The following is a 57671-nucleotide window of genomic DNA, read 5'->3' on the forward strand; positions in this document are numbered from 1 at the left end:
AATTGACCGCGAGCACGGACAGTACGAACAGCATCATCAAAGGATAGGACTCCAGCAGCGACAAGCGCGCTATACTCCCCAAGACTGTGCCCAGCAACATAATCCGGCTTCAGCCCCCGGCCTTCCAACGCTTCCAATAGCGCAACGCTAACGGTAAGCAGTGCTGGCTGTGTATTCGCTGTTTGTTTAAGCGTATCTTCTGGTCCTTCAAAAATAATCTGGCTTAATGAGAAGCCCAATGCCTCATCCGCTTGTTCAAAAATCGCACGGGAACGATCAAACGCATCATAGGCGTCCTTGCCCATTCCGACAGCTTGTGCGCCTTGCCCCGGAAAAACAAATGCTATTTTACTCATAACGTTTCCCCCTTACACACGTATACGGCTCGAACTGCATCAAACAGTATAGCTCGTTTCGCGGTGATATGTAAGCTCGTCATAAGAGGAAAACTTATAACGTCTTATTTTTTCAAAAAGCTGCAACGCTCATACTACCATACCAGAACGGAAGCTCCCCATGTCAAGCCGCCGCCGAAACCTACAAGTACAAGGCGGTCTCCTTCACTGACACGACCCTGCTCAACGGCTTCAGCCAGTGCAACTGGAATGGATGCCGATGACATATTACCGTATTTGTCCAAATTGACCATCGCTTTATCTTCCGACAAGCTTAGTCTGTTTAAAGCGGACTGGATAATCCGAATATTCGCTTGATGAGGAATAAGAAGATCAATATCTTCTTTGTTTAGGCCAGCTTTCTGCAAAGCCTCTTCAGCCACGCTGCCCATAATTCTAACCGCAAACTTGAATACATCATTGCCAGCCATATGAATGAAATGCTGCTTCGACTGGATACTTTCTTCCGATGCTGGAACGCGTGATCCGCCTCCATGAACCTTCAGCAAGTCTCCACCGCTTCCGTCTGCGCCAAGCACAAACGATTGGAAGCCGCGGCCTTCTTCAACCGGTCCAAGTACAACTGCTCCTGCACCGTCACCGAACAAAATGCATGTGTTGCGATCCGTGTAATCAGTAATTCGCGATAGCGTCTCAGCGCCTACAACAAGCACATGCTTGTACATGCCGCTGGCGATCATACTCGTTCCTGTCGCTAGTCCATATATAAACCCGGAGCAAGCAGCCGACAAGTCGAACGCAGCCGCTTGCTTTGCTCCCAGCTTATCTTGAAGCAAGCAGGCAGTCGAAGGAAAAAACATATCAGGCGTAATTGTAGCAACTATAATGAGATCGATATCTTCTGCCGTAAGTCCAGCAGCAGCAATCGCTTCACGCGATGCATGCAGTGCAAGATCGGATGTTGCTTCTTCTGCTGATGCTAGGCGGCGTTCTTTAATGCCTGTGCGAGTAACAATCCATTCATCATTTGTTTCAACCATTGCTTCTAGCTCTTTGTTCGATAAAATACGTTCTGGCACGTATTTACCAGTACCAATTATTCCGACAGGATGTAAACCCATTTCGCACACTCACTTCCCGTTGATTTCTGATGCGATTGTTTCAATTAATTGTCCTTGAATGGCGCTGCGAGCCTGTCTTACGGCATTTTTCACAGCGAGGGCATCCGAGGAGCCGTGGCATTTTACTACAAGGCCATTCAGTCCAAGCAAAGGTGCACCGCCATGCTCCTTATAGTCCATTCTCTTCTTAAGCACACGCAGCTTAGGAAGCATGATTGCCGCAGCAAGCTTCGTTAACAGCGTTTGACCGAAAGCGTCCTTAAGCGAATCAAAAATCGTACCCGCGGCGCCTTCCATGGCTTTCAGCATAATATTGCCGGCAAAACCGTCGCAAACAAGGACATCGCAATTTCGATTTAGAACATCCCTTGCTTCAACGTTGCCGATAAAATTCACTGGAGCTTGCTCAAGCAAAGCGTAAGCCGCTTTAGCCATTTCATTTCCCTTCATCGCTTCAGTTCCCACGTTCAGAAGCCCAACTCTCGGCTTCTCCAGTCCGTGAACCTTTGCACGATAAATGCTTCCCATAATTGCATATTGCAGCAGATGCTCCGGCTTTGCATCCATATTCGCTCCCAAATCAAGCGTAAGAATGCCGACATCATCCATCGTAGGCATCATAGGAGCGAGCGCGGGCCGTTCGATTCCATCCATTCGACCGACGACAAGAAGTCCAGTCGCCATCAAAGCACCAGTATTGCCTGCTGACAGCATAGCATCTGCCTGCTTTTCACGAACGAGCTGTCCAGCAACGACCATGGATGCTCCTTTTTTGCGGCGTACCGCTTTAACAGGCTCATCATCTGGACCAATGACCTCATCAGCATGGCAAATGGTTATATTAGCGGGCTTCTGCCCTTTCATGAGCGGTTCAATAACAGACGTTTCACCAACGAGCAGCAGCTCTGTATCGGGCCACTGCGCCGCCGCGTCAAGCGCTCCTTGCACAATTAAGCCAGGGGCGTTGTCTCCCCCCATAGCATCAATAGCGATCCGCACGTACGTCTCCTCCTTCAGCATCTGTGTCTCCCGCGGACCGATAAATAACAAAGTTACCCTGGAACACCATTTCGTCTCCGACATATGTGAACAGCTCTACCTTCGCCTTGCTTCGCTCGCCCGAAATGGAACGAACATAAGCCTTGGCAATACATTTCTCCCCAAGCTTAACAGGTCGAATGAATCTAATGTCCGCTGTTACGGTAAGTGCAATTTCATCATCTATAATAGCAACGGCAAGTGAATTTGCTTGTGCAAATACGTGATGACCGCGTGCAATGCCCGTTCTGGAGAATACATGTTCTTCACGAATCTCGAATACCGAGATGCCGTTCTTGTCCAATTCCAAATCGACAATATCACCAATCACCTCGTGCAATGCGAGCGAGCGAACGGAGTCGTATGAACGTTCTGCCATCAGCTTCAGACGTTCTCTAAGCTCTGGTATACCAAGCTCCATCCGGTCAAGGCGTATCGTCTGGATGCTTACTTTGAGCAACCTAGTCAGTTCCCGATCCGTTATAAAAGGATTTTCATCAATGTGTCGGGCAAGCTGCTGATGCCGCTGCCGTTTGGGCATTCGTTCGATGTTCGGCACCACCTTTTACCAAATAGTGAATGATAGACAATCTTATATCTGTTCCGCGGCCTTGTGAGGCATCAGTACGATTAGTATATGTATGTTGCTTGATATTATCACCTGGTACTAATTAAGTATATAAAAAAATACGCTCGAGCGCAATGTTGCATAAAAATATAACTGCTTTTTCATCCATTCCCTAGCCTTACACGAATCGATATGAGCAAAAAAATAGCACTTCATCACATGGATGAAGTGCTATCCCAGACATCATTTCTTATTGAGAAATGATCTCTTTTGTTTTGTAATATCCACAAACTTTGCATACGTGGTGAGCCAATTTCAGCTCGCCGCATTGCTCACACTTCACCATGCCCGGTACTGCAAGTTTGAAATGCGTACGACGTTTATCACGGCGAGTCTTGGATGTTCTACGCTGAGGTACTGCCATATTTAACACCTCCTTCAAAAATTCAATCAGCACTACTCTTATTCCTTAAATAGATCCTTTAGCGCTGCAAAACGGATATCAACCTTCTCCGTGGAGCAGCTGCATTTGTGCTCATTTAAGTTCTGTCCGCAAGTCTGACAGAGACCTTTACAATCATTGCTGCAAAGCGGTGCAAAAGGCATGAACAGTTGAAGTGCTTCTTCCACATAAGGCTTCAAGTTCAGTCTGTCCGCATTTACTTCAATGAAATCACTCTCTTCCTCTTCCATATCCTCATCACGGTCTTCGTCAGACGTAGCCCGCTTAAATACTTCAGAGAATCGAATAACCGTATGATCCTTTACCGGTTCAAGGCAGCGTGAGCAGGCAAGCTCGAGATCGATGGCAAGCTTGCCATCCACTTCGATAAACTCTTCGTGCCCAGTTACCTGAAGCGATACATGGAGAGGTCCCGTACGATAAACATCTTGGCGTCCTTTAAAAAGGTCACTAACATCGAGCTGTTCGTCGATTGTAGTTTTCAACCCTTTGGACATTGTTTCTTGAATATGAAACTGCATCAGATCACCCCAAACAAACAAAGATTATTATATCTATCAGACTACTGTTTTGTCAACATTTTCACACGGTTTTTCAATAACACTTGATGCAGACCGTGATTGTGCTCCCTCTCTATGCTATAGTGAAACAACCAACATTTAACAGAGAGAGGATCAAGCGAATGCGCACCGTCGGGCTCATTGTCGAGTATAATCCATTTCACAACGGACATTTGTATCATTTGCAACAATCGCGCAAAATAACGCAATCTGACGCCGTCGTTGCCGTCATGAGCGGCCATTTCCTGCAACGCGGCGAGCCTGCCCTGCTGGATAAATGGGCTAGAACACGTATGGCGCTTGAAGGCGGCTGCGATCTTGTCATTGAATTGCCGGTTGCTTACGCAACACAAGCCGCAGAGTGGTTCGCCTATGGCGCTGTGTCCTTATTAGAGGCGACAGGCGTCGTTGACAGCTTCTGCTTTGGAACGGAAAACGGTGAGCTTGAGCCGCTGCTACAGGCAGCAGAGCTCATTACAAACGAGCCGCCAGCCTTTAAAGCCTTATTGAAGCAGCTGCTTCAAACGGGAATTAGTTATCCGAACGCGTACAGCAGCGCCATCACCACCTACTTATCGGATCAGGGCTATTCCTCTGCCGCTAATTTTCCATTCGCGCTTCCTAATCATACATTAGCGCTCCATTATTTGCTTGCGCTGAAACGGCTAGGCGGCAAAATGGAGCCGCACACTATCACTCGTGAGAAAGCGCAGTACAATCAAGAAACCGCAACCGACAGCCAAATCGCAAGCGCGACCGCAATCCGCAAGCTGCTGCTCGAGAAACGATCTCTTGAGGAAGCGCGCGCTTATGTACCGGAATCCACAACGCGAATCTTGCAGCAGGAATGGGCTAGCGGACGTTGCCCGATCAGCTGGGAGCCTTTTACGAATGCGCTGCTTCACGCGATTGTAACTCGCTCGTCATATGAACTTTCGAACCTGCATGAGATGACAGAAGGATTGGAGCATCGCATTTTGAATGCCCTTCCCAAGCTGCCCTCCCGCCAGTTCGATGACCTGCTAGAAGCTTTAAAAACGAAGCGCTATACGAGAACGAAGCTGCAGCGTTCACTTCTTGCTATTCTGCTTGGACATCAGAAATCTGATTTCACACCGGATAAGCTTGCTTCGGGTGTTGAATATATAAGAGTGCTTGGTTTTACGGAAAAAGGCAAGCTTTTATTACGACGCATGCGAAATTGTGCCAAATTGCCTGTGCTGCAAAGCGCAGCAAGAGCACCAAAGCCCTTCCGTTATTTGGAGCTTGATACACAAGCGAGCAGTGTCTATTCACTAGGCGTACCGGGCATTCATGCCCCTCAATCGTTATTCCGTGATTTTACGGAAAGACCCGTAACCATCGATTCCTAATCGAAATAAATAAAAGTTACCTTTCGTTCCCAGCGAGATAAACTTTTACTTGCTCCACAGCTTCCTTCAGCGTACTTACGCTGACCACTTTCATCGAGGCGTTAAGCGCTTTTGCTTTCGCCTCGGCATCCTTATAGTTATCAGAAGGAACAAGAAACAGCTCCGCGCCTTCCTCGCTTGCAATGACAACTTTTTGCTTTATTCCACCGATAGCTCCGACCTCTCCGAGTGGAGTAATCGTGCCTGTCGCCGCAATGCGATGACCTCCCGACAAATCACCGTTCGTTAGCAGATCAAGGGATTGCAAAGCAAAAACGAGACCGGCCGATGGCCCCCCAATATCGCCTACTTTTATACTGATGCGGTTATTGTGATCCGATGGGTCCAAGCCGCGTTGTTCCGTCAAGTTTACGATGCCCAGAACACTCAAGAGCTGCTCGTTAGTCGAGACAGATTTTAATGTATCCGATGAGTAAGAGACCTGTAGTTGCTGCCCTTTGCGCTCCACATCAAATAAAACGTTTTGCTGCTTATCATACCCTCTCAGCGTCTCAAACAAATCTGCCAAGCTGTTCGGCGGTTTTTCGCCATGAATGCCTAAAAGCTTATCTCCTGCTTTGAATGAACTTTTCAAAGGGTGATCGATAGGATTTACTTCCGTAATAACAACGCTGTTCAGCTTGCTTGCATAGGGTAATTCTGCATAATGATATGCAGCTTCAATCGCATTGTTTTGCGAGCCCTGCATGATGATGCTTAGCCTTTGTGCATACTCTTCTTTTGTGTATCCTTGCAGCACATCTCGTTTGAGATGAACATCCATATTCGAATTCCACATCGATTGAATAGTCCGCAAGAAATTAGGCTCCGTCATTTTCACTGCTGTCAGCAAAAAGTCGCCTTTTCCTAAAGCATCTCCCTTTTCAATCGTTACCATCGGTTTAACAGGTACAGCTATCCCCGGCTCATAAACAACATAGGGCGTTGGAGCATATAACAATACCCACATCAAAGCCGCTGTCGATACAGCGATCGTTGCTATTCTGCGAAAATCTGATCGTTGTTTTTGCAATCGCACACCCCGTTCAAACTTCCAATTTGCCAGTCAAATATAGCATTAACTATTCTGAGGCAGACAAGCTGCTCCAAATGGTCTATCCATGACTTTATACGCGTACTATTTAACGTATATGATTGTCCATCTCATGATGCCCTAGCCCTGCCTTTCGGCGTGTCGCATCATTTCTATTTTTGCAGAAAATTAAAGGAGTGGAGTAGCATTGGCTAAAACAGTTATGTTAGCGTTCCTGTCCATATTGCTCGTTGTTGCCATCATCATTCAGCCAGATGCTGCGTTTCAAGCTTCGCTTCAAGGACTCACCGTCTGGTGGAATATTGTATTCCCTGGTTTATTGCCGTTTCTCGTATTGTCTGAGCTTATTGCAGCCTTTGGGCTCACACATGCGCTAGGCTCTCTGCTCCAGCCGCTGATGAGCAGACTGTTTAAACTGCCAGGTGAAGCCGCGCTTACGATAGTTCTTGGTTGGATGGGTGGTTATCCCGCGGGAGCAGAAGCGACAGCTTCCTTACGCAAAAGAAACGTCGTGACAAAACAACAGGGCCAGCGGCTGCTAGCCCTCGCTCATATGCCAAACCCATTATTTATGCTTGTCGTTATTGGCGCAGGCTTTCTGCACAAGCCCATTGTAGGTGCCATTATTGCTGCAGCCGTATGGATATCCGCGCTATGGGTCATGTTTATAATGACGCTGTTCAGCCGTAAAGAGAAGCCAGGTCAGGAGCGGTCAGATCAGGAACAGCCTGGTCATCAACTAGGTCAGAAACTATCAGCCACAGCCAATGACGTGGAGCATCGCAGCACTATCCTTCATCGTGCAGCAGAGGCATTTCGCCTCGGAAGAGAGCAGGATGGCCGCAGCTTCGGCAAAGCGCTTGGCGATTCTGTTGCAGCAAGCGTTCAGAAGCTTATGATGATCGGCGGATTTATGATTTTTGCAGCTGTGCTTGCAAAATTATCAGAGCCGCTGCTCTCTCCTTGGCTGGATAAGGCTGGGCTAAACTTTATTAGCCAGGCTTTTTTTGAAGGTCATATGGGTGCTTATGCGGCTGCGATCTGGGATGCTCCCGGAGCCGGTATGCTCGGAAATGCTGCCGCTATCGCAACTGTGCTTGCATGGAGCGGACTAAGCGGCATTTTACAAGCTGGATACTCCATTACGGGGACGGACCTTAAGCTGCTCCCATTCGCATTATGGAGAATCATTCATGCTCTCCATGCCTGTGTATTTATGATCATCCTGTGGAAGCCGCTCACTTCAATGCTTCGTCCGATACTCGCACCTGGAGCAACGCCAACGTTGGCGCCATCTAATCCTTACTCTATACAACACACTGTCGCTGAAATCATAAATGCAAATGATTTACCATTTTTATGGCTGTTATCCATATCAGCCTGCATCCTACTTACTCTTATGGGACTGTTTGTATCCCTCATTCTTCTGCCATTCCGGAGAACAGGTAAATCGATATAATCCAAAATAAGATAAACAATGGCTTTTTCAAACATTTATTTAAATTTTCGAGTTATATTTCTCTCTTAGCTGCTTCTCCACAATTGGCGGTACCAGCTCATGCACTGCGCCGTGAAATTGTGCGATCTCTTTGACGATGCTTGAGCTTAAGTAGGAATACTTCGGATTCGTCATCATAAACATCGTATCTATTTCATCATCAAGCAAATGATTAGTTGAAGCGAGCTGCAGCTCGTATTCAAAATCAGTTACTGAACGAATGCCTCTAATAATGACATTAGCTTGCCGTGTTTTCATAAATCGAACGAGCAAATCCCGGAAACTGTCAATTTCCACATTTGGAATATCGCGCGTCACTTCTGTAAGCAGCGCTTTGCGCTCCTCCACGCTGAACAAAGGATTTTTACTCGAATTGTTCAATACAGCAACGATTAACCGATCAAATTGTTTGGCAGACCTTCGAATAATATCCAAATGGCCATAAGTTACAGGGTCAAACGTGCCGGGATATACAGCAACGCGCTCTTGTTTATTCGTTAACATCGGATTCACTCCCGTCTTGATGACTGTCATCGCTGTAATATTGATATATAGAAACGGCAATATCCCCGTATTTCGCATGCTTCAGTTGGTCAAAATATTCCAGCTTCTCCGGGTAACGGTGAGCTGCATCGTGCTCGACTACGATAATCGCATCCGGCTCAAGCATCTGATTTTGGGCAAGCTGTGTCATAAGACTATCCATCGTAATCATTTTGTATGGCGGGTCAAGAAAAACAAGCCGGAACTTTTGCTCCCGCTTCGCTAGCGCTTTCAATGCGCGCTCCGCATCATTTTTATAAATTTCAGCAGCGCTTCCCATCTTCGCCGTTTCAACATTTTGACGGATCGTATCAATGCTTATTCTTTCCCGATCAACAAAAACAGTACGTTCTATGCCTCTGCTCCAAGCCTCAATACCTAATCCACCTGTACCTGCGAACAGATCCAGTGCCATTCCTCCGTCAAAGTAAGGTCCGATCATACTAAAAATAGCTTCCTTAACCTTATCCGTTGTCGGTCTCGTATTCATACCAGGCACAGCCTTAAGCGTGCGGCCCTTGGCCTCGCCCGCAATGACTCTCACTTGCAATTGCCCCCTTCTATCTCATTCCCGCCTATCGTACCATAGAATCCCGTTCATAATAAAGCAGTTGCAACTCGAAAATTGTGGACGCCGCTTGCCCATATCTGTACGACGATATTTTTTTCATTTTGAACAAGTATATTTACCAGTAATAAGGACAAAATAAATTTATCGGCGTCGCAAGATGTCGTAGACAACCGCGGAGAAGACTTACGTTTCCCCATAAGCTCTTCGTCCGGTTTCTCCTCTCCCATGAAAAGGGCGCTCCGAAAGGGGCGCCCGATTTTTTTGTTTAAATCCTTGTTATATCAAGGTTTATTTGAGTTAAATTGAATGCAATCTATATTCCTGTCCACCAATTGTCCACCAAAATTATTGTTGAGATACATTTCACTACTATCTAACAAAATAAGCCGCTTTCAGTCTGGAATACTCTATTTTTTATAACCTTACTTACTATACGTTTTCGAATCTCTTCCGGGGCGCCATTAAGAACTACTTAGATCATTTTAATGATTTACATATACCCGCTAAAGCCTTGATTATCAAGGGTTTAGCGGGTTTTCTTTTGTTTTACAGATCGTAAGAATACGATAGAATACGATAGGTTTTGATTTTTTTTCACACTTATTTTACACACTTGTTTAATGTACATAAAGATAAGAAAAAGCCCTTATTAATTATAAGGGCTTTTCAACTTCTTATATATAATTAGCTGCCTGCTGACTGTACCTTCATTATATCCATAAACGGAACTTTAATCATATTCCCATGATTTACTACATGAACCGACTTTGTTCGCGAGTCCATCTTTGTTATTTTTCCAATCACAGGTTGATCCCAGTTCCAAACGATTAGCTTTATCTGCAATTCTTCTTGTTGAGCTTCGACAAGACGCTCACCTAATTCCTCCATCTCAAATTCATCTCTCGTTGGTCTTTTCGGTCCTTTTGCTTTTGCCATGTCCAAATCCTCCCTCTGCTTATTTATCGCCAAAATATGCTCAGGCAACATCATGCGGCTGCTTGACCACATTTTATTACTCTCTGGATTTAATCGACTCACCTTGTTCATTTAATCCATCCACGGGACATCACCGGCTTAGCTGCTTCGCGGTTATATAGCACTTTGAACGTATTAGCTTTTCTATCCCATAAAACAAATCCTTCTTTGACTAGTTCGTTAATTGCATCTTTCACCTGTTCCTCTGTCCGTTGAGCCTTTTGACTCAAATAATAGACATCTATTATAGAAGGATCGTTACGGTATACGTTCCACATAACTGTTAAAACCTTGCGTGCTGCATCATCAAGCATGCTGTTTAATCAACTCCACATCAATTATGCTTTCTACATTAAATACACGTGGCGCATTTGCACTTAGGCAAAAGGCTCTGACCTTTCCATTGCGCACGGATAATACCTGAATTAATCGAATTGATATATTCTTTTTTCGGTCATTATAGATGATTTGTACTGTCTGGCCGATATGGTTTTCAATCATGACCATCACTCCAATACGAATACTCGTTCTCATAATATACACGAACACACGTTCTTTGTTCGAGTTGTTAGAATTATTTTTTCTTATGTGTCAATCATAATTGAAAATAAAGGAAAAGGTGATTTTATGAATCCCATGACTTTGCCAAAAGTCCCAATGGCTCCGATCACTTCCTCTGAAATACCTGTTGGACCCGAATGGGGATACCAAATAAAATGGGACGGTGTTCGAACACTAGTCAGGCTTGATGGCAACGGCGGAGTAGAGATATTTTCGAAAAGGGTTGAACCCAGAAACGATCGTTTTCCCGAAATTGTTGAATTGTTGAGTCCGCTTCGGATAGGAGCCTGTGTGCTTGATGGCGAGATTGCATACTTTGACGGTAGTCGACCTAACTTCCAGCGGGTTCTAGTGGGTGTCAATCGTAAGAAATACGATGAGAATATGATATTTGTGGCATTCGACTTGTTATACGATGAAGGCGAGGATATCCGGCCACTCCCATTTAAAGAAAGGTACTCTCGTCTTGCATCAAAATTTCCAGAGAAGCAACCGAGGGTCTTTGTCACTGACCTAGTATACGACGGCCCAGCTCTTTGGGAGTGGGTAAACACTCGGGAATGGGAAGGTATCATATCTAAGAAACTGGATAGTCCGTATGTCGAAGCTAAGAAACATAAATATTGGTTCAAGAAGCGGAAAGAAGTCCGGATTACCGCCGATGTTGTGGGTATCAAATTAAAGAATGGTTATGTATCTAGCCTAGTACTGCGGTACGATGACCGTTATGTTGGTCATGTTTCGGGAATAGATGTAGCATCAAAAAAGGTGCTGGCTCAATTCATGCAGCAGCACCCCGGAGAATGCCCCTTTGAAACTCTCTCTCCTGGCATGAAAAAATCTAATGTAGTTTGGCTGGCCGTACCTTTTCCTTGTCGAGTAACTGCCCTCGAGTTTAGTGACTCAGGAATATTAAGGCAGCCCAAGCTACTTGGTTTTGGAGCAGAGGGATGAAAAAAACAACAGAACAAGAAATAATAATCAATGAAATTGATCACGCCTCTAAAGAATTAGACCTTGTTGTCGGAAGAGTTATGCATGGCACGATGGGAACGGAGGAAGTAACCGACTGGCTTGAGCATGATGCAGTTCAGATATCGGATGTTTTAGAAAAAGCCAAAGACTTTATAGAGGACAATGAAGAAAAATAAATAAAAACAAAAACACCCCCACCAACCGGAATGAAGTGCACCCCTTATAGTAGACATTGGAAAAACCCATATGGGAAACCGATGATACTTTAGGGGTGTATTTTTATGAGAAAAAGAGAGCAACCGAATGTTAAACTAGACTTCATTAAGCTAACGGGCAGATTTCTCCAACAAAGTCGGTACAGGCAATAGATTTTTCAAGTTCTTGTCAAAAGATATTGGAGAAAACAGCATATTTTATATTTACAAATCTATAAAAATAGATATAATAATCTGTATGGAACCATTACAGATTTATAAAGCTTTGTCTAACGAGACGCGTAGTCAAATTATGCTATGGTTAAAGAATCCAGAGGAATTCTTTGATGAAAAACCTTATCTACAACAAGGTCTCAATTTTCAAATTGGTGTATGCGTGGGAGATATTCAGGCTAAAGCAGGTCTTGCACAGTCTGTTATTTCGAGTTATTTGTTGACGATGCAAAAAGCTGGTTTGTTGGAATCTGAGCGAATTGGGAAGTGGACGTACTATCGTCGAAACGAAAAGACAATACAGGAATTTTCCGAGTACATCCAAAAGAAACTATAGACTGAAAGGAGGTCTTTTTTTTTGTAATATACATCTATGAATCTATATATGTAAATATAATAGGGGGCTTACATTTAAAATGAAACAGGTTAACCCTTTGCTTATCATTATTTTGGCTTTAGGCGTATTCGGTATTATTACAACGGAAATGGGGATTATAGGTGTTTTACCCCAGGTAACTCAAAAATTTAATATATCGACCTCACAGGCCGGATGGCTTGTAAGTATATTTGCTCTCGTTGTTGCTATCTCAGGTCCATTCCTGACATTACTCGTATCCGGTATTAATCGTAAAGTCATTCTATTAACCACTTTGCTTATTTTTGCAATTTCGAATATGGTTTATGCTTATACAACCCAGTTCGATGTGATGCTAGTTTTTCGTATTATCCCTGCTATTTTTCATCCCGTCTTTTTTTCGGTTGCCCTTGTGACCGCAGCCAAGCTTGTCCCTCCGGAAAAAAGCAGTAAAGCGGTCACAAAGGTTTTCGCCGGAATCACGGTGGGGTTTGCTTTTGGCGTGCCTTTGACATCTTATCTCGCGGAGAAGATTTCGTTAGAAGTCGCTTTCCTGTTCGGAGCTGTTGTAAGCATGATTGCCTTTGTAGGGATACAAGTTTGGCTTCCTTCCATGCCTGTTAAGGAAAAAATGTCTTATGGCAAGCAGCTTGGCATATTACGTAAACCTCAATTGTGGTTAAATATCGTGACCGTTATTTTTATCTTTGCAGCTATGTTTTCTGTGTACAGCTACTTTGCTGAATATCTTGTGCAAGTAACACATATGAACGGGTCAGGAATCAGCATCATGTTGATGGTCTTTGGTATCATCATGATTTTTGGGAATTTTTTATTTGGGGGCTTTGTTCATAAAAGCATTACAAAGACCGTCATCATGTTTCCTCTGCTATATGCGGTAATTTACTTATTCGCTTATTATCTGGGATCTTATCTCATTCCGATGGTTGTTATCGTAATCATTTGGGGGGTAGTGCATTCCGGCGGGCTTATTGTCAGTCAAGCATGGTTAACGACCGAGGCGAAAGAAGCTCCCGAATTCGGCAACAGCTTGTTTGTCTCATTTTCCAATCTTGGAATTACTGTAGGGGCTTCTATCGGTGGTTGGTTTATTTCTCACTTGGGAATACATCAGCTCATCTGGAGCGGAATTATGTTTACATTGCTTGCTTTCGTTTTGATTATGGTAAAAATAAAAATTTCCAAATCGAATGCAGAGGAAGTAAACGTGCGTTAAACTAACGGGGAACGATAGTTCAATCATTCATTGAAGTGGCAGACCAGAATTTGGTCTGCCACTTAGTCATTTATCAGTTCATTTCATAGTGCGTTTTTCATTGTCTACAATATTGGGGCTTGACCACTAGGTTAATGCGCTGTTTTCTATTTAGATCCTCTCAGCACTACGGCCAGCATCCGCAATTGTTGTCGCTCAGATTATAGAATACAATCAAATAAGAGCTTAAGAGCTTCGCATATTAACTTTCAGTTGAATGTACCTTCATAATATCCATGAACGGCACTTTGATTATACTCCCTTGATTTCGTCATCTTTTAGATACCTAGCCATGCTTTTTCATGATTTGACCGATTTTACGGAGTGAGGTGCGGAATGATTTTTTCTTCAATTCAAACTTGATTTTACTGGTGCTATAATTGTTTCGACAAACAGCGAATATATTTAGAACGGCATCCTCCAGCAGCTACTCTATTTCATTTCCGGCTGGTTCAGGGTTGTAATAATTACGAGCTGCAGGACTATACACGTTAATCTCATGCACATTCATTCTACTAATCCTTTTTATTCTTTCTAACTTAGCGTAGCGCTCCTGATTTATGTAAAATGTAGCACTTCCTCTATCGTCATAGAAAATATGCGGTGAGTAGTAGAAGAAACAAAATGAAGTCTAGAAGAGATTATATAAACATTCGTTAAATCAGTAAATACGGAAGACTCCTGCTTAAATTGCAAGAGTCTTCTTATCGTTGAGTCCATTATAAATTTTTTTATACTCTATTAATTCTGCCACAACCAAAACCTTTCTCCCTGACAGAGTATAATCCTTTCAAACCACGTTCTAAAATTGATTTTAAAAGAAAAGGTTTGTTGATCAATAAGCTCTCCGAAATCTCGCCAAAATAAATAATTATCACCATCAGTTCGTGAAGAATCGATTAATAAAAGATCACCTTGGTGATTTGCTATGGGTATCCAGGTGTCAAGCATGTAATCATAATGGTTCTGTAATATTTCATCAATACTGAATAATTCAATTCCACCATAGGTTCTTACAACATCAAACAATCGCGCACCATTTGAATATAATAAAAAATGTTTATAATCTATCGGCAATGACCAATTTTTTAATTCACACATGCTTTCAATTTCATTCAACGAAGCTGGTGGATTAAAAGTACAAATTGTTTGATATGTTTCTCCACCTGTAGTTTGAATTGTTAATACATTATCATTAAATCTAGATATTAAAGCTTTGATTATAGTCTCATATTCACTCACAAATAATTCCTCCTTAATAGGCAGCAAACCACGGATTGACCGTTCCAGTATGAAAAGTTTTTACTAGTGGGATTAAATTCGAATATACATTAGTACCACCTAAATTTCTTGGTCTAATATGATGTATTTGATAATCATCCCAATTCCAATTTGGAACTCCATATTGTGTTTCATACCATTTGATATATGCATCCCTGCCACTCCAGGAAATTGAAGGAACTCTAGCCCAACTCGTTGTAGCTGGCTCTATCATCACTATACCAGAATGTTGATCAGTATACGGTGGATATACTACCCCATTTTTATTGTAAAGCTGAGCTACATCGGTACCACCATTATGAACACTTACTAAAACTGTTCCGGAATAGATCTGTGCTGTAAAATCACCTTTCCAATATTTTGTACTAGCTACTGTAGTAGGTTCAGATGCGTCTAGTACTTTTTTCATAGTTTCGCTTGATGTCGCTTCGGTAGAGTATGTGCCATTTCTGGAGGTAGAAGATTTAAGACGATTAGATATTGAAATAGAAGTTGGGGCTTTACCAATATAACTTGAATATACTACTTTATGTGTGATTGTTTTATTTACCACACTAGAAGTGAGATATACATTAAATATTACTGCATTTGCCGGAGCTGCAGCAGCATTAAATGAGTTTATGTTCCTATTTTTGTTTAAACTTTTCTCTTTTTCAATTAAATACTCTTCTAGAGTTAGAGATTTACCAGTCTTGTCATCATAAACAATAATATAAGTTTTATAAGAAGACGGTGATACACCAGCAGTAATTTCTTTTTTAGCTACTTCGTTTCTATATCCCGTCGTTAAATACTTCCTAACCTCTTTCAAAAATACATCATCTGGATTTTGCTCTATAGATTCAATAAGTTTTTTTTCTAGATTAAAATCCTCATATTTTATCTTCTCAGCTGATGATCTTTGATTAAAGCCTAAGGTAAAGACTAACAACAAACTAAGAAATATTGGTAACAGTTTTTTAATCAATATAAACACCACTTTCACTATTATATTTTATTGAATCAATGTACCTAAGTAACTAATTAATCTTTTTAAGATTGGTATTTTAGTTATTAGAGTAAATTAGTCCACTTATAAAATATTTCACCTCCATTTCAATAAGTGTACTATTCTTATACCATTTTTTTCCATAAAATTGAAACGAAAGAAAGATTAGTATTTTCCGAAAACGTTATTGCGGAACGCAAAGTTTAAATACTACTTTCCTTAATTCGGAAGTATGCTATTGCAGGAATTTTAAATGTCACTGAATTAATATTTATAATCACATTGGTAGTGTTGAAGAATATAAAGATAATTTTCAAATAGCTTGGAAATAGCTAAGCCACAACAATACATATTTCATCTTATGGTAAGACACCTTGCCTAGTTCATTTACTAGTCTATGTAGCTCTTCAAGGATTGCTTTATCATGCGCAATCGCATGAGCTGTGCTCAGAATAGGAATAATCATATTTGCGTCTCTGCTTTCATCTTCGCTTTCACCTCCTCTTTTGGCAGCTATAACATAGCAGCCAACTTATTCATAAACAGAAACCAGTCCTCCCAAGTACCTCGGCCGTACACCAGTCTTGAGAAAGTTTTACCAGACCAATCTAAATTCCTCTTTAGTCCATCCATATCCCAGCCGTGGGCCTTATGCATAGATGCAACTATCTCATTAGCGTTGACTAGCTACCTCACATATTCTTCGCTCTCGCAAAAATTAGTGTAAGATTTCCATTTTTCTGTTCACAACTATCGTAAGAAACCAATACATTGTCATTAAGCGGTAACATTCAATGGCTTCCTGCTATCCACAAACTATGAAATGATGATTATTTTGTGAGAGATTGTTTCACTCTCCACGTGCCGAGCTAGACGGTATCGTGACTAGTTATGGTTTTCACCGACATAAGCATCGCAGGTCGAGGGCTGCACACCGTTGTTTTCGGAATATGAGCTTTAATATATTTTTTGGCCATAGTATTTCTTCCTTAACAAATGGACTGATTTACTTATTTTGTATCTGCCTTGCGACGACTACAATAAGAAAAGAACTCGCAAATATCAGTCCATATATGTGCCAATCCTAAGCATCAGCTCCTTTGCAAGTGTTAAAATAAAGAATGCTACAACGACCACATATATTCTTTGGCAACCATCGTACAAATCTATCGATCAAAATTTTGGTATATTGCACGATAATATAAGTAATTAAAAAAGCTCTCCCATTTCGGAGAGAGCTTCCCATGAAATTAATTGTTCCGTCATTTTATCCCACTCCATTCCAAGAAACGAAATACTCTCAACGATTAACCCTCCTATAACGGTTCGCCAGAGTCATTTATGATAATCCTATAACACTACATTAATACATGTGCATGTGACGACACTTACCATACCTTCTTTTATCTACTTTAATACCTATATTCCTGTCCTGCTTGCCATCCGTACCCCCTCCATTCATTTTGTATTTCTATTTATATTTTAAAAAAGGCCTGTCTACTCAGGACTTTGAGTTCCTTTAGGGTATGCTGCCCTTCATTTTGCTTCATCAAGTGTCCTGCCCCACCGTAATACTTTTCCTTTAAAACGTTCAGTTTTCGCACTCCATGAACTAGAGAGATGACGATAATACTTCATTTCCAAACACAGCACTTTCGTTATAATTCCTTAATATTCAATGTGAAGTGATTCTGTTCTTGAGCCCATCCTCATGATCTTCCATTTCAACGCATGATCCCAACTCCAAACAGTTAATATCAGTTCTAACTCATCCTGTTGAGATTCAACTAGCCGCTTTCATTTTTAACCCTATCTCTTGTTGGCCGTTGTGATCCTTTTGCCAATCTCTTCTCTTCCAGTTTAATGGTATCTAGGCAATATTAGTGATAAAACCATACCTAGCAATGCTATGATTTAAAATAATAAAGAAGAATCTTAAATAAGTGAGAGAAATAAATAAATTAGGTGTACAATACTAATAGACTCCTGTTAAGGAGTAAAATTAGATATGAGGTGTTCCCTTGATTCCAGAAGGTATTAATTGTTCCGTGTTTTTTGATGAAATTAAACAAAAACCAAAAAGTAACTCCATATTATTAATTAAAGGAATTGTCAGTTCGGGATTTAAAATTAAAATGAACTTGGAGTACTCAGGGGTAGAGCTTATCGATAACAGTAACGCCATGATGCCGGATGAAATTTTGAATTTACTAAACGAAGATTTAAATGAAATTTTCGGAAACGGACCATTTGATAAGAAAGTATTAAAACAAGAAATTAAAAACCTGAATATGCTGTATTATGTAAGATATAATGGTAAAGCATATCGAAGCGATGAATGGGATGCAATGCAGCCAGAAGACTTTGCACAAATGTAATAAACGCCATCATTTATAACGATATCGAAAATCCAAAGCACATGCAAAAACAGGAAAAAAGCCTCCCTACTATTATGGAGACTTCTCCCTGTTTGTGAGACAAGAATCGCAACCAGTTGTCGAAATCCTGTCGTTTTTAGCTCTCTGCTTATGGCTTTTCATTGACTACAAATTAGGGTCTCGACCAACTGTGTATTATCAATTCCGTTTAGTTATATCTGCAGATCCTTCAGCACCATCCCCCTTGTCATATCGATACGCCTCTCAAAATAAGAAAACCCAATTAAAAAAAAGATACAAGGATTTTTAAAATAATGAAATATCCAGGAAATGCTTTTTTTCTTGTTTAGGATAAGGTTCACCATAATGCGTCTAACGGCAAATAATTCGCGCGACTCCCCTTAAGCAGTACTCGAATTAATAAATAAACTTTTAACATTTCATAATTTTTTTAAAAGTATTCAAGAAAGAACAGTAGAATATAAGCAAGAAACTTTTATAAATGCTGCTGAGTCTTTTAGTTAATTAGCAATGAAAAAAATCCTCCTCTGAATGGCTTTCGAGGAGGACTTTCTAAATCTCATTCATTATTTTAAAGATATAAAAGAGGAACCAATTGTTAGGCACGCCAAATGTGTTTGAAATCAATCCAGCCGAGCGAATTGATCCGAACTCCTTTTAAAGAAGGATGGTAGTCGGTATAAAATTTACTATGAAGCAAGAATAAGACCTGGTACTCCTCCCGAATTCTCTCTTCAATTTCTGTGTAAATAGCCATTCGGTCTGGCGAATTCCTGCAAGCAAGCGCTTCATCAAATCGATCAAGTGTCCAAACCGACAGTTCCGGCGTCATCAGTCTCTTCAAGAAGCTGTCTTCCTGTTCACAGCTCTCGATCAAACTAACCTCATCCTCAGGAAATACGAGCGAATACAGCGTCATATCAACCTCGTCCAGCACATTCTCCGGTGACTCAACACGAACCTGCATCTTAATGCCATAGTCGGTACACTGCTTCTGAATCCATCGGGCATCAGCCTCATTACTCGTATGCGAACATAACGTAATCGGCGATTGATCAAATCCGTATCGGATAATCTGCTTGCGCAGCTCCTCATCACAACCTGCTTCCCTTATTCCTTCAGAAGGTTCTGATTTAGGGAAAAAACCTTTGGCCGGCATATACCGGTAGCCTCCAAGTTCGCGAATCATTCGATTCCGGTCAAGCAGCTGATCTAAAATAGTGCGGAACATCTCCGACTGCTGAAGTCCTGCTCTCTGCATGTTAAAGCTCAGCATACTCGTACAGACGTTCTTGGATTCAAGCTTGATCCAGCCGTTCTCTTCCATCACAGCCTGCTGCTTCGGATCACAGATAAGCTGCTTCCAACTTGCCACATTGGCCTTAAGAGCTTCATGCTGCGGTACATGTACGATTTCGACCTGGTCCAAATGAGGACGTGATTGAAAATATTGTACATTTGCTTCAAGCAGCAGCCTTCCACTGTTCCACTCTTCAATCTGGAAAGGGCCTGTGCCAATGGGACGCTTCCAGAACAACTCTTCGCTTTGCCCCAGCAGCCCTGAGGGCAATATTGACATTACAACGGAGCAGGCATATTTGAGAAATAACCAGTTGGGTTTATGCAATTGAATGCGTACAATCCGTTCTGATATCGCTTCGACTCTGTCCAGCGACCGCATAATCCAGCTATTCAGTTTTCCGCTTCTCAGACGTTCTATCGTAAAAACAACATCAGCTGCGGTAAGTTCAGTTCCGTTATGGAATAATACGCTTTTCCTCAGATGAAAAGTCCATACTGTAGCATCCTCATTGCATTCCCACTCATGGGCGATACCGGGCAATATCCGGCCCGTATTCTCCTCCAGCACAACAAGTCTGTCACAAATCTGCTGAATGATATGCGCATCAAATGAAAAGATACATTCTGCCGGATCCAAAGTCATGATCGTCCTTGTAATAGGAAGGCGCAGCACATCGGCCAGTTTCCCCTGCTGTTTGTGGAAGCCAAAGCTGCCTCTCATCCACTCCATAAATTTCTCATTGGCCGCCGTTCCTTCCCCAAAGTACTGGAGAAGATGAAAAGCCTTATTATAATCTCCTTCTTCGGCATATTGTCGTGACAGATCCAGAAGCAGCTTCTCCCGGTCTTTTCGGAAAGTAATCTGTGATCGGTTGCCTCTGCCTCTTCCTGCCTTCCACTCGATGAAGCCTTCCTCTGACAGTTTGCGGAGAACAAGCTTGGCATTTCGTTCCGTACAATACAGCGCCTCAGCTATTTTCTCCAGTGATGCCTCCGCCGCTGCACCTGCTCCAAGCTCACTCGCAAACCGCCCGTACAGCGTCAAATAACGTTCAATTGTTAACATCGTAATTCCTCACCTCACTTAAAAGAGGAAATCTATTGAGCATATTCTACACTCTTTAAACCTTTCTTTCACCTGTATAATGAAATTAACAAGCGAGGTACCCTAAACAAATTTCGATTTTACGTTTTGCTATGTCGAACAAATAAAAGGCAATATTAAATTAATGATATATTACTTTTTTCCTTGAACGAAATATTATTATGTGATCGTTTTAACAATTTACGATAACCAGCTAAACTTAATTCACTTAGGAATTTGACGTTTTTAATACCTGTTTACAGTGACTTATGCGCAAAGTCGCAATGAAACATCCTGATAGCTCTTTTTTCTGATTTATTTTTAATTTTATACTACTTATCAATCTATCATTTCAATGTATCTCAAAAAAAGGCATCATTTAAGTCACAATCTATCATCCTCCAGCATTTGATATAGAGTCTAGTGAAAGCGAGGTGATAGATATGTCTTCTGTAGGTATTCCTTTAGAACCTGATTTAGTATTAGCATCCTGGACAAGAAACCCGCTTATCCCCGGTTCTGCTCGCAAAATTACTGCTTCCCGTGTCATCGGCAGTGCTAAACCTTGTGAAAGCAAACTAACTTCAGGCTCGCTCCTTATCCCTGCAATAAAATGCTTGAAGAAGAACGGCTTTATTGTGGTTGTTAGCAAGAGAACAACAGCTGTATCCGGCTATTTACTGTTACAACGCGGATAGCATGATTTTTATTCATGATTTGGTTTATGAATGGGCTCTTCATCGGGGCCCTTTTTTTTAGTTTCTCCTCGTTCTGGTATTAACGATGTAACACTTTAGTTGAAATTTCAATTTCTGATTCTACATCAATCCAATAATATCAGCCTATTTTTTGCTCAAATTGTGTATTCTTACTTTGTTTTGTATGTTAAAATTTAGTGGAATTATCAAAGAATTTGTCGAGAGAAGGCATTGCGATGAGTAGAAATAGAAATAGAAGTAGAAATTATATAATCGAATTTTTTCTATTAACTTTACAGTTAATAGTTATTGTTTTAAGTTTTATTAAAATGGCAAAACAAGACGACTCAGAATCTTGATTTTCAATATGAACCCGTTTCATAATTAATCCTACATATGTCCCCTACCACAACGAATCGTGATCATGAACACATGAAAGAGCCTACAGATTTATCCGAAGGCTTTTCATCTTCACTTATTTCATTGCCATTGCGTTTCAACACTTTAGCTCTTAGGAGTCTTGAAGTGGATTGTTTTGAGAAGCCATAGCAGCAGCTTGTGCTTGTTGTAGTAATTGTTGTGCTGCTTGAATGTCTTGTTGTTCTTGTTTCACTTGTTGTTGAGCCTGCAAAACATGTTGAATCTCCGTTTGCAGGAGCTGTTCCGCTTCTAGTAATTCTTGACTCTCTACTTGCATCAATTGATGCGCCACCTGAACCTCTTGCTGTGCTTGCTGCAATTGTTGATTTTCTAGAAAATCATCAGCATCCTTTTTCACGCTCATTGAATGAACCTCCAATAATTATTGTTATAGTCCTTTATTGCCCAATAATTATAGTGCTCATATTTACATTTTTTATGCTGAAAATGATTTCGGTTTAGGTATTACCTGTCTTTAATAAGGAGCATTACATCGATTTATAAAATTAATCTAAGGATGTGATCACTCATGGACTCAGGTCTCTTGATCATATTCAGAGTTACTGTTGTTACTCTTAATTGGATCTGTAATTACTAAAATGATATTAAACAAACAATTACCTAGCAATAACTACACTCCTTTTAATTACATAATGGCTCAATCACCTGTAGCAAAGTTAGTTCTTCAATACCCGATAATGTAGTAACCGTCAGAAAAAAATCTTCATTACTCAACCAAAATAAAGAGGGGCTCGCTCAAAAGTAGATCTATCTATGTTTGGAACAGCCCTTACTTTGTTTGGTTGATGAAGCTTTTCTTTGATTTCACTGCTTCCAACAATGCTCTCTCCTACTAAACCTATAGCTAACGAACCCAGCAGCTCTTATTTAACCCATTTATAAGGGATTAAAATTTTAACGAACTCCAGAGACGTTATTTCGAGAAAAATAACGCTTAACACCCTCTTCAGCAAGCTATAACGTCTATACAGTTCGTTAAAACTTCAGAAAGGCAGTTTTATGCTTAATAAGCAGGATACAGTTCGTTAGAGATAGATGTGAGCTTAGGATGTTATGCTATTTCGGTGAGATCAGTGAGACGAATGAGTGAATCCTAACGTGATTGCCGTCAAGTTTGGATAAAAGGGTTAGATAAAGAATAACCAGCAGTGCAGGCAGAGTTCAGTTCCTGCTTCGCAGTTTGCAAAAGTAAATCTAAGACTGATGCGGCCTTCGCTTACCCATATTCCACTTATACAAGCAGCTATATACCACAATAGGAAATAGCGGTGCAGGCATAACCGCCAGCAACGCTATTTTTTAATGTTATCCAGCTTTTTTGTTCAAATCAAGCTATGGCAACAGCGAACATAACTACTTATGAAACGTCCTCTTTTCATTTATTGTTGAACATTAAACAACTGTTCAACTTTTTTAATTGCTTTATTCAGCAAAATAGAAATTAAATTGGAGGAGTAGCCAAATAAAAATAACATCACGTTTGTACTGCTCAAATCCAAGTTTTGAGTCTCGCCTGGCGTAAATAGTACTCCTAAAAACAACACAGGTATAAACATCGCTACGAGTATTCTAGTCATGCTTTTACTGTAAACGACCATGGAATCCGTTATGAAGTATAATAGCGCACCCATAACGCTAACGAGAAAATATTTTAAATAATTTGTTACATAAACATTTATATTTTGCATAGGATCAGCACTATTATAGGAATCGATAAATACAAAAAGACCCGAGTATATTAGTATACAGAAAACTAATAATATGTAGGTTACATTTAAGTTTAAACGTGTAGATAAGCTGCCGTATGCTAGGTTTTTCCCACTTTTGTGATCTGCTAAAATAATGTCCATTTTATCAAGATTGAATTTAAACAAGGTTAGTTTTCGTTCTAGCTTTGCAGAATCCGTTTCTTTAATCTTATCTAACTCCTCGTACAGCGATTGGCATTTACTTATAATCAACACGCCAATATTATCGTACTCTTTTGCTCTCTCCGAAATTAAATTAATTCTTTCAGCCAGTGATTCCTTTGTAATTCTCAATCTTTTTCCCCCTGTATCTACTGTAATTCTCATATTTTAGTATTATCGTTTTTTTAAAAATAGTATGTTATACCTATTTATTACTTTTGTGCATGTCAAACGAACCGAATAATGATACAAGGCTTTAGCCCACTCCATGCACTAGACATCTGCATATGATGGGTTAGAACCTATATTTAAGGAGTGGATAATTTGTATCAACCAAGCAACGTCAGTCCAGTTCAGAGTAATCCTGTTCAAATCCAAACCGTATCGGCCATTGATCCTTATGTAGTAGAAGCCCTCATGCGCTTAACTGGTCGCTGCGTATTACTCGAAACAACGAGGGGAGCAATCGAAGGATCTATCATTGACGTAAAACCAGACCATGTGCTCCTGCAATTACACAGCCGTCAGGCTTGCGTTCGAATCGCTGAAATTGTATGGACAATGCCATTATAAATCGAACAAAGGGGTGCTCCCCCAGTAGGCAAACCTACTTGGAGAGCACCCCTTTTTCTTATGAATGCTGTTATTTTTTTAGACTCCACATCGATCTTTCTCACAAAAAAACTGTAATCAACCGCTCTTCAAATAATATAATTCCAATAATTAGGTAAAGAAGGTGATGCTCCTGTTTTTCTCCAGCGAATTCAATCCATGGAAGGCTTTGCTTCATTTATTCATTTCGTTGTTTGATACTTATACATTATTGATTAGCTCGTGCAACAGCTTTGGCTGCTCCAAACTGCAGACGATATATAACGATTGCTACAACAATTACAATACTTAGTACAACAAAAATATTACTGTACACATACGCTGTTGGATTCGTCACAATCGGATTTAAGTGAAAGGAAGATGAACCTTTATCAAGCAATTTGCCAATTAAGCTCATCGCAATGGCACCAGAGATAAAGTTGATCATCGACAACAATCCCATGCCTACACCCGTCTCTTCTTTCGGTAACGTCCGAGATATCGTATTCGACATCGCAATTTGCATGAAGGTTTGTCCAACATTGCCCGCTATGAGAATGAGCGCTATCACGTACGGAGACACTCCAATAAATGTTGATAAAAGCACGAAGCATGAGAAAATTAACAAAGCTGCGATAGAAACGAGTGTAAAGTTGCCGCGTTCGTCAGCCAATTTACCGCCCCTGCGTCCCATGATCGCGGAAGCAATCGCTGCTGGAAACAGGACAAAACCAATGCTGCTAGGCGATAAATGATTTAATGCTGTTAAAAATTGCGGTGACATAAACGTTAAACTGAAGCTCATTGCTGTCGTTATGAAAGCTATAAACAACCCTATAGAGTAATTTTTGTTGCGGAATAGCCTTGGCTGAATAAAGGGATTGTCCGTAGTCCTTATTCGGATAATAAAGAAAACGAGCAGTGCAATCCCTGCTGCGAAGAGTAAGCCGCTGCTCTGCGTAATCGCAAGCAAGAAGAGCGCAACCGCCGCTGCAAGCAAGCCACCGCCAATAAAATCTATTTTCCCCGCAGTGCCTTTCGAATGATCCAAATATTTACGAAAGAAAGGAAGTGTGAGTAACGGAAGCAGCGATATGACAAACAAGAGCCTCCAGTTTCCTACACTTGTAATTAATCCTGCTACTACTGGCCCCATAGCACTTCCTAATGCAAGCCCAATTGCTGAGGTTCCTAGTGCCCTCCCCCTCTTTTCAGGCGAGAAATATCGAATGGGTATAATCATAGCCGTAGCTGGAAGCACCGAGGCGCCAGCTGCTTGCAGAATGCGACCGGCAATAATCATCCAATACTCGGTAGCAAGCAAGCCGATGAGCGAGCCGAGAGCAAACACGATTAGTCCATACGTCAGCAAATCCTTTAAACGATATTTGTCCGCTAGTTTTCCAAACACGATTGATCCAATCGCATATAACACCATATAAGACGTCATAATCCAGCTCACTTGTGAAGGAATCAGATTAAACTCCTCACCGATTGCCGGAAGAGCCACATTAAACATCGTGCCGTTCATTACTGAGAATATTAAAGTAACAACGAGTACTCGCAGCAGCTTGTCCCCATTTTTAAATTCCGAACCAACCATACCATTCCCTCCAATAATTATCATTTTGATCCTATTAAAAATTGTCTCTCATTTTAGTGAGTATCCTCACTATATTATATTACTGAGGATACACACTAATATTAGAGGTGTCAAGATATGAAATACTGATATAGCAGGTATTAGCTAATAACGTATGCGAAGTTTTGCAACTTGAAAACAATCAGCTAAAATAGAAAATAAACAGCTCGGCGATACCGATTATACGTCGAACAAGGAGGCACTTATGTTTACGCACTCGGACAATCCGGTACCTATAGACATCATTCATGTATTAATGAGGACAACACACTATATTCAAAGAGAATTTGAAACACAATTATCCGCGCTTAACATGCCTTATCAAATTACCGGCCCAAGGCTGCGCCTTCTATCTGTCGTCTACAAAGCCGGGAAAATTCGCATGAATGAACTAGCATCTGAACTAGGCATTAAAGCGCGTACCGTTACCGATTTTGTTGATGCTCTGGAACGGGATACACTTCTTATCCGAATCCCCGATCCGACTGATCGTCGAGCTACGCTGTTAGAGCTCACAGAACTCGCGCAAGCGAATATAAGTCAAGTTCTAGCATTTCAAGCGGAAATTGCAGAGCAATTATTAAGCAACTTCTCCACTGAGCAGCGTCAACAATTTTTTGACCTTTTATTGCAGCTCATTGAAAATAAGGATATCTCTAATCCTTCTGCACACGTTTTAAAATAAAGCATATCCCATATGCTGAATTCCGAATAAATCTCCAAATTCTCCATCACAAAAGGCTCTCATAGGCTAGTGACATATATATAATGTCTCTATGACAAACACCCAATCAAAAAGAAAAAGTGGAGCATAACCTATAGAATCTTCAATTCAAAGGAGGTGCTATGAAAAATGTCCGGTCACGTTGGCGGTGCTTTCACTAACACTGGTACGATTCTGGTCCTTTTCATCTTGTTGGTTATTATCGCTTGCACTTGTGGTGCATTCGGCGGTTACGGCAGATAACCCTCTAAACACTGAGCTTCTATATTATCCTCATACACTTCCTCCGAAGACCTACTCGATAGGTCTTCTTTTTTTCTCCGTTACATTCATTTTATATTCGAAATTATCCGTTTTTGCACAGTATTGTAAACCTCATCCTATCCGCGACTGCAAGCTGTATTGTATGATGGTTTCAAATGACTAGAAATGGAGACACATCATGAGATCATTGTTAGCCGCATTACTCACCCTAACCCTTATCCTCACAGGATGCGGACAATTCATTATCAGTTCTGATTCAAACCCGGCTTCCACTGCTTCAGAGTATGGAATGACGATCCATTTGCCTACTGATCGTTATCCAGAGACGATGGCGCATATTGCAGCAGCCATTCGTGCAGGTGCTTCAGCGGTTTGTACGATCGATCGAGATGGCGCTAACGCTAATCGTGAAGCCTCGTTACGGGGGATTCCAACCAAAAAGGGCTATGATCGAGATGAATGGCCGATGGCCATGTGCAAAGAAGGCGGTGCTGGTGCGGATATCGCTTATGTTTCTCCTAAGGATAATCGCGGCGCTGGTTCGTGGATTGGAAATCTTTTGACTGATTTAGAGGACGGAACGCGTGTATTATTCGTTATGGATGAAGCGATGGAGCAGCCGAAGCCAACAGAAGAAACCGTTTATTATGCCAATTGTGCAGCTGCTAAAGCAGCTGGGGCCGCGCCTTTACATAAAGGAGAGCCCGGATACTCCTTGAAATTGGATCGTGATAAAGATGGGATAGCATGCAGCTAACCCATCCTCGAAATGCTTCGTGCAGCTGATCATATATAATCCTTCTCACGAAGCCGATTTCTGCTTGCTTGGCTTAATCGTCAGCAAGGCTAGTATGGAGCAAAGCAATGCAAATCCCGCAAACAAATAAAATAGCAATGCTTCGTTATTGAGCAATACTGATGCAATCAATGGACCTACGGCTACGCCTATAAAACGCGTGCTGCTATACAGCGAGGTAATGGTGCCTCGCTGTTTTTTCTCTATCCCTTCCGTTATTAAAGCGTCCAAGCTCGGCAAGGCTAATCCAATACCAGCTCCGCTTATAAACATAAAGGTAATTAGAAAAAATATCCCTTTTGTATTGATGATTCCACAAACCAGCATCATCCCCGCAAGTACAGCAGTGCCGATGACAATAAACCACTTCATTTTCGCTTTGTTTTCCCCTACAATTTTTCCAGTGATGAACGAAGCAAGGCATATGGCGCTTAAAGGAATGGCTAGCAGCAATCCTTTCCAAATGCCTTCGATTTTGTAATGGTCCTCTAAGACTGATGACAGATAATATAGAAATCCGAACATAATGAACATTGCAAGACCACCAATGGCAAAGGTTGCATAAAGCCAGTGACCCTTCTCAGCGAGTATCGATTTAATGGATTGAAAAAACTTTTTTAAACTGCTCTCTTCTTTTTTCTTTTGCTTTGATTTAGGCTCCTTTACGAGGAAAATAACCCCAATGATTGAAATTAATGATATGAACGGAATAACAGCAAGAGGCAAGTACCATATAACTAGGGCAAGCGCCGAACCTAATACCGGACTGAGCACTTTTCCAAATGTATTGGAGGTCTCAATCATCCCAAGCCCACTGCTAACTTCCTCCTCACTCTCGAACATGTCACCTACTAACGGAAGGACAATTGGAAAAGCACCTGCAGCACCAATCCCTTGTATAAATCTTCCTGCCAAAATGACCGCATAAACGTGGGAATGCATCAACCAAGCAGCTAAGCCTGATATCAGTCCTCCAATCGCTGCAATGGACAAGCCTATAATAATGACTATTTTCCGTCCGTAACGATCTGACAGATACCCAGCGATTGGAATACAAATAATTGAGACTGCAGCATAAACCGTTATGATTAAGCTCGACTGCACAGAAGAGATATTCAGTTTTTTCTTCATTAAGGGCAATACGGGAATCAACATTGAGTTAGCGAGCGTCATAATTAATGGAATGGATGCTAAAGCTGCTAAATCCCACTTTTTTTTCACAGATGTACTCCTTTCTTATTTGGAATGGTTTGACGTATCAGGGTTCATTTTTAATGCCGAAGATGCAAGGTTTTTAAAGGCTCTTCTGCAGGCCCCTCCATCACATCGCCATTAATCGCAAATCTTGAGCCATGACAAGGACAATCCCATGTGCGATCCCCATTATTCCATTCCACTTCACAGCCCATATGTGTGCAGGTTGTGTCTACGAGAAATAATTTTCCATCCTCTGATTTGTAAGCTCCTGCTCTTTTTCCATGCAAAAGCACGACACTGCCTTCATCCAGTGCCAAATCCTCCGGACGCTTATGAGCCATTTCGAGCTTGCCCGCGATAAGATGCTTCGCCACATCGGCGTTATCTACAATAAGATTCGCGATCGTTCCGAGCGACATCGAGCGTGAAGGCGCATAAAGCTCCTCATATGCATTATCCTTCTTCATAATTAAATCTCTAATAAGCAAAGCGGCGGCTGTGCCATTCGTCATGCCCCATTTACGATAGCCTGTCGCAACAAAAACATTAGTGGAAGATTCCGTTATTCGGCCAATATACGGGATCTTATCACCAGTAACAAGATCCTGGGCCGACCAACGATACGCAATTTCCTTTACCCGAAAATGCTGCTCCGCGTATCTTTTCAGCTCCTCATAATAATTAATTGTACAAATCCCTTGACCTGTTTTATGGCTTTGACCGCCAATGAGAAGCAGCCTTGTGTTTTTCGACGTTTCCACATAGCGAATCGAGCGCTTAGGGTCCTCAGCGCTTATGTACATGCCGCCTTTAATGTCATCCTCGACATGAATGCCGAGTACATAGGAACGATCTGCATGCATTCTTGAGAAATAAAACCCATGCCCATCAAAGAATGGAAAATGAGTACAAGAAACGACATGCTTACATTTAATTCGGTATCCTTTGCTTGTAATCACTTCCGGCAATGGGCCTGTTTCTACATCAATAGCTGTCGTATTCTCATAAATAAATCCACCTGCTTCTACGAACTTCCGTACAAGCTCATACAAATATTGCAATGGATGAAACTGCGCTTGATCCTGCATGATGACAGCCGCTTTGACTGGGATCTGCAAAGGAATTTGATCCGTGAAAGAGCCAGGAATGCCGAGCGACGAATAAGCAGACATCTCGTTCTCAAGCTTAGTTATGTATGCCTCTGAATCGGTATAAACATACGCATCCTGTACGGAATATCCGCATTCCATTTTATGCAGCTTGATCGTTTCCTTAATGAATTGAAGGGCATCATTGTTCGCTTTGTAATATAATGCAGCCTTTTCCGCTCCAGCTTTCTGCATAAGTTCATCATAAATAAGATCATGCTGCGCTGTTATCTTCGCAGTGGTATGCGCCGTTGTTCCATTAAGAAGCTGACCCGCTTCTATAAGGGCAACTTTAAACCCTTCCTGAGCTAATAAATAAGCAGCTGTTACACCCGAAATCCCGCCTCCAACGACGGCAATATCAACTTCTATATTTTCTTCAAGTATGGCGTATGAAGATTGCCGGCTCGACGTTTCTGACCAATAAGACTCCGGAAATTTGGGTAAATCATACGTTTTCTCCATGACCATCACCTCCTAGAAATATTGCACCTTAATTTGTACCAATCACTATTATTTCATTCTTAGAATAATGATCTGCTTAAACCAAAAGCATAACCAATAGTCATTTGGACAGTTTATATAAGAGAATGATGAAAAAGGAGGCGTTTTACGTTGGAGAGCTCATTCGAGCATTCTTTTGTGCCGATAACGACTTCTGCTAGTGGAAATGGACTTGCTTATCGGCCTGATGTTTATTGTTACTCAATCCAATTCGTCAATATTTGTTTTGTAGGTGATCCAAAGAAACCAGAAGCGGGCTGGGCTCTTATTGATGCAGGCATGCCAGGATCCGCCCATAAAATTATTAAAGAAGCAGAGGAACGCTTTGATTCCGCTCCTCAAGCGATTCTGCTTACTCATGGCCATTTCGATCATGTTGGTGCCATTATTGAATTGATTGAACACTGGAATGTGCCCGTGTACGCGCACAAGCTGGAGCTGCCCTATTTGAGTGGAGAATCCGATTATCCGCCCGCGGACTCCTCTGTACATGGCGGTCTCTTGTCTGAGCTTTCTACCTTCTTCCCCCATAAAGGAATTCACCTCGACGACAAAGTTCATCCCTTTCCAACAGACGGCAGTTTGCCGGGAATGCCAGGCTGGAAGTATATTCATACGCCGGGGCATACACCAGGACATACTTCATTTTTCCGTCCTGAGGATGGCACTTTGATTGCAGGTGACGCTTTTGCAACAGTTAAGCAGGAATCGCTATATAAGGTCATCATACAGGAGCAGGAAATTAGCGGTCCCCCTAAATACTTTACGACTAATTGGAAAGCCGCCGAGCAATCCGTTAGAAATCTCAAAGATCTGAATCCGAATTTGGCGATTACCGGTCACGGGGAACCGATGTTTGGCGCAACCTTGTCTGATAATCTCAAGCTTCTTACGAAAAAATTTAAAGAAATTGCGGTTCCGGAGCATGGACGTTTTGTGCCAGACCATAACCAGATACATTAGTCAGTTTACTTAAAAATAGGACGGAGCAGCTGCTTAATCTGCTCCGTCCTATTTCTGTTTCTACCTATAGTGCATCTTACAATCTTGTCACCTTTAATGTCACTCTAATCGATGGCTGCCTATCGTTTTTTTCTTTATGATAGGAAATAGATTATTGAACATCAGAGGAGGCAACCACTTATGAATCAATGGTTAAAAACGATAAGAACTGTCGCTGCTGTAATTATTGTTGTGATCTTCACAGGGAAAGATTCCTTTTAAAATAAAGTCCAAACCATTTTATATTCAAAGTAAAGATTAGGAGTGTATGTTGCTTGAACCCTATTTCTGAAAACAAACGAATTGAAACGCTTGATTATTTGCGAGGTTTTGCTTTAATTGGCATTCTGCTTGTCAATATTTTGCCCCTTCTTAACGTAGCGCCAGCTGAAGCGGGGACTGCTAATTGGTATATGTCTCGTATCCTAGATTTGACGGTAGAATCGCGTTTCTATGTCATATTCACCTTTTTATTCGGCGTAGGCTTTTATTTATTTCTATCTAGAGCGATCGAGAAAGGCAATAACGGCTACCTTTTATTTATTCGCCGGCTTATTTTTTTGCTAGCCATAGGATTTGTTCATCAGAAATTCCATCCTGGAGAAGCCTTGTTTCTTTACGCAATTGCCGGCTTTATCCTTCTTCCTTTCTACAAGTTTAAACCAAAAATCAATTTGATTATCGCTTTAGCGCTTATACTTCCTGCCGCCTTTCTAGGAGGCAAACTATTGCTTATTCTACCCTTGTTTCTGCTTGGGCTTGCAGCTGGACAATATAAGGTGTTTCAACGTCTTGCAGAGTCAAAATCTGCGATTCGCAAGCTGCATTGGATCTCTTTTCCAATGGCCGCTATTGGTATCTTTATCCAGTACCATATACTACCCGAGCAAAATGTTATGGTCATTGAAGAAGGCAGCTCTTCATCTGAAATGATAGCCATGCAAATTTACCAAGGAGCAGCCGCATTTATAGGTCTTCTTGTCGCTTTATTTTATGTCACTACTCTTGTACGGGCTGTTCAGCATCCATTTATTCGTACGCTGCTCAAACCTTTAAGCGCCTATGGCCAAATGGCTTTAACCAACTATTTAGGGCAAACGATTATCGTGCTTATGGCGGCAGCATTTTTTAATTTAAACGGTATGCTTAGCCCTATTCAAACGACACTGCTTTGCATCGGCATTTATATTATCCAAATGATATTCAGTATGATCTGGCTCTCCTTTTTCAAAATGGGACCGATGGAATGGATCTGGAGAATGGCCACCTATTGGACGATTCCAGCCATTCGTAACGAACGCTATTGTAAACAAACCGACAAACATTTTTAATGCTGCGTTAAGGTTCGTTTTTTATACTTAGAGACATCAACCCCACTGTTGATATATAGATCTAGGACACCGGCCCGCAGCGATGCGGGTCATTTTTTTGTTTGTTTTGGGCCGTTTGATTTCATACAGCAGCCTCTTTGTCCCTTCAATTTTTGGAACCATATCACCCATAAAAACGTTATTACCGAATATACTCTCAAGAAGTGACTGCTTGCGAAGGAGGTTTTGCCTCGGCAAAACCTAAGCTTTAGGAGGCGATTAATGATGGAAACGTTCGGCAGAGGCTGTCTTTACATTATTCTCGGTGTCTTGATCGTGATGGTGCTCGCTGTTATTGTTGGCGGTACAATTACCATTCCGTGGTACATTTTTATCCCCCTTGTCGTACTCGCTTTTTGGGCTGCATCCAAAAAAGGCAAATAAACTGCTCATTCCATAGCATGATTTCTAAACGGCACCACAAAAAGAGAAGCCAACGGATGATCCGCTGGCTTCTTGCTTATTTTAGAGGATGGAAGGAGCTTAAATCGCTTAACTAACTGCCTGCTTTCACCTGCGACAGCAATATGACTCGCGCAGTCGGTTCCCAACTAGCGGTTAACCCAAGCTCCGCGGACAGATCTCTTATTTGTACATAACCTGTTGCTTCGGACAAAATCGAGTCGAGCTCTTTGCCGTTTACGGTAACCTTTTTCCCCGTCCAATCAATCTTCGCTCCGAGCGCTTCACCAAGCAGCCTTGCCGGTACCCAAGTTGTACCCTTGAGCAAGTAGCCATCTGAAATAACCTCTCCCTTGTACAAAACGACAACAAGCTCTGCATCCTTCAGCTTCTCTGGCTTAGGCAGCGGCGTGCTTCCTAAAGCATCATATTTTTTCAACCCATACTGCGAAATAATGGCTTTTAATTTGGCTGGATAAGCCGGATCTGTCGCATAGCCGCATGCGTACAGCATGTCAGCTTGCTGTTCTGGCGTCACTGCCTTGCGAACACGCTCATAACGCGAAGTAGCCAGCAGCAAATCCAAATCCTTATAAAAATGATAGACGCTCTCATAGGCTCGGAAAGCAGCGCGAGTACTCTCGCTTCGGCCATCGACGACCTCCCATGTTCCTTTAACGACCGCTTCTCCGTGCCAATATGCATTCGTCTGTCCACTGCCCACCTTGATACCGCCTAAGTTGTACCACGGGTGAATAACACCGCCGGTTTCGAGTACATTTTGCGCTAAACGTACGGATGGAAACATCGTTGATCCTTCTCGCCTTATTCTTATAACCGTCGGAGCTAATTGTTCAATAAATTGTTGTTTCGTCAGCTGTGCCATCGTCTGTCTCCTTTCTACTGTCCACTTTGGCTTGCCATCTATTGCCTTGTCCTTATCTTTGTATGCTGTGAAAGCGCAAGTGGCAATGGACAAAGTGGTATGAAAGGTCGACTCTACCACTATGTTTTTTTGCATTTTAAATATAAAAGGGCCGCATCCTCAGATTGTTCATTCTGATGGAGCGGCCTTTTCTGTATGAATGGAATACTATAGGAGTCCATAAAAGCGGCGCGTATTGGCTAGCATTATTTCCACAACCTGCACAGCTGGCAGCTGCTTTATATTCGCAATATGCTTTGCTGCATCTGCAGCCATTGCAGGCCGCGTCTGCTGACCCGCATAGATTTCCTCGAACGGCCATGGCCCATCCGTTTCCACCATCAGCAGCTCAATGGGATACTCCCTTACAAGCTGCTGTATTTCTGCCTCGTAAGCGACGTCTGGCGTTATCGACACCAAGTAGCCGCTTGCCGCCATTCGGCGGATAACCTCAGCATCACCCTTGAACCAATGAAAATGCGCTCTGCGAACACCATGCCGCTCCAATATGTCGCAAGCTTTGCCGGCGTCCTCATATACTGCATGCAATACAATCGGACGATCAAGTTCGTTGGCCAGCGCAGCAAACCGATCCAGCAGCTGCAGGTATGGATTCTCATCAAAAACGATATTTCCCCCAGCTTGCTGCGCTTCTGTTCGCGTATAATACGGCAGCCCTACTTCGCCAATTGCAAACCGTTCCCCTGCTTCATGACGCAAACGAATCCAATCGAATAGCTCATCAAGCTCCTTATCGGCTGGTATGGGCTGTTCTGGGTGGAAACCATAAGCAGGGTGCACACGCCCTGCGTAACGCAGGGCAATGTCACGGTTCACAATAGACGATTCCAAATGCATAGATACGGCAATCACAGCTGCTACACCTTCTGCGAACGCACGCTCTAGAAGCTCATCACGCTGCTCTGCTTCATACAAATCAATATGAATATGCGCGTCTATGCATGTGCCTTCCTGCTGAGGAGATTCCGAGTACAATTGCCCTTCGCGCGGATCATTGCTTGTTTGTATCGCCATCTATACGTTTCCTTCCTTCGCACCCGTCTTAAGCAGATCATAAATGCGCTGCTTCATCGCATAAAACCGTGGGTCTGTCCATAAAGACTCATGACGCGGACGCTCGAATGGCACTTGAAATTCCTCCAGCACCACTGCCGGCGATGGTGACAGCACAATAATCCGATCCGATAGAAACAAAGCCTCTTCAATACTATGGGTAACGAGCAGCACCGATCTTCGATTCAGCTCCCAGATCGACATAAGCCACTGCTGCATTTGCTGCCGCGTCAAGGCGTCCAGTGCGCCAAACGGTTCATCCAGCAGCATGAGATTCTGCGGAGCAAGCAGTGCCCGGAGGAAAGAAACCCGCTGCTGCATTCCTCCAGAGAGCACATGCGGATAAGAATCCGCATATTCCTGCAGCCCGATTCGCTCGAGCCATTCCTTTGTCCTCGCCTTCGCGAGTTTTTTATCAACGCCAGAGATCGTAAGAGACAACTCTATATTGCCGGCAACGGTTTGCCATGGAAGCAGCGACGATTGCTGCGGCATATAGGAAATATGTCCGCGTTCGCCCGTCGTTTGCTTGCCATCGATCCAAATTTCGCCTTCCGTAGGACGTTCCAAACCGCCGATAATTTGAAACAAGGTTGTTTTACCGCTGCCGGACGGCCCTACAATCGATACGAACTCCCCATCTGCTATTGAAATGGATAACCCGCCAAGCACTTCTTTGCTCATCTGTCCTTTGCCAAACTTCATTCGAATATTTTGCGTTTGAAGCGTCACTGAATGATGCTCAGCACGATTGACCACTGTCAGCTCACCTCTTTCTCAGGGCGCCAACGTATGACAAGACGCTCCGCTAACGTTACTAAACCAAATAAAGTCAAGCTCAGCGCAACGATGATGGCAACTGCCGCAAATACACGATCTGGCATAAAACCTTTGGACGAAATAAGCATAAATGAGCCAAGACCCTTGTTTGTACCAAGCCATTCGGCAACAACCGCACTTAACACACTATATGAAGCCGCAATCTTCAAGCCGGAAAATAAATGAACAATCGCATGAGGAAGCTCTAGTTTCCAAAACAGCTGCCATTTGCGAATACCGATCATTTGCAAATAGTTGCGAAGCTGTGCATCGGTATTCATAAGCCCGCTCAGCATGGCAACCGTGATGGGGAAAAAACATACCATGATGACCAGCAGCGCCTTTGGCAGCATGCCATAGCCTAGCAGCATCGTCAAAATTGGAGCAATCGCTATGATGGGTACGTTTTGCGACAGCACGAGCAGTGGATATACCGCCGATCGAACGCCAGGAATTAAATGCAGCAAAGCGGCGAGCATTAAGCCCACCGCCGATCCTCCTAAAAAGCCGATAAGTGTCAGCTGCACTGTTGCTCCCGTATGCATCATTAACCTCGGCCAAATCGCGATAGCTCCCTTCACGATCGATATCGGAGAAGGAATGAGCCATTGTTGAAATAATCCAAGTGATGCAGCTGCCTGCCAACAGGCAATCAGCACGATCAGCAGCGCTGCCGGCTGCCATATTTTCGACCAAATCGATTTCTTATTGCCCATCTGGATATTTCTCCAGCAGCCTGCCCATGGAAGCGCCGTTTGCCGGATTGTAGTAAATTTTAATTTGTGAAATAACGGACGGGCAGCCCATCTCCGCCATCGCCTCGCTCATCGACTGTACGACGCTGAGCAGATGGCTCAGCTCACCCTCCATCGTCGTTTCAAGCGGTGCTACACGGTAAGGAACACCGGCCGCTTTAATAATATCAATGGCACGATCTACGTAGGGAATTACGCTCTCGCCGCCTGGTGTTGTCGGTAAAATTTGAATACTTACTAATGCGTTTGCCATTTGATTTCCTTCTTTCTCATCGTTGTAAGTGAGAACGGGCTTTCCCGCCCTCCGTATGTTCGAATAGCTTATTGTGGTAAAAATTCGTTCGTAAATGCCTTCTCCGCTTCAAGCTCCTTCTCCAGCAGCTTGTGCTCAAACATCCATGCTGCATAGTTTTCCCATACGCTTAGCTTCTGTTCGCCCCAGCGCGGTGCGTCATCCTGATATTTCGAGCTTAACCATTTTTGGCTGGCGCGCACAAGCTCCGCATTCAAATCCGGCTCTGCTTTTATTAAAATTTCTGCTGCATCCTCCGCATTGCTGATCGCGTATTGGTAGCCTTTGGATACGGCAGCAGTAAACGCTTTGACTGTTTCCGGCTTATTCTTAATCAAATCTTCGTTCGTCACGATTACCGGCGTATAATAATCCAGTTTGTCGCTGTAGTCTGTTAAATAAACCATATTGATCTTCTCGCCGCGCAGCTCTGCTTCCACGCCAGTCCATGCGTAGTAAATCCATGCAAAATCAATATCGCGTTTCACTGCCGTAAAGAAGTCGCCGTCGCCGATGCTTATCATATTTACTTTACTTACATCTGCGCCCTTCTCCTGCATAAGCGATTGAATGACCGCCTCCTCAACAGGAGCGCCCCAGCCGCCATACGTTTTGCCTTCAAATTTCTCAGGTGAATCGATTCCCTTTGCAAGCGGTGAAGCAAAACCTGAGGTATTGTGCTGAATGACAGCGGCGATCGATACGAGCGGCACGCCGGCAATTCTCGCCATCGTGACAGACTCCTGATAACTTACACCAAACTGCACATTGCCCGAAGCGACCATTTGATCGGCACCGCTTTGTCCTGGTTGAATAATTTCAACATCCAGACCTTGCTCCTTAAAAAAACCTTTATCTCTAGCTACATAAAGTCCGGTATGATTCGTATTTGGTGTCCAGTCGAGTACAACCTGCACCTTCTCTAGCGGCTTGTCCGCTGTTCCCTCTTGCTCTTTCGGCTGTTCGCCCTTGTTCCCAGCGCCACCGCCGCAGCCTGCCAGCGCCAATACGAACACTAGCATCGCGGCCACGATTTTCCACGACAAATGCCCTGTTTTTTTCTGATTCATGATGTTGTTCCCCTCTCCATGCTTCGATTCTTATAGGCGACGACTCCTCGTAGTATCCGGTTCCATGGCTGCATCATTCTAATCGCAACAAAAAAAAGCGTCCCCCTAATCCGGAGGACGCCATATCATTGGCTGTGCAGCTGTTTATACAGCAAATGCTTGATCAATTTGATCTCGCCTGCTTACTAAACAGAGCTTCTGTCCCTACGCTGGCATTATCCAGATCAGGTTTAACGGGTCGGAATTGTATAGAAAATCCCCTCTCAGCCGGCCTAACCAGCTCCCCGGAACATATTCGGTTTCGTCAATACCATTCATTGTATAGCAAAACCCGCATTTAATGCTAGTTTTTTTTGAAAATGATTATCATCAAGCCACGATACTCATCCTCTTACTATATACGGCAGCCAGAACGTGCAGCTCCTGCACCAGCTGTCATTGCCCTAAATCAATATGCTCATCCAGCCATTCAACCTTTGCTTCTTCAGCGGCCTTCGAACTTTCTAAGTCTGCCTTTCCTTTGGTCTCTGCTGCTGGAGCAAGGCGTCCATATACGAGCAAATAAGCGGCTGTCAGCTCTTTTGACATCTCTTCAGACGTTAGCTGCTCTAACAGATGGATGTATTCTAGCTGCTCCTGCGGTTTATTATCCGCACGTGTAATCTTCACATAGGTAAAACCGGCCTGCAAATAAAGCTGGCTAACTTGTTGTGCTGAGTACTGTGATGCCGCTTGATGCTGTGCTTGTGCATTAACAGGATCTAAATATTGCCGAATATTGTTGAAATAATAGCGATTGGCAAAGCACCCGACTAGCCAGCCGCCAGGTTTTAGAAGACGAACTAGATTTTTCATGGCTTGCGGTGTCCCGTATGCATGAGCATCTCCGATTACGATGCCGTCAAGACCTTCAGCAGGCAGCCTCCAATCCTTCGGATCATTCGAGCGGAATACAGTAATTCCCGAAGCTTCTGCTACTCTAGCCGCCAGCTCGTTACGCTCAACTCCGTACCATATTGCGGATGGGAATTGCTTTTTCATATGCAATATCGTAGCTCCGCACCCGCAGCCTATTTCCATAATCGAGCAATTCTCGCGTCTGTACTCATGCGATTCCCGCTCAATTACGGTGCTAAAATCCATTCTAATATACGTTGCATCACCAGGGTCAAAGCCCCATTTGGACATAAAAACAATGGCATTTTTTCTGAAGTTTTGTACATATTGTTCTGGCTCTGAGCTAAAGGAGATGCTCCCGTAATGATGAATAAACGTATCGCCGCACAGCATCAGCTTATATCCCGCCAGCCGGAGCCGCAGGCTATAATCATCATCTTCAAAGTTGCCGATACCGAAGATCTCGTCGAGCGATCCCGTTTTCTCCCATGCTTCTCTCCGCAGCAAAAGGCAGTAGCCGACCAGCTTCACGCGCTCCTCCCATTTTGTTCTGTCAGGGTTGGCATGCAGTGCCGAAGCAAACAGCTCCATTTCATCTATCGTCGTATAGGTGACCGGGATCGTCGTCCAGTAGGAAGCCGAATTCGTAACGGGGCTGACCGCCCCGATTCGTTCATCACTAAATAAGCAGCGCTTGAGACCGTCAAGCCAGCTTGGCGTTACGATTGTATCGTTATTTAGCAGCATCAGAAGATCGCCCGAGGCCGCGGCCAATCCTTGGTTGCAGCCCTTAGGAAAACCAGCATTGCTGCCATTGTCGATTACGATAATATCGCTCTCGCTTTTAGCCCATTTTACCGTATCATCCGTCGAACCATTATCTACAATAATCAGCTCATAGCTGCCTCTCTGCGTATGTCTCCGAATACTCTCCACACATTGCTTCGTGTATTCAAGCTTATTGTAGGTAACGAGAATAATGCTTGTCATGCAGCTATTGGCATCGCTCACGCGTATCCTCCTCAAGCAAGCATAAACGGCTCACTTACCCATAAAATATGTCAGCCTATCCGCTTGGGTGAGCACTGTGCGCAACTTTCAATCATGCAGCCTTTTTGTATTTCTTGCGTATTCCGACGAAAAGCATAAGCAGCGGCAGCACAATTTGGAACAACGGCGCAATCTTCAGCGTAACATCGAGTCCAATCCAAATATGGGAAGTATTATTGGCTTCGATAAACGACGCCCCATAAATAATGAGACCAATGGGCAGCACACAATATCGGTAGGCAATACCAGTGATCATATTGAACATGAATACCGATGCCATGTATAGCGCCGTCATTTTGACATATAGACCGATGAACAGAAGCAATGTTACAAGCACATCAAGCCTCTCCAATATATTAGCAAGCCTAATTAACTGCACAACCTCAAGCAGCGGCAGTGCTGTAAGCGAGGACAGCTCCGGCCCTAATACGCATAGCGTAATGATATTCATTAGAATTAGAAATAAAGATACGCCAATATAGGCCTTGTAAGTGACTGGCCCAATCCCTTTCTTCTCGCTCACGTGTTTCCAAAAAACGAAAAAAATAACCATTTGCCCAAATGGAAAAGATACTAAATCTGGAAAGGCCGCCTTCACGACAGGCCCAATTCCGTGTTCAAAAACGGGAAGCAAATGTGCTATTTTGGGCAACCTGGCAACAAACAGGAGCAAAATAATAAAAGCATAGCTGAGCGCTGCAATCGGAAATAGAAGCTGTACGACACGGACAAATACTTCCACTCCCTTGCTGACGGTATAAGCGGCGGCGCTCATAATCAGCAGCATAACAATCCATTTCGGGGTAAAGGTCAGCAGCGCCGTCATCGTAAGCTCCCCGACGTCCCGTACGTTGCGCATCGATTCATAAGCAAACCATAACGCGTGAAGTATGCCTACAAAGCCGCCGATCCATTTTCCGAAGTGTATAACATAAAGCTCAGCAAGCTCCGAATTCGGGGAACGCTTCTGCACCTGGACGTACATAACGATAAGCAGCAGACCAGCAATCGCAGCAAGCGTCATCGCCAGCCAAGCATCCTGCTTCGCCTGTATGCCGAGCTCGAACAAAGGGGTGCTGCCTATCAAAAAAACGATGATCAAAATCGAAAGCTGGTTTTTGCCAATCTGCTGCATAGGGTCTCCTTTCTGCTTATGTTATTGGTGGTCCTTTTCCTGCGCCTTCTTAAATCCACTTCCGCTAAGGCCAGTTGAATTCAAATTCACCTTAACTTTCATCTTTATTTCGATGTTCGAAAACTGCTCCGACCAGCTGCCCGACGTTTTTAACCATTGCTTTGGATATTTATTGTGAATGATCGTTCCGAAGCCGATTACATCTGCTTTATGCTTACTGACAGCGCTCCAGCCTTTTTGCATAATTGCGGCAATCTCGTCCTCAATCCGTTTTTGTATCTTCTCTATTTCTTTCGGATTCATGAGATCACCCTCGCAATTGTACTCCATCAGCGTTCCAGTCGCCTTTACGTTCAAATCCATCAGCCAATTGCCATCTGAAGATTTAGGAGTCTGCGTTGTATCCGAATGTGTGATGCGAATAGATGAGTTTTTCGGCTCGTTCTTGTCCGCTGAGCATGCGAATGAAACCGTCGTTTTTTTTACTTGATTTGCAAGCCACATCAGGCCTTGGCTTTCTTCGTTGTTGATCCAGCCTACCAGCTTGTCACCTTCAATAAGGCCCAGCTCAAACAATCTGACCTTTGAAGGTGTACTGGTGTACGCAAGCTGCCCTGCATTGTCCACACTTTCTTTCGTACCGGACACAATTAATCCGGGTATGCCAGTGGCCCTTGTCGTTCCCAGCAAATCAAGCAGTACTTTATGAATCGTCATTTGACGGAAGGCTGAGCTGTTCATCTCTTCATTATTGATCATGCGCTGTATGGCTGCGCCTGGAATTTTCTCAAGCGGAATCAATTGTTCGAGCATCCGGCGCGCGCTTCCCTTTGACAAGAAAACACTCACCGTCTCGCGGGAATCATGATTGCGCAAATAGGTGTCTAGGAGTGGTCCCAGTCCTTTGCGCGCAGCAGCCTGACCGATAATGACAATTTGATTATGTGCGAAATAGAGGCGCCGCGACGTCTCCTGGCTTGCTTTGCTGACCGCGCTTCTGAAGCTTTCCCCTTGCGTGGAAAAAACATGGACCGCCGCTGTGCTGTTGCTCGCGCTTTGACTGGAAATGGCTTCCGGTATGACCACTTGATACGACAACACCCATTTCCCATCCTTCCAATCAACGCCGGTAGCAGAAACAATCGCAATATCATTCAGCTCTATGCGATTCCAGCAGCCCGTTGCCAGCAAACAAATGAGCATCGGCAGCAGCAGCCTCCATTTTTTCATGGCAGGTTCCCCCTTTCATTACGCCTTATCGGAATGACGCTGTGCCTGCGGTTTTTTTCCGTTCGGCCGCCGCCTTGGATTACGCAGATTCAAATCTAGAGGTCGAAGCACGACCGCCCACCATGGCAGCCTGACGAACACGTCTCGCCATGGTCCTAGCTTTGTAGGACCTGGTGCCAGCGGAGACATATATGGCACTCCGAACGAGCGCAGCGATACCAAATGGATCAGCATAAACAATACAGAAATGAAAATGCCGAAAAACCCAAAAATACCGGCCATAATCATAAAGATAAAACGAATAATGCGAGATGTGGCCGCCATGTTGAATTCCGGCATTACAAAATTGGAAATCGCCGTAAAGGATACGATGATCACCATACCCGCTGACACGATGCCCGCCTGAACAGCCGACTGGCCGAGTACGAGAGCGCCCACGATAGATATGGCGGGCCCAATCGCCCGCGGCATTCGTAATCCTGCTTCTCGCAGCACCTCGAAAGTAACCTCCATCAACAGCGCCTCAACCAGTCCAGGGAACGGAATCCCTTCTCGCTGCGCCGCTAGACTAATGAGCAGCGTTGTCGGAAGCATCTCCTGATGAAAGGTTGTAACTGCGATATACAAGGCAGGCAGCAGAATGGACACGATATATGAACCGTAACGGATGAGACGAACGAAGGATGCAATATCATATCGTTGATAATAATCCTCTGGCGATTGAAAAAACGAAAAAAATGTAGTCGGGGCCATTAAGACCATAGGCGAGCCGTCTATCATTACCGCTACTCTTCCCTCCAGCAGCGCTGCTGCCACGGAGTCCGGCCTCTCTGTATTTGAAAGCGTTGGAAACAGCGTGAACGTATCATCTTGAATAAACTCTTCCACGTATCCGCTCTCCAGCACACCGTCAATGTCAATGGCCGCCAGTCTGCGGTAAACCTCCTTAACGATCCCTTCATCTGCTATTCCATGCAAATACATAACAGCTACGTTCGTATGCGTTTGCTGACCGATCTTGTGCACCTGCACATGAAGGTCAGAGGAACGTATTATGCGCCTGACCAAGCTGATGTTCGTTTGAATATTTTCTACAAAAGCATGCTGCGGACCACGAATCACGGTCTGTGTCTGAGGAATCGTAACACTGCGCTGTTCGCCGCCGTTCACATCCGCCGTCAGCGCTTCCGCGCTGCCATCCGCCATAATGACACATAATCCGTCCGTCATATATTGGAGTGCATACTCCAATGTGTCCACACTCTGTACCGAGCCGATTGAAACGACGCAGCTGCGAAGCGCTTCCAGCAGCTTGCTTCCCTTCACATGAGCATGCTGCGGCAGCCTCATTGACATTAACGGCTCCATGACACTCTCATTAATGATTTGCGAGTTCACGATTCCATCCACATAAATAATGGCAATCTCACGTTCTGGAGCCGCATCGCTGCGAAACATTCGGATTACGATATCCGTGCTGTTGCCGAAGCAATCGCGAATGGTTTTGACATTCGCATGCAGCGACGGACTAAACGGCGTTAGCCTACCTGTGTTTTGTTTGTTCATAACGGCACCCTTCGTTTCCATGTTGCTTCTATTTTGGCGCATTATGGATGTAAATATGTACTGTCCTATTTGTGATTGGTTTTCGTGCTGCTCCGCGTATAGCATTCGTACGCCTAATTGGACTGCGAAGCTGTTCCCAACCAAACCTTGTCAATAATAACCACAAATAACCTCTAGTATAAGAACGTGCGTTCTGTATATAATAAGAACAAACGTTCTTGTTATGGAGGAGATGCATCATGACAATGGAAAAATGGTTCAGCCTAGTCGGTTGTGTCGTAGATGTGATTTATATGAGCAAAAAAGGCAAGTTTACGAAACGAAGGATTCGTGTCCTATCTGTAAGAGACGGTTATGTCAGAGCCTTTTGTATAGACTCCGGCGCACAGCGCGTCTTTCTTGCGGCAAATGTATTAGCAGCAGAGCTGGTGAGCCGAAATGTCTCTTAACAAAGTCATTATGCTTGCGGATTGCCAATCGTTTTATGCATCGGTGGAGAAGGCGGAGCATCCCGAGTATCGCCATCTGCCGGTTGCTGTTGCGGGCGACCCCGAACGCCGCTCCGGCATCATTCTGGCTGCTTGCCCGATCGCCAAGTCATTTGGAGTAACGACTGCTGAGCGGCTGGGCGACTCGCTGGCGAAATGCCCGGATTTAATTATCATCAAACCGCGCATGCAGCTGTATATCGATGTTTCTATGATGATTACGAGCATTTATCAATCCTACACAGACCTCGTCGAACCTTATTCAATCGATGAGCAATTTCTCGATGTGACGGGCTCGCTGCATTTGTACGGCTCACCGGATGAGCTGGCTCATCATATCCAAACCCGCATCCAAGAAGAGCTAGGAGTGTACACCCGCTTCGGTATTGCGGAGAATAAAATTTTGGCTAAGACGGCCTGTGACAACTATGCGAAAAAAAACGATGCAGGCATTTACACCCTCTCCAGAGACAATCTTGAGGATACGCTCTGGACCTTGCCCGTCTCCAAGATGTTCATGGTCGGCAGCCGGATGACGAGGCACTTCCAATCGATGGGACTGGAGACGATCGGCCAATTAGCGGCAACGCCGCTTGAGAAGCTGAAGCTGATGATGCGCCGTAAATTCGGCAAAAACTCCGATATCAACGCGGAGCTGTATTGGAACATCGCAAACGGAATTGACAAAAGTCCCGTAACGCCGGGCACGCATCAGGTTGCGCCTAAGGCCATCGGGCATATGATGACGCTCCCGCGTGACTATGGGAAGCTGGAGGAGATCAAAGTTGTACTGCTTGAGCTGACCGAGCTCGTTTGCCAGCGCTGCCGAGGCAAAGGATATATGGGGCATGTCGTTTCCGTCGGATTAATGGGTGCCGATTATGATCGGCCTACGGGCTTTAGCCGTCAGATGAAGATGGACGATCCGACGAACGTCACGAATCAGGTTTATCGGGCCGCGGTAGAGCTGATGCTGCGGCATTGGGACGGTTATCCCGTAAGGAAGGTTGGCGTCAGCCTATCGCAATTTTCGCAGGATGACGAATACCAACTTTCCCTGTTTGATCCGAACCGCGAGAAGACGATGGCGCTTGAGCGGGCAACGGACGCCTTGAAGAGGAAATATGGGGATGCCACTATTTTGAGAGCGGTGTCCATTACGGATGCGGGGCAAGCGCAGCATCGCTCTGAGAAGATCGGAGGACATTACAAATGAGAAAAAAACTTGAAGGCAACGGACTTTGGGAGTCGAGCCGGATGATGCTGCCCGAGCACAAAGTCGCAATCAATGAGCAGGAGAAGACATTGCGGCTGCGTGAACGGGTGGAGCTAGATGAGCAGGAATGGGAACATGTAGCCCGCTCCGTGACAGAATCGCTGCAGCATCGGCAGCCCATTACGCTCCGTTTATTTCATCCACAAGAGGAACTGACCGTCAGCGGAATCGTCGACCGCGTAGATCAGCTGAAAGGCCGCTTCATGGTCGATGGCGAATGGTTCTCTATTTACGATATTGAAGGCGCTGCTGCTTGGGAATAAGGAGTGCTCTGTTCCGTTAGCTTCGCTCAAAGCAGCCTAAAGTAAAACTCATCCTTGAACAGGAACTGCTCAACTGGCAGAAGGGCCAACGAAGCAGTTCCTGTTTTCCTTTGATATTATTTTGTATCGCTTCTGGCTTTTTCCCTCGAACTCGTCCGGCTCCGCCAACAAGTGTCGAAGTCTGGGGCTTCACTTATTGCCACGCTGCACCGCAAGTACAGCCAGTTCGATCTTGTTAAGCATGAGCCCATATTCATTCGTAATTTCAAAAGAATGCGGCATTGGCAGCTTTTGAAAATAAGGCGAAATGTCGGCAACGGACGTAAACCAATCCCCAGGCTCCGGCATTACAAGGGGTTGATCGTTCCAAGCTGCACTAAGCTCTGGGCTGTAAAGCGGCTCAGCACCAGGCTTTAAACGTGCACCCAGCAGACGCTCCTTATAAATTGGCTGTGGAGGCTGCTGACGTACACGCGTAAACATATGCGGCGCGTAGTCGGCACGCGAGCCTGTATGCTTAACCGCAGCAGCGAAGGATCTAGCTCCTTCATAGACGCGCGGCACACCGAATAACATCGCATATAGACGCTTGCCGAATTCAATTCTCTCTTCTATATTTTCAAACCGCTCCAAAATAAGACCAGAGAGCCGCAGCGCAAACGCTCCTTCCCCTTTTCCCGGGCCATTGCCATAGGGGAAAATAACCCCGTTCAGCTGAAGCAGCGATTGCAGACCAAAAAATAACGTATGCAGCACCTTCTCTCGAAAAAAGGGATGCTGCACAACACGCTGCTCGATATAATGCTGCTCATTAACGATTAATGCGATCGTGAGCGGCACCGCGTCGCGATCTCGCCAGTACTGCTTCCAGACCGGCGCCATAAACGAGGATACGCCAAAAGCAGGCAGCAGATGGAACAAGCTCCTCCCCTCGCGCCTGCTCCGTTCATACAAGAGCAGCTGTGGGTAAGCATCTTGAAATATCAATGCATTGGCCTGCTCCAAAAAACGAAACACGGCCAACCGCTGTTTCGAGTTCAGCAGCCATGGAAGCCACTCGCCTTGCAAGTCAGTCATATTCCAGCCGCCATTCCGGGACACCATATGCGCAAGCAGCGCCCAGTGCAGCTCCGGAGTGCGGAAATACAAAATACGATAAGCTTCCGTTCTCGTCACGTTATTCCGATTGGCAGCAGCAGTCTCAGCGCGAATTCGTTCGATTAGCGCAAGTTCCTTTTCATTCCAGCTTGTCACTGCTGAAGCATCAGCAGATTCAAAATGCTTCGACCATGCATACTTCAATTTTGCAACGGAAGAAGCTGAAAGCTGCAGCGGTGTTGCTTCCGCAATCATCGCATCCGATGCGCTCATTGCCCCCCACTTGCCTACTGCATAGTCAAACGCAGCACTGGGGAGCGCGAGCAGCTGCCCTAGCCAGTAACCGAATGTACGGCGATAAGACCGTCCCTCATGCTTTTTGTCCATTGTCAGTGCTCCTCCTATCGCGTCGTTGACTATACAAGCTTGCTGCCTAGTTTAAACCCTATATATCCAGTATCAGCCACGGAGCAGTTCGTCATACCGTGTATGCAACATATGCGATTCGAGCGCTCACGATGTATAATAAAAGCATTAGAAAGGAGATGACAGCCATGTGCGGAAGGTATACACTCACAGTTACGTTGGAAGAGCTGATGGTTAGGTATATGATCGAAGAAACGATGGTACCTTTTCACCGTCCGAAATATAATATAGCTCCGAGCCAGCAGGTGCTGACCATTATAAATGATGGCCAAAATAATCGGCTAGGCGAGCTGAAGTGGGGACTTGTGCCGCCATGGGCGGATGATCCGAAAATTGGTTTCCAGATGCTGAATGCTCGATCAGAGACAGCAGCGAGCAAACCAGCCTTTCAGGCCCCGCTGCAGCGCAAGCGCTGCCTCATCCCTGCCGATGGTTTCTATGAATGGAAAACGACAGCACAAGGCAAGCAGCCGATGCGCTTCGTACTCAAGAACCGCTCCTTATTCAGCATGGCCGGTCTGTACGAGACCTGGATTTCTCCTGAAGGGACCAAAATAAATAGCTGTACGATTTTAACAACTACACCAAACGAGTTCGTTTCCGAGGTTCATGATCGCATGCCGGTCATTTTGCGGCCCGAGGCAGAGCAGCTGTGGCTGAACCGCGCAGTAACGGACGTTAAGATGATCACTCCACTCCTTAAGCCATACTCATCGTATGAGCTTGAAGCTTACCCTGTCTCCCTTGCAGTCGGAAGCGTCCGAAACGACGACTCTTCTTTAATCGAGCGCATTGAAGTGGACGAGCAGCTCGAGCTATGGTAGCAGCAAACCAAGCGGAACGATGTTCCCGTTGCCAAATAAAAAAAAAAAAAATCGCTGACCAAAGCGGTCAGCGAAACATCCCCCACAGTTTCAGCAAGTGAAACGTGTTGTTCGGGTCAATCTTTTGCGCCATAATGAAAGCAACAATCTGGTCTTCCTGTGTATCCGTAAGCTGCTCCTGCAAAATAACGGACGCCGCTTTCACAAGCCGTCTAACCTTTGGCCGGTCTTGCAAATCGTATTTGGTCACATTTCCTAGCAGGTCCCTAATCCGTTCCTTCACAGCAGGGTTTTTCATTTTGTATTTAACACGCTCGACCAGCTGAGGCTTAATCCCATAGTTTTGGTAACTCACTTCGTTGACACCTCCATCAGGCAATCCAGTCACATCGTTAAACTATATGCCGAAAGGAGGTGAATATTGCCTAGTCCAGCTGTTCCCCTTGAAAAAATTGATCCTGCTCCAGCAAGCTGCGCAATCTAACGAACGACTCATTCGTCCAAAAATCATCTCGTCCTGTTAATTCAGCGGCATCATCCCTAGCAAGCTCCAGCAGCTCATAGTCAGCGACCATGTCAGCCAAACGAAACTCTGGCAAGCCGCTTTGCTTCGTGCCAAAAAAATCGCCCGGACCACGAATCTCAAGATCCCGCTTAGACACTTCAAATCCGTCATCCGTGTCCGTCATGACCTTCATTCGCTCGCGTCCCGTTTCTGATTTCGGATCGGCTACTAATATACAATGTGATTGATGCTCTCCCCGCCCTACACGTCCTCGCAGCTGATGCAGCTGGGATAATCCGAATCGCTCCGAATCCATAATGATCATAAGTGTCGCATTAGGAACGTCGACGCCTACCTCAACGACCGTCGTCGCCACAAGCACATGCGTTTCATTTGCGCCAAAAGCACCCATCACGCTTTCCTTCTCCGCAGCTGAAAGGCGTCCATGCAGCAGGCCTACCCGCAAATCTGGAAACGACTGCTGCGTTTGCACATACAGATCAATCGCATTTTGCACATCGAGCTTCTCCGACTCCTCGATCAGCGGGCAGATGATGTAAGCTTGACGCCCCTTATTTACTTCTTTCCTTATAAAAGCGAGCACACGCTCCATCATGCTGTGCTTAACCCAATACGTCTTAATCGGCTTGCGCCCATGCGGCCGCTCGCGAATCGTCGACACGTCCATATCGCCGAATGCGGTAATCGCCATCGTTCTCGGAATCGGCGTTGCTGTCATCGTAAGCACATCGGGGTTCATCCCTTTGCGCCGCAGCACGCTCCGCTGATTGACACCGAAACGATGCTGTTCATCCACAACGACGAGCCCAAGGCTCCGAAAAAAAACATCGTCCTGAATTAGAGCATGCGTTCCAACGACAATATCAATCATGCCCATTTGAAGCCCCGCAAGCACATCCCTGCGTTTGCGCTCTGTTACACTTCCCGTTAGAAGAGCAACCTCAATTCCGAGCTCTGCGAACATTTTTGTAAGCGAGCGCATGTGCTGATCAGCCAGTATTTCTGTTGGCACCATCAAAGCCCCTTGATGACCTGATTTCACCGCAACATACAGTGCAATAGCTGCCACAACCGTTTTGCCGGAGCCAACGTCGCCTTGAAGCAGCCGATTCATGCAGGACGGCCTTCTCATATCGACACAAATTTCATTAACGACCTTCTTCTGAGCATCTGTCAGCTCAAACGGAAGGGTTGCGGCAAATTGACGAATCGTCTCACTCTCAATCCTATGTGCGATGCCATCATTCCGCTTGCGATTAAGAGCCCGATACGCTTGGAGCTTCAACTGAAACAGAAACAGCTCCTCGTATACCAATCGTTTGCGCGCCTGCAATCCTTCCTTCGTATCATCCGGCAAATGAATGCGATGCACCGCGTCGCGTCTGGGCATCAAATGATGCTGCTCCACAAGCTCAAACGGCAAAATTTCTTCAATCATCGACCCATATTGCGTCAACGCTTGACGCACGGTCTTCCGCATCCAAGGCTGTGTGATGCTTCCGCCTACCGAATAAACCGGCTGCAGCGTTCCCGATTTAGCCGGTCCGCCGCTGCCAGGAAACTCCGAGTCCGATATCGTCATTTGCAGGCGCTGCTGTTCCCACTTGCCCGTAAGCATAATCTCACGGCCAATGACAAGCTGGTCCTGCAGAAAATGCCGATTAAACCAGACTGCCGTCACGAGCCACTGCCCAACCTCAACCTTGCATGTTAATCTTGATTTGCTTTTTCCATATCGCTGCAGCATTGGAATGCCTCGGACATGTCCTAGAACCGTCACCTTCTCGCCTTCCTTTACATCGGTCAGCTCACGAATGCGATAATCCTCATAGCGAAATGGAAAATAATCAAGTATATCCGCCACTGTTCTCACGCCAAAGGCGTGAAGCTCCAATTCCTTGGGAGCACTCACGCCTTTGATTTGCCGAACAGAAATTTGATCAAGAGTCATTTTACGATCACATCCTGTACATAAACACGGCCGATGTGCCAGGTCCCGTATGCGTGCCGATAACAGCACCTACCGTCGTCCAGTTCATTTCTTGTACATTGAACTGGGCTTTCAATAGCTCACACAAATCCTCAGCTGTGTCTTTACTGAAAGAGTAAGCCATAGTCATACCGACCGGCTCATCGCCATACGATTGTTTCAATAGTTCAATAATACGAGCCATCGCCTTCTTAGAGCCGCGCACTTTATCTACAGCTAGCACAACCCCATCTTTGTCCAAAGATAAGATAGGCTTTATGTTAAGAATCGAACCGATCAGCGCGGATGCTTTGCCAATTCTTCCGCCCTTTTGCAAATATTCCAACGTGTCGACTAGAAAGTATAAATTAGTACTGCGCTCAAGACGCTCAATCTCTTCGATAATCCGTTCTTTCGATTCGCCTGCTTGTGCCATTTCGGCAGCTCTCACAACACGTAGTCCGAACCCGTATGAAGCAGATTTAGAATCGATTATCGTAATATCCGCTTCTTGCTCGAGCATGGAATGAGCAATGACAGCCGATTGATACGTACCGCTGAGCGCGGCCGACAAATGAATAGAAATAATAGGTGAATCAGCGTCCTCCGCAAGCAAGCGCTCATATACTTCTGAGAACTCGTTTGGTGATGGCTGAGATGTTGTAGGAAGAACAGATGACTGCGCAAGCTTCTCGTAGAATTGTTCGGACGTAATCGTCACGGCATCTAGAAACGTCTCCTCGCCAAACAGCACCTTAAGGGGAACTACCGATATCCCCAAGCGCTTCTTGACCTCTTCCGGAATATCAGATGTGCTATCCGTTACTATTCGGACCTTTCCCATGGCCATTTCCTCCCATTGTTAGAACGATTACATTTACTCCAAAGCAAAAACATACGGATACAGCGGTTGTCCGCCTTTTTGCAATTCAAGCTCCAGATCAGGATACTGCTCTCCGATCCATTCGCATAACGACGCCGTTTCTGTCGCTTCCGCATCCTCACCTGACAAAATCGTCAGCAAATCTCCACCTGCATCGAGCATGTTAGCAATGAGCGATTGGCAGGCTTCGAGCAAGCTTGCTTTGGATACAACTATCGTCTTTTCTTTAATGCCGATGTAATCGCCCTCGCGAATATCCACACCTTCAATGGTCGTATCTCGCACAGCCTTTGTTACTTGTCCCGACATAACCTGCTCAGCAGCGTTTTTCATCCATGCGCTATTTCGTTCAGCCGTCTCGTCTTCCTTAAAAGCAAGTACAGCGGCTAAACCCTGAGGTATCGTGCGAGTTGGGATAATCGTAACATTCCGCTCGCTAAGCTCAGCAGCTTGTTCAGCTGCCAAAATAATATTTCCGTTATTCGGTAATATATAGATATGCTCTGCTGATAGAGCCTCGATCGCCTTCACAAAATCTTCTGTGCTCGGATTCATCGTCTGACCACCAGACAATACCGTATCCACTTCATTTTCGAGGAAAATGTTCGTAATCCCCTCGCCTAGAGCAACAGCAATAATTCCAAACGGCGCCCATTCAAATACTTGACCAGGCGGAACTCCCTGTACGGCCTGCCCTGCAAGCAGTTCTGCTGCAGAATAGTCAACAACGGCTGAATCCACTGCCTCATGCTCAAGCAAATCACGATGCTGCTCGCGCATATTAAGAATATGAATATCGGTTAATTCTCCGTAAGGAAGCGATAGGTTCAGTACGTCTCCCGGTTTGCGAGAGTGTACATGAACTTTAATAATATCGTCTTCTGTTATGACCAATATAGAGTCTCCATCTTTCCCAAGAGCACGTTTGTAAGCGGATTCATCAAAAAACGCTCCCGCTTGTCCGCTTAGCTTGCGATTGATAAAAAATTCCATATCGTATAAAAATTCAATAGCTTCCGTCGCTAAGCGTGCTTGTGCCGAGATCGGCTCTTGCTTGCGAATTGGTGGCACGATAATAGGAACAGCCACTTCTTCAGGTGGAGCTGCTTCTGACGGCATCGAATAAGTATCAAGCTGGCCATCGATTTCTGCTAGGCTGCGTACGAAACCCTCATAAATAAACACGAGACCTTGTCCGCCAGAATCGACTACGCCAACCTGCTTTAGTACAGGCAATAAATCAGGCGTACGCTGCAAAGCTTCATATGCCTTCTGATGCACCTCGTGCATCAACTCAGCCACGTCACTCGTTCTACGGGCGTACTGAACGGCATGCTTCGCAGCTTCCTTGGCAACGGTAAGAATCGTTCCTTCTACAGGCTTTACGACAGCTTTATAAGCGAGGTCAACACCGTATTGCAAAGCAGCGGCTATTTGCACCGTTCCCGCTTCTTCAAGACCGGCAAGCGACCTGGAGAAACCTCTGAACAGCTGTGACAAGATAACGCCGGAATTGCCCCGAGCCCCCATCAGCAGCCCCTTAGATAAGGCTTCTGTCGTTTTTCCAATGCTGCTTGACGGCTTGCTGCGCAGCTCGCGAACGCCTGAGGACATCGTTAAGTTCATGTTTGTTCCCGTGTCGCCATCCGGCACTGGGAATACATTTAATGCATTAACGTGCTCTGCGTTTCGCTGTAAATAATCCGCGCCGAGCAGTGCCATTGCGGTAAAATCAGATCCGTTTATAAAGCGCTTACTCAACGAAATTTCCCTCCCTGTTACTTAAGTACCCTGACATCCTGCACAATTATATGGACTTCTTCCACTTGTAGACCGATTACGTCGTTCAGCACATATTTTACCTTGGATTGAATGTTATGCGCTACCTCGGAAATTTTTGTTCCATAGCTTACGATGATGTAGAGATCAATATGCAATTCTTCATTTACTCGTCTAACTTCAACGCCGCGAGTCAAATTGTCTCGTCCGAGCAACTCGGCAATTCCGTCCTTTAGCTGTTTGCGTGAAGCCATCCCGACAAGTCCATAACAATCCATGGCCGCAGAGCCCGCAATAATGGCTATGCAATGGTCTGAGACATGTATGGAACCTAATTCTGTGCTTAGCTGCATTGGCATGGAAATACACTCCCTTACTGTATGTATTATGGACTAAGTATTATTGTACTATAAACGGCTCCTTTATAGAAGTCTGTTCAATAAATCCAGTTATTCTGCATGGTTGCTCGCTTTAAAAGCGATAAAGAACATCCTTGTCCTTATATTTAGGTTGAACAGAACCAATGTTTGTGATACGATATTCAAGTGTGTTTAAATGTTATTTCGCTTACGAATGAAATTTTCCTCACGCATAACGAAGCCATATTAATGGAATCCGTTTTGTTCAAGCAAGATTTAAAGGAGGTGTAGTCATGTCCCGCAAATGTTTTCTTACAGGTAAAGCACCTGGTAAAGGTAACAACGTTTCCCACGCAAACAACAAAACTCGTCGTTCTTGGGGCGTAAACGTGCAAAAGGTTCGCATTTTGGTTGATGGTAAACCGAAACGTGTTTATGTTAGCACACGCGCACTTAAAGCTGGTAAAGTTACACGCGTATAATGATGGCAATGGCCATAGACAAAAGCACCTGAGCGCTCAGGTGCTTTTTTTTTTGCTTTTCTACGATCACGGCCGAAGGGTGTCCTGCAGCATCTAGACCTAATTTTTTTGGAAGGTATTCAAAATCGCCTTTACGAACCCGCCCAAAAATTTAGGCAGTTTGATTGTATAAAATTTCATGCCTCATCCCTCCTCAGACACGCTCATCGAATTTATCCGTGACAACATTACTACGCTCATGTAAACATCCTATGCGTCGTCAGTTTGTCCTATTCCATAGTGCGTCTGAGGGGAAAGCCTATTATGCGCCCGTTATTGGCATTGGATTATCTCTTATATATATAATAGCCGCTCCAACGACAGCAATTAGTAAATAAAATACTATCGATAGCGCGAAAAAAGCGATTCGCATGCCTAGCTTTTCAAATCTCCGGAAAAAGCGAATGCCCACGTACAATGCGAGCAGTGAGAAGAGATACCGATAAAAATCCGATATCATCGAGAATAGCGCTAGCAGCAGTCCGGCAAGAAATGTATACATCAACAGCCAGAGTGTTGTTTTCAACCGTTCATTCATCGCAGTACCTCCTAGCGCAATACCGCGATTGCCGCGGCTCGGTCTACCTCTGAGAACACGGCACTTCCTGCCACAAGCACACTAGCGCCAGCTTCACGAATGACTGCTGCCGTTGTTTGATTAACACCACCGTCAACCTGGACATGAACATCATCTAGTCCCTGCTCCTCCAGCATCGCACGAAGCTGGCGCAGCTTCACAAGCGAATAAGGAATGAACTTCTGACCCCCAAATCCAGGGTTAACCGTCATAATAAGCACGAGATCAAGATCATGCAAAATAGGCTCCAGAACAGATACAGGTGTTGCCGGATTAATTGCTACGCCCACAGGCAGTCCTTTTTCTCTTATGTAATGGACGGTTCTATGCAAATGCACGCAAGCTTCAGCATGAATAGTAATGCGGTCCGCGCCTGCTGCAATATAGTCCTCAATTGAAAGTTCCGGACGTTCAATCATCAAATGCACATCAAAAGGAAGCTTCGTCACAGGCCTGATAGCTGAAATGACCGGCGGTCCAAAAGTTAGATTGGGGACAAAATGACCGTCCATCACATCGATGTGAATCCAATCTGCTCCTGCCGCTTCGACAGCTTGAACTTCCTCTCCTAGCCTTGCAAAGTTGGCCGATAATATGGAAGGGGCAATAATCGTCATAGTTGTTAGTACCTCCGTTTTTTCTCTCTCATCTCCGTCAAAAACAGCAAGTAGTGGTCATGCCTGCTTTTTTCTATTTTCCCGCTCTCAACCGCAGCAAGCACGGCGCAGCCTGGTTCACTTACATGCGTGCACCCACGGAATTTACAATCGGGAGACAGCTCGCGCATTTCTACAAAACAATAACCTAAATCTTCGATACCCAGCTCCTGAAAGTCCAGCTGGCTGAAACCTGGTGTATCAGCGACTAAGCCGCCTCCAATTTCAATAAGCTCCACATGCCTCGTTGTATGCTTGCCTCGTCCAAGACGATTGCTGATTTCATTTGTCTCCAGCTTAAGACCAGGAACGATCGCATTAAGCAGTGATGACTTGCCTACGCCTGATTGTCCGGCAAATACGGCCATATGGCCTTTCAACTTTTCTTGAAATGGAGCAATGCCTTCTCCCAAACGAGAGCTTGTCCCGAACACCTCATATCCAAGTGCTCTGTATATACGATTAACGGAGGCAGCCGCAGCTTGCGCCTCCTCCGTTTCCAAACCGTCTTTCTCTAAGTCCTGCTTGCTTAAGCATAATACTGCTGGTATGCCTGCATGCTCGATATGCACAAGGAACTTATCCAGCAATTGCAAATTGAGAGCAGGCTCTGTAACCGAAAACACAAGAATCGCAAGATCGATATTCGCAACTGGCGGTCGAATAAGCTCTGATGTACGAGGCAGCAGCTCCTCGACGGTTCCTTCACCGTTCTCCGTCAAGCTATACATCACTGCATCGCCTACAAGCGGCGTTAAGCCCTTATTCTTAAAGACGCCTCTAGCGCGGCATTGGACTGTTGCCGAGTCCGACGCCGCATTCTCCGCTCTTACGTAGTAATAGCCACTGAGCGCTTTTACTATCGTGCCTTTGAGATGACCCTCTTTGCTATTATGGCTGTTGCTGCTCTTGCTGCTGCTCTTCTTCGATTGGCTCATCATTGTTTTGGGTAACCTCCGTTTGTGTCGGCGCTTCTGTTTCCTTCACTTCATTACCCGGAATAGTCAAATTGGATGAATTCGTGCCATTGACTATTTCTTTGTACGTAATTGTTTTGATATCAATAAACTGATTGTCTCGGAATACCGTTACTCTGGCTTCCGTATCCGGTGAGACAAGAACGGTAACTACGAAGGTTTCCATTCCTGTAATTTTACGTTTCTCTGATACGATATTTTCACCGCGTGCATCGGAGTATTCAATTCGAACTTCACTTGCTTTGCCTGCTTCCGCCGGTGAAATCATAATATTAAACTTATGCTCTTTCGCATCGGCTGGTGGCCCTGAGCTGACAGTGATTGTAATTTTTTCCCCTTTGGTTACTTTCTCATTAGGTTGGAATGGACTTTGGCTAATGACATGATCCTTCTCATGCAAATAACTCGAAGCATACAAAATATCAGCTTTGTCTAATGTAAGCTCGTATGCTTTGATTAAATCCTTGGCTACATCAAGCGGCTTGTTAATTAAGTTAGGCATCTCAACGGTCTCGCGGCCTTTGCTGACCACGAATTTAAATTCAACCGATTCAGGATTGTAGGCTTCACCCGGTTTTGGCGACTGCTGAATGATCGTATCTGGAGCTTCTTCACTGAAAATAGGATCTTCAATTACGATTTGATCCTCTGTTATCCCAAGTGTAATAAGCTCATCAATAGCGGTCTGCAACGCTTTCCCAACATAATTATCAATTTCTTCCAGCTCAGGTCCGTCACT

At 44.4% G+C, this 57671-nt stretch carries 62 protein-coding genes, 1 pseudogene and 1 riboswitch (2 of these 64 running past the window's edge); of the genes and pseudogenes, 21 read left to right on the plus strand and 42 right to left on the minus strand.

Features of this window, described 5'->3' with window-relative positions; genetic code table 11:
* The 6 genes from fabD to AB4Z50_RS20210 all read right to left on the minus strand — a co-directional run.
* Positions 1-356 carry the 5' end (the start) of an ACP S-malonyltransferase gene (gene fabD, locus AB4Z50_RS20185; RefSeq protein ID WP_441881323.1) on the minus strand. It extends 583 nt beyond the left edge of the window, so the window shows 356 of its 939 coding nt (coding positions 1-356); its start codon is at positions 354-356; its stop codon lies off the left edge, out of view.
* A 134-nt stretch (positions 357-490) separates the two neighbouring features.
* Positions 491-1477, minus strand: a complete 987-nt coding sequence (locus AB4Z50_RS20190; protein WP_076268331.1) for a beta-ketoacyl-ACP synthase III — start codon at positions 1475-1477, stop codon at positions 491-493.
* A 9-nt stretch (positions 1478-1486) separates the two neighbouring features.
* Complete coding sequence (gene plsX, locus AB4Z50_RS20195; RefSeq protein ID WP_430054995.1) at positions 1487-2476, minus strand: phosphate acyltransferase PlsX; 990 nt, start codon at positions 2474-2476, stop codon at positions 1487-1489.
* On the minus strand, positions 2460-3056 hold the full coding sequence (fapR, locus tag AB4Z50_RS20200; protein ID WP_441881325.1) for a transcription factor FapR: 597 nt from the start codon (positions 3054-3056) through the stop codon (positions 2460-2462). The genes plsX and fapR overlap by 17 nt, the downstream gene beginning before the upstream one ends.
* A gap of 277 nt (positions 3057-3333) precedes the next feature.
* Complete coding sequence (rpmF, locus tag AB4Z50_RS20205) at positions 3334-3507, minus strand: 50S ribosomal protein L32 (protein ID WP_006036546.1); 174 nt, start codon at positions 3505-3507, stop codon at positions 3334-3336.
* Positions 3508-3545: 38 nt separating this feature from the next.
* Positions 3546-4043, minus strand: coding sequence for a YceD family protein (locus AB4Z50_RS20210; RefSeq protein ID WP_441881328.1), 498 nt, complete (start codon positions 4041-4043; stop codon positions 3546-3548).
* A 185-nt stretch (positions 4044-4228) separates the two neighbouring features.
* On the opposite strand from AB4Z50_RS20210, the gene AB4Z50_RS20215 reads away from it, so the two are divergent.
* A complete protein-coding gene (locus AB4Z50_RS20215) occupies positions 4229-5479 on the plus strand; it encodes a nucleotidyltransferase (RefSeq protein WP_441881330.1) in 1251 nt (416 codons plus the stop codon).
* A gap of 16 nt (positions 5480-5495) precedes the next feature.
* On the opposite strand, the gene AB4Z50_RS20220 is transcribed toward AB4Z50_RS20215, so the two are convergent.
* The gene (locus AB4Z50_RS20220; RefSeq protein ID WP_441881332.1) at positions 5496-6551 is read right to left on the minus strand and encodes a YlbL family protein; all 1056 of its coding nucleotides are present in this window, start codon (positions 6549-6551) and stop codon (positions 5496-5498) included.
* A 208-nt stretch (positions 6552-6759) separates the two neighbouring features.
* Here AB4Z50_RS20220 and AB4Z50_RS20225 point away from each other — a divergent pair, with 208 nt between their 5' ends.
* Positions 6760-8031 carry a nucleoside recognition domain-containing protein gene (locus tag AB4Z50_RS20225; RefSeq protein WP_441881334.1) on the plus strand — a complete coding sequence of 424 codons (1272 nt, stop codon included), beginning with the start codon at positions 6760-6762 and terminating at the stop codon, positions 8029-8031.
* Between the two features lie 39 nt (positions 8032-8070).
* Here AB4Z50_RS20225 and coaD read toward each other — a convergent pair whose 3' ends face one another.
* The 6 genes from coaD to AB4Z50_RS20255 all read right to left on the minus strand — a co-directional run bounded on the left by coaD (position 8071) and on the right by AB4Z50_RS20255 (position 10660).
* On the minus strand, positions 8071-8574 hold the full coding sequence (coaD, locus tag AB4Z50_RS20230; protein ID WP_076268326.1) for a pantetheine-phosphate adenylyltransferase: 504 nt from the start codon (positions 8572-8574) through the stop codon (positions 8071-8073).
* A complete protein-coding gene (rsmD, locus tag AB4Z50_RS20235; protein ID WP_441881336.1) occupies positions 8561-9157 on the minus strand; it encodes a 16S rRNA (guanine(966)-N(2))-methyltransferase RsmD in 597 nt (198 codons plus the stop codon). Before rsmD ends, coaD begins: the two co-directional genes overlap by 14 nt.
* 53 nt (positions 9158-9210) lie before the next feature.
* Complete coding sequence (locus AB4Z50_RS20240) at positions 9211-9411, minus strand: hypothetical protein (protein ID WP_076268324.1); 201 nt, start codon at positions 9409-9411, stop codon at positions 9211-9213.
* Positions 9412-9868: 457 nt separating this feature from the next.
* A complete protein-coding gene (locus tag AB4Z50_RS20245) occupies positions 9869-10171 on the minus strand; it encodes a YolD-like family protein (RefSeq protein ID WP_441881442.1) in 303 nt (100 codons plus the stop codon).
* A 56-nt stretch (positions 10172-10227) separates the two neighbouring features.
* On the minus strand, positions 10228-10473 hold the full coding sequence (locus AB4Z50_RS20250) for a hypothetical protein (protein WP_441881338.1): 246 nt from the start codon (positions 10471-10473) through the stop codon (positions 10228-10230).
* Complete coding sequence (locus tag AB4Z50_RS20255; protein WP_441881340.1) at positions 10466-10660, minus strand: hypothetical protein; 195 nt, start codon at positions 10658-10660, stop codon at positions 10466-10468. The genes AB4Z50_RS20250 and AB4Z50_RS20255 overlap by 8 nt, the downstream gene beginning before the upstream one ends.
* An 87-nt stretch (positions 10661-10747) precedes the next feature.
* Here AB4Z50_RS20255 and AB4Z50_RS20260 point away from each other — a divergent pair, with 87 nt between their 5' ends.
* The 4 genes from AB4Z50_RS20260 (at position 10748) to AB4Z50_RS20275 (ending at position 13715) form a co-directional block, all read left to right on the plus strand.
* Positions 10748-11674, plus strand: a complete 927-nt coding sequence (locus tag AB4Z50_RS20260; protein WP_441881342.1) for an ATP-dependent DNA ligase — start codon at positions 10748-10750, stop codon at positions 11672-11674.
* Positions 11671-11871, plus strand: coding sequence for a hypothetical protein (locus AB4Z50_RS20265; protein ID WP_441881344.1), 201 nt, complete (start codon positions 11671-11673; stop codon positions 11869-11871). The genes AB4Z50_RS20260 and AB4Z50_RS20265 overlap by 4 nt, the downstream gene beginning before the upstream one ends.
* 277 nt (positions 11872-12148) lie before the next feature.
* On the plus strand, positions 12149-12460 hold the full coding sequence (locus tag AB4Z50_RS20270; protein ID WP_441881445.1) for an ArsR/SmtB family transcription factor: 312 nt from the start codon (positions 12149-12151) through the stop codon (positions 12458-12460).
* 79 nt (positions 12461-12539) lie between these two features.
* Complete coding sequence (locus AB4Z50_RS20275) at positions 12540-13715, plus strand: MFS transporter (RefSeq protein ID WP_441881346.1); 1176 nt, start codon at positions 12540-12542, stop codon at positions 13713-13715.
* 780 nt (positions 13716-14495) lie between these two features.
* Here the strand turns inward: AB4Z50_RS20275 and AB4Z50_RS20280 are convergent.
* Both AB4Z50_RS20280 and AB4Z50_RS20285 read right to left on the minus strand, forming a co-directional pair.
* Entirely contained in the window at positions 14496-14996 is a 501-nt protein-coding gene (locus tag AB4Z50_RS20280; RefSeq protein WP_441881348.1) for an SMI1/KNR4 family protein, read from the minus strand.
* Between the two features lie 13 nt (positions 14997-15009).
* The gene (locus tag AB4Z50_RS20285) at positions 15010-16002 is read right to left on the minus strand and encodes an HNH endonuclease signature motif containing protein (protein ID WP_441881350.1); all 993 of its coding nucleotides are present in this window, start codon (positions 16000-16002) and stop codon (positions 15010-15012) included.
* A gap of 2042 nt (positions 16003-18044) precedes the next feature.
* On the opposite strand from AB4Z50_RS20285, the gene AB4Z50_RS20290 reads away from it, so the two are divergent.
* Complete coding sequence (locus tag AB4Z50_RS20290; protein WP_441881352.1) at positions 18045-18401, plus strand: hypothetical protein; 357 nt, start codon at positions 18045-18047, stop codon at positions 18399-18401.
* A gap of 619 nt (positions 18402-19020) precedes the next feature.
* On the opposite strand, the gene AB4Z50_RS20295 is transcribed toward AB4Z50_RS20290, so the two are convergent.
* Positions 19021-20790 (minus strand): ABC transporter substrate-binding protein, encoded by a 1770-nt coding sequence (locus AB4Z50_RS20295; RefSeq protein WP_441881354.1) that lies wholly within the window; start codon positions 20788-20790, stop codon positions 19021-19023.
* Between the two features lie 461 nt (positions 20791-21251).
* Here AB4Z50_RS20295 and AB4Z50_RS20300 point away from each other — a divergent pair, with 461 nt between their 5' ends.
* Positions 21252-21506 carry a hypothetical protein gene (locus tag AB4Z50_RS20300; protein WP_441881356.1) on the plus strand — a complete coding sequence of 85 codons (255 nt, stop codon included), beginning with the start codon at positions 21252-21254 and terminating at the stop codon, positions 21504-21506.
* Positions 21507-22017: 511 nt separating this feature from the next.
* Here the strand turns inward: AB4Z50_RS20300 and AB4Z50_RS20305 are convergent.
* Positions 22018-22290, minus strand: coding sequence for a hypothetical protein (locus AB4Z50_RS20305; protein ID WP_441881358.1), 273 nt, complete (start codon positions 22288-22290; stop codon positions 22018-22020).
* 1036 nt (positions 22291-23326) lie between these two features.
* Positions 23327-23989 carry a hypothetical protein gene (locus tag AB4Z50_RS20310; protein WP_076268318.1) on the minus strand — a complete coding sequence of 221 codons (663 nt, stop codon included), beginning with the start codon at positions 23987-23989 and terminating at the stop codon, positions 23327-23329.
* A 192-nt stretch (positions 23990-24181) separates the two neighbouring features.
* Here AB4Z50_RS20310 and AB4Z50_RS20315 point away from each other — a divergent pair, with 192 nt between their 5' ends.
* Positions 24182-24430: a DUF2642 domain-containing protein gene (locus AB4Z50_RS20315; RefSeq protein WP_339208868.1), complete on the plus strand. Its 249-nt coding sequence runs from the start codon at positions 24182-24184 to the stop codon at positions 24428-24430.
* A gap of 247 nt (positions 24431-24677) precedes the next feature.
* Here the strand turns inward: AB4Z50_RS20315 and AB4Z50_RS20320 are convergent, their stop codons facing one another.
* Complete coding sequence (locus tag AB4Z50_RS20320) at positions 24678-26051, minus strand: MFS transporter (protein WP_441881360.1); 1374 nt, start codon at positions 26049-26051, stop codon at positions 24678-24680.
* Positions 26052-26295: 244 nt separating this feature from the next.
* Between AB4Z50_RS20320 and AB4Z50_RS20325 the strand changes: the two genes are divergently transcribed.
* The 4 genes and pseudogenes from AB4Z50_RS20325 (at position 26296) to AB4Z50_RS20340 (ending at position 27835) form a co-directional block, all read left to right on the plus strand.
* Positions 26296-26775 carry a MarR family winged helix-turn-helix transcriptional regulator gene (locus AB4Z50_RS20325; protein ID WP_441881362.1) on the plus strand — a complete coding sequence of 160 codons (480 nt, stop codon included), beginning with the start codon at positions 26296-26298 and terminating at the stop codon, positions 26773-26775.
* Between the two features lie 168 nt (positions 26776-26943).
* Positions 26944-27057 carry a sporulation protein YjcZ gene (locus tag AB4Z50_RS20330; protein ID WP_083681988.1) on the plus strand — a complete coding sequence of 38 codons (114 nt, stop codon included), beginning with the start codon at positions 26944-26946 and terminating at the stop codon, positions 27055-27057.
* Between the two features lie 199 nt (positions 27058-27256).
* Positions 27257-27679: pseudogene (locus AB4Z50_RS20335) on the plus strand (NucA/NucB deoxyribonuclease domain-containing protein); the annotation flags it as partial.
* A 9-nt stretch (positions 27680-27688) separates the two neighbouring features.
* Positions 27689-27835 (plus strand): excalibur calcium-binding domain-containing protein, encoded by a 147-nt coding sequence (locus tag AB4Z50_RS20340; RefSeq protein ID WP_441881448.1) that lies wholly within the window; start codon positions 27689-27691, stop codon positions 27833-27835.
* A gap of 45 nt (positions 27836-27880) precedes the next feature.
* Here the strand turns inward: AB4Z50_RS20340 and AB4Z50_RS20345 are convergent, their stop codons facing one another.
* Complete coding sequence (locus AB4Z50_RS20345; RefSeq protein ID WP_441881365.1) at positions 27881-29095, minus strand: MFS transporter; 1215 nt, start codon at positions 29093-29095, stop codon at positions 27881-27883.
* Positions 29096-29145: 50 nt separating this feature from the next.
* Positions 29146-30684 (minus strand): FAD-dependent oxidoreductase, encoded by a 1539-nt coding sequence (locus AB4Z50_RS20350; RefSeq protein ID WP_441881367.1) that lies wholly within the window; start codon positions 30682-30684, stop codon positions 29146-29148.
* Between the two features lie 150 nt (positions 30685-30834).
* On the opposite strand from AB4Z50_RS20350, the gene AB4Z50_RS20355 reads away from it, so the two are divergent.
* From AB4Z50_RS20355 to AB4Z50_RS20365, 3 genes are all read left to right on the plus strand, one after another.
* Entirely contained in the window at positions 30835-31686 is an 852-nt protein-coding gene (locus tag AB4Z50_RS20355) for an MBL fold metallo-hydrolase (RefSeq protein ID WP_441881369.1), read from the plus strand.
* 314 nt (positions 31687-32000) lie between these two features.
* Entirely contained in the window at positions 32001-33056 is a 1056-nt protein-coding gene (locus AB4Z50_RS20360; protein ID WP_441881371.1) for a DUF418 domain-containing protein, read from the plus strand.
* 261 nt (positions 33057-33317) lie between these two features.
* On the plus strand, positions 33318-33479 hold the full coding sequence (locus tag AB4Z50_RS20365; protein ID WP_179089800.1) for a hypothetical protein: 162 nt from the start codon (positions 33318-33320) through the stop codon (positions 33477-33479).
* 112 nt (positions 33480-33591) lie between these two features.
* Here AB4Z50_RS20365 and AB4Z50_RS20370 read toward each other — a convergent pair whose 3' ends face one another.
* From AB4Z50_RS20370 to AB4Z50_RS20415, 10 genes are all read right to left on the minus strand, one after another.
* Complete coding sequence (locus AB4Z50_RS20370) at positions 33592-34518, minus strand: glucosaminidase domain-containing protein (protein WP_441881373.1); 927 nt, start codon at positions 34516-34518, stop codon at positions 33592-33594.
* Between the two features lie 72 nt (positions 34519-34590).
* Entirely contained in the window at positions 34591-35457 is an 867-nt protein-coding gene (locus AB4Z50_RS20375) for a TatD family hydrolase (protein WP_441881375.1), read from the minus strand.
* Complete coding sequence (locus AB4Z50_RS20380) at positions 35458-36255, minus strand: ABC transporter ATP-binding protein (protein WP_339208855.1); 798 nt, start codon at positions 36253-36255, stop codon at positions 35458-35460.
* A 2-nt stretch (positions 36256-36257) separates the two neighbouring features.
* Positions 36258-37031: an ABC transporter permease gene (locus AB4Z50_RS20385; protein WP_441881377.1), complete on the minus strand. Its 774-nt coding sequence runs from the start codon at positions 37029-37031 to the stop codon at positions 36258-36260.
* Positions 37021-37323: a thiamine-binding protein gene (locus tag AB4Z50_RS20390; protein ID WP_076268307.1), complete on the minus strand. Its 303-nt coding sequence runs from the start codon at positions 37321-37323 to the stop codon at positions 37021-37023. Before AB4Z50_RS20390 ends, AB4Z50_RS20385 begins: the two co-directional genes overlap by 11 nt.
* A 68-nt stretch (positions 37324-37391) precedes the next feature.
* Complete coding sequence (locus AB4Z50_RS20395) at positions 37392-38432, minus strand: ABC transporter substrate-binding protein (RefSeq protein ID WP_339208852.1); 1041 nt, start codon at positions 38430-38432, stop codon at positions 37392-37394.
* Between the two features lie 184 nt (positions 38433-38616).
* Positions 38617-38729: riboswitch (TPP riboswitch) on the minus strand.
* 138 nt (positions 38730-38867) lie between these two features.
* On the minus strand, positions 38868-40340 hold the full coding sequence (locus AB4Z50_RS20400; protein WP_441881380.1) for a glycosyltransferase: 1473 nt from the start codon (positions 40338-40340) through the stop codon (positions 38868-38870).
* 91 nt (positions 40341-40431) lie between these two features.
* Entirely contained in the window at positions 40432-41514 is a 1083-nt protein-coding gene (locus AB4Z50_RS20405; RefSeq protein ID WP_441881383.1) for a GerAB/ArcD/ProY family transporter, read from the minus strand.
* A 21-nt stretch (positions 41515-41535) separates the two neighbouring features.
* Positions 41536-42744, minus strand: coding sequence for a Ger(x)C family spore germination protein (locus tag AB4Z50_RS20410; RefSeq protein WP_441881386.1), 1209 nt, complete (start codon positions 42742-42744; stop codon positions 41536-41538).
* Positions 42745-42762: 18 nt separating this feature from the next.
* Positions 42763-44310, minus strand: coding sequence for a spore germination protein (locus AB4Z50_RS20415; protein WP_441881389.1), 1548 nt, complete (start codon positions 44308-44310; stop codon positions 42763-42765).
* A gap of 239 nt (positions 44311-44549) precedes the next feature.
* Here AB4Z50_RS20415 and AB4Z50_RS20420 point away from each other — a divergent pair, with 239 nt between their 5' ends.
* The 3 genes from AB4Z50_RS20420 to AB4Z50_RS20430 are packed head-to-tail and all read left to right on the plus strand — an operon-like array spanning position 44550 to position 46337.
* Complete coding sequence (locus tag AB4Z50_RS20420; RefSeq protein WP_076268302.1) at positions 44550-44759, plus strand: hypothetical protein; 210 nt, start codon at positions 44550-44552, stop codon at positions 44757-44759.
* Positions 44749-46014: a DNA polymerase IV gene (locus AB4Z50_RS20425; RefSeq protein WP_441881392.1), complete on the plus strand. Its 1266-nt coding sequence runs from the start codon at positions 44749-44751 to the stop codon at positions 46012-46014. Before AB4Z50_RS20420 ends, AB4Z50_RS20425 begins: the two co-directional genes overlap by 11 nt.
* Complete coding sequence (locus AB4Z50_RS20430) at positions 46011-46337, plus strand: YolD-like family protein (RefSeq protein ID WP_441881395.1); 327 nt, start codon at positions 46011-46013, stop codon at positions 46335-46337. Before AB4Z50_RS20425 ends, AB4Z50_RS20430 begins: the two co-directional genes overlap by 4 nt.
* Before the next feature lie 189 nt (positions 46338-46526).
* Here the strand turns inward: AB4Z50_RS20430 and AB4Z50_RS20435 are convergent, their stop codons facing one another.
* Positions 46527-47822: a DUF2515 domain-containing protein gene (locus AB4Z50_RS20435; protein WP_441881398.1), complete on the minus strand. Its 1296-nt coding sequence runs from the start codon at positions 47820-47822 to the stop codon at positions 46527-46529.
* A 167-nt stretch (positions 47823-47989) separates the two neighbouring features.
* Here AB4Z50_RS20435 and AB4Z50_RS20440 point away from each other — a divergent pair, with 167 nt between their 5' ends.
* Positions 47990-48685: an SOS response-associated peptidase gene (locus AB4Z50_RS20440; RefSeq protein WP_441881401.1), complete on the plus strand. Its 696-nt coding sequence runs from the start codon at positions 47990-47992 to the stop codon at positions 48683-48685.
* Between the two features lie 67 nt (positions 48686-48752).
* Here the strand turns inward: AB4Z50_RS20440 and AB4Z50_RS20445 are convergent, their stop codons facing one another.
* The 5 genes from AB4Z50_RS20445 to AB4Z50_RS20465 all read right to left on the minus strand — a co-directional run bounded on the left by AB4Z50_RS20445 (position 48753) and on the right by AB4Z50_RS20465 (position 54201).
* Complete coding sequence (locus tag AB4Z50_RS20445; RefSeq protein ID WP_076268279.1) at positions 48753-49040, minus strand: stage VI sporulation protein F; 288 nt, start codon at positions 49038-49040, stop codon at positions 48753-48755.
* A gap of 70 nt (positions 49041-49110) precedes the next feature.
* Positions 49111-51162 (minus strand): ATP-dependent DNA helicase RecG, encoded by a 2052-nt coding sequence (gene recG, locus AB4Z50_RS20450; RefSeq protein ID WP_076268278.1) that lies wholly within the window; start codon positions 51160-51162, stop codon positions 49111-49113.
* 7 nt (positions 51163-51169) lie between these two features.
* Positions 51170-52024, minus strand: a complete 855-nt coding sequence (locus tag AB4Z50_RS20455) for a DegV family protein (protein WP_441881406.1) — start codon at positions 52022-52024, stop codon at positions 51170-51172.
* Positions 52025-52057: 33 nt separating this feature from the next.
* Positions 52058-53785 carry a DAK2 domain-containing protein gene (locus tag AB4Z50_RS20460; protein WP_441881451.1) on the minus strand — a complete coding sequence of 576 codons (1728 nt, stop codon included), beginning with the start codon at positions 53783-53785 and terminating at the stop codon, positions 52058-52060.
* A gap of 56 nt (positions 53786-53841) precedes the next feature.
* A complete protein-coding gene (locus tag AB4Z50_RS20465; protein ID WP_076268275.1) occupies positions 53842-54201 on the minus strand; it encodes an Asp23/Gls24 family envelope stress response protein in 360 nt (119 codons plus the stop codon).
* A gap of 293 nt (positions 54202-54494) precedes the next feature.
* On the opposite strand from AB4Z50_RS20465, the gene rpmB reads away from it, so the two are divergent.
* On the plus strand, positions 54495-54683 hold the full coding sequence (gene rpmB / locus AB4Z50_RS20470; protein ID WP_053375639.1) for a 50S ribosomal protein L28: 189 nt from the start codon (positions 54495-54497) through the stop codon (positions 54681-54683).
* A 99-nt stretch (positions 54684-54782) separates the two neighbouring features.
* Here the strand turns inward: rpmB and spoVM are convergent, their stop codons facing one another.
* The 5 genes from spoVM to pknB form a co-directional block, all read right to left on the minus strand.
* Entirely contained in the window at positions 54783-54863 is an 81-nt protein-coding gene (gene spoVM / locus AB4Z50_RS20475) for a stage V sporulation protein SpoVM (RefSeq protein ID WP_010345573.1), read from the minus strand.
* Between the two features lie 121 nt (positions 54864-54984).
* The gene (locus AB4Z50_RS20480) at positions 54985-55260 is read right to left on the minus strand and encodes a hypothetical protein (RefSeq protein WP_076268274.1); all 276 of its coding nucleotides are present in this window, start codon (positions 55258-55260) and stop codon (positions 54985-54987) included.
* A gap of 11 nt (positions 55261-55271) precedes the next feature.
* Positions 55272-55916 carry a ribulose-phosphate 3-epimerase gene (rpe, locus tag AB4Z50_RS20485; protein WP_441881410.1) on the minus strand — a complete coding sequence of 215 codons (645 nt, stop codon included), beginning with the start codon at positions 55914-55916 and terminating at the stop codon, positions 55272-55274.
* 5 nt (positions 55917-55921) lie between these two features.
* Positions 55922-56896: a ribosome small subunit-dependent GTPase A gene (rsgA, locus tag AB4Z50_RS20490; protein ID WP_339208838.1), complete on the minus strand. Its 975-nt coding sequence runs from the start codon at positions 56894-56896 to the stop codon at positions 55922-55924.
* On the minus strand, positions 56847-57671 hold the final stretch of the coding sequence (gene pknB, locus AB4Z50_RS20495; RefSeq protein WP_441881414.1) for a Stk1 family PASTA domain-containing Ser/Thr kinase. The gene runs 1284 nt beyond the window's last position; the window shows 825 of its 2109 coding nt (coding positions 1285-2109); the start codon falls outside the window, past its right edge — the gene reads right to left on this strand; its stop codon occupies positions 56847-56849. Before pknB ends, rsgA begins: the two co-directional genes overlap by 50 nt.

Source organism: Paenibacillus sp. 2TAB26, assembly GCF_052115145.1.
In the GTDB taxonomy this organism is placed as follows: Bacteria; Bacillota; Bacilli; order Paenibacillales; family Paenibacillaceae; genus Pristimantibacillus.

What these genes read in the sequence shown, in the direction of transcription:
- AB4Z50_RS20410 (WP_441881386.1), bottom strand. Translation starts at nt 42,744, where the DNA reads ATGAAAAAATGGAGGCTGCTGCTGCCGATGCTCATTTGTTTGCTGGCA.
- AB4Z50_RS20340 (WP_441881448.1), top strand. Translation starts at nt 27,689, where the DNA reads ATGGAGCAGCCGAAGCCAACAGAAGAAACCGTTTATTATGCCAATTGT.
- AB4Z50_RS20460 (WP_441881451.1), bottom strand. Translation starts at nt 53,785, where the DNA reads ATGGCACTGCTCGGCGCGGATTATTTACAGCGAAACGCAGAGCACGTT.
- recG (WP_076268278.1), bottom strand. Translation starts at nt 51,162, where the DNA reads ATGACTCTTGATCAAATTTCTGTTCGGCAAATCAAAGGCGTGAGTGCT.
- AB4Z50_RS20465 (WP_076268275.1), bottom strand. Translation starts at nt 54,201, where the DNA reads ATGCCAATGCAGCTAAGCACAGAATTAGGTTCCATACATGTCTCAGAC.
- AB4Z50_RS20250 (WP_441881338.1), bottom strand. Translation starts at nt 10,473, where the DNA reads ATGCTTGATGATGCAGCACGCAAGGTTTTAACAGTTATGTGGAACGTA.
- AB4Z50_RS20390 (WP_076268307.1), bottom strand. Translation starts at nt 37,323, where the DNA reads ATGGCAAACGCATTAGTAAGTATTCAAATTTTACCGACAACACCAGGC.
- AB4Z50_RS20365 (WP_179089800.1), top strand. Translation starts at nt 33,318, where the DNA reads ATGATGGAAACGTTCGGCAGAGGCTGTCTTTACATTATTCTCGGTGTC.
- AB4Z50_RS20455 (WP_441881406.1), bottom strand. Translation starts at nt 52,024, where the DNA reads ATGGGAAAGGTCCGAATAGTAACGGATAGCACATCTGATATTCCGGAA.
- AB4Z50_RS20330 (WP_083681988.1), top strand. Translation starts at nt 26,944, where the DNA reads ATGTCCGGTCACGTTGGCGGTGCTTTCACTAACACTGGTACGATTCTG.
- AB4Z50_RS20430 (WP_441881395.1), top strand. Translation starts at nt 46,011, where the DNA reads ATGAGAAAAAAACTTGAAGGCAACGGACTTTGGGAGTCGAGCCGGATG.
- AB4Z50_RS20350 (WP_441881367.1), bottom strand. Translation starts at nt 30,684, where the DNA reads ATGGAGAAAACGTATGATTTACCCAAATTTCCGGAGTCTTATTGGTCA.
- rpmB (WP_053375639.1), top strand. Translation starts at nt 54,495, where the DNA reads ATGTCCCGCAAATGTTTTCTTACAGGTAAAGCACCTGGTAAAGGTAAC.
- coaD (WP_076268326.1), bottom strand. Translation starts at nt 8,574, where the DNA reads ATGTTAACGAATAAACAAGAGCGCGTTGCTGTATATCCCGGCACGTTT.
- AB4Z50_RS20420 (WP_076268302.1), top strand. Translation starts at nt 44,550, where the DNA reads ATGACAATGGAAAAATGGTTCAGCCTAGTCGGTTGTGTCGTAGATGTG.
- AB4Z50_RS20255 (WP_441881340.1), bottom strand. Translation starts at nt 10,660, where the DNA reads ATGATTGAAAACCATATCGGCCAGACAGTACAAATCATCTATAATGAC.
- rpe (WP_441881410.1), bottom strand. Translation starts at nt 55,916, where the DNA reads ATGACGATTATTGCCCCTTCCATATTATCGGCCAACTTTGCAAGGCTA.
- AB4Z50_RS20190 (WP_076268331.1), bottom strand. Translation starts at nt 1,477, where the DNA reads ATGGGTTTACATCCTGTCGGAATAATTGGTACTGGTAAATACGTGCCA.
- AB4Z50_RS20245 (WP_441881442.1), bottom strand. Translation starts at nt 10,171, where the DNA reads ATGTTGCCTGAGCATATTTTGGCGATAAATAAGCAGAGGGAGGATTTG.
- AB4Z50_RS20425 (WP_441881392.1), top strand. Translation starts at nt 44,749, where the DNA reads ATGTCTCTTAACAAAGTCATTATGCTTGCGGATTGCCAATCGTTTTAT.
- AB4Z50_RS20295 (WP_441881354.1), bottom strand. Translation starts at nt 20,790, where the DNA reads ATGTTAACAATTGAACGTTATTTGACGCTGTACGGGCGGTTTGCGAGT.
- AB4Z50_RS20210 (WP_441881328.1), bottom strand. Translation starts at nt 4,043, where the DNA reads ATGTCCAAAGGGTTGAAAACTACAATCGACGAACAGCTCGATGTTAGT.
- spoVM (WP_010345573.1), bottom strand. Translation starts at nt 54,863, where the DNA reads ATGAAATTTTATACAATCAAACTGCCTAAATTTTTGGGCGGGTTCGTA.
- AB4Z50_RS20405 (WP_441881383.1), bottom strand. Translation starts at nt 41,514, where the DNA reads ATGCAGCAGATTGGCAAAAACCAGCTTTCGATTTTGATCATCGTTTTT.
- AB4Z50_RS20415 (WP_441881389.1), bottom strand. Translation starts at nt 44,310, where the DNA reads ATGAACAAACAAAACACAGGTAGGCTAACGCCGTTTAGTCCGTCGCTG.
- AB4Z50_RS20480 (WP_076268274.1), bottom strand. Translation starts at nt 55,260, where the DNA reads ATGAATGAACGGTTGAAAACAACACTCTGGCTGTTGATGTATACATTT.
- AB4Z50_RS20275 (WP_441881346.1), top strand. Translation starts at nt 12,540, where the DNA reads ATGAAACAGGTTAACCCTTTGCTTATCATTATTTTGGCTTTAGGCGTA.
- AB4Z50_RS20320 (WP_441881360.1), bottom strand. Translation starts at nt 26,051, where the DNA reads ATGGTTGGTTCGGAATTTAAAAATGGGGACAAGCTGCTGCGAGTACTC.
- AB4Z50_RS20395 (WP_339208852.1), bottom strand. Translation starts at nt 38,432, where the DNA reads ATGAATCAGAAAAAAACAGGGCATTTGTCGTGGAAAATCGTGGCCGCG.
- AB4Z50_RS20370 (WP_441881373.1), bottom strand. Translation starts at nt 34,518, where the DNA reads ATGCAAAAAAACATAGTGGTAGAGTCGACCTTTCATACCACTTTGTCC.
- AB4Z50_RS20375 (WP_441881375.1), bottom strand. Translation starts at nt 35,457, where the DNA reads ATGGCGATACAAACAAGCAATGATCCGCGCGAAGGGCAATTGTACTCG.
- rsgA (WP_339208838.1), bottom strand. Translation starts at nt 56,896, where the DNA reads ATGATGAGCCAATCGAAGAAGAGCAGCAGCAAGAGCAGCAACAGCCAT.
- AB4Z50_RS20435 (WP_441881398.1), bottom strand. Translation starts at nt 47,822, where the DNA reads ATGGACAAAAAGCATGAGGGACGGTCTTATCGCCGTACATTCGGTTAC.
- AB4Z50_RS20385 (WP_441881377.1), bottom strand. Translation starts at nt 37,031, where the DNA reads ATGGGCAATAAGAAATCGATTTGGTCGAAAATATGGCAGCCGGCAGCG.
- AB4Z50_RS20240 (WP_076268324.1), bottom strand. Translation starts at nt 9,411, where the DNA reads ATGGGAGAGGAGAAACCGGACGAAGAGCTTATGGGGAAACGTAAGTCT.
- AB4Z50_RS20325 (WP_441881362.1), top strand. Translation starts at nt 26,296, where the DNA reads ATGTTTACGCACTCGGACAATCCGGTACCTATAGACATCATTCATGTA.
- rpmF (WP_006036546.1), bottom strand. Translation starts at nt 3,507, where the DNA reads ATGGCAGTACCTCAGCGTAGAACATCCAAGACTCGCCGTGATAAACGT.
- AB4Z50_RS20215 (WP_441881330.1), top strand. Translation starts at nt 4,229, where the DNA reads ATGCGCACCGTCGGGCTCATTGTCGAGTATAATCCATTTCACAACGGA.
- AB4Z50_RS20300 (WP_441881356.1), top strand. Translation starts at nt 21,252, where the DNA reads ATGTCTTCTGTAGGTATTCCTTTAGAACCTGATTTAGTATTAGCATCC.
- AB4Z50_RS20270 (WP_441881445.1), top strand. Translation starts at nt 12,149, where the DNA reads ATGGAACCATTACAGATTTATAAAGCTTTGTCTAACGAGACGCGTAGT.
- AB4Z50_RS20265 (WP_441881344.1), top strand. Translation starts at nt 11,671, where the DNA reads ATGAAAAAAACAACAGAACAAGAAATAATAATCAATGAAATTGATCAC.
- AB4Z50_RS20440 (WP_441881401.1), top strand. Translation starts at nt 47,990, where the DNA reads ATGTGCGGAAGGTATACACTCACAGTTACGTTGGAAGAGCTGATGGTT.
- fapR (WP_441881325.1), bottom strand. Translation starts at nt 3,056, where the DNA reads ATGCCCAAACGGCAGCGGCATCAGCAGCTTGCCCGACACATTGATGAA.
- AB4Z50_RS20305 (WP_441881358.1), bottom strand. Translation starts at nt 22,290, where the DNA reads ATGAGCGTGAAAAAGGATGCTGATGATTTTCTAGAAAATCAACAATTG.